The 56,545-nt window shown below is 70.7% G+C and carries 51 protein-coding genes and 1 other RNA gene (1 of these 52 cut by a window edge); 22 read left to right on the top strand and 30 right to left on the bottom strand.

The window, feature by feature from the left end; translation table 11 throughout:
- Positions 1-103: 103 nt before the first annotated feature.
- The 3 genes from ssrA to CXP56_RS08560 form a co-directional block, all read right to left on the bottom strand.
- Positions 104-480, bottom strand: a transfer-messenger RNA (tmRNA) gene (gene ssrA / locus CXP56_RS08550).
- Between the two features lie 63 nt (positions 481-543).
- Positions 544-1,656 carry an ABC transporter permease gene (locus CXP56_RS08555; protein WP_038044557.1) on the bottom strand — a complete coding sequence of 371 codons (1,113 nt, stop codon included), beginning with the start codon at positions 1,654-1,656 and terminating at the stop codon, positions 544-546.
- Positions 1,653-2,567 (bottom strand): ABC transporter ATP-binding protein, encoded by a 915-nt coding sequence (locus tag CXP56_RS08560; RefSeq protein WP_286900667.1) that lies wholly within the window; start codon positions 2,565-2,567, stop codon positions 1,653-1,655. Before CXP56_RS08560 ends, CXP56_RS08555 begins: the two co-directional genes overlap by 4 nt.
- Positions 2,568-2,792: 225 nt before the next feature.
- On the opposite strand from CXP56_RS08560, the gene CXP56_RS08565 reads away from it, so the two are divergent.
- Genes CXP56_RS08565 through CXP56_RS08575 form a run of 3 tightly spaced genes read left to right on the top strand, consistent with a single transcriptional unit; the run spans position 2,793 to position 5,312 of the window.
- The gene (locus CXP56_RS08565; RefSeq protein ID WP_084609001.1) at positions 2,793-3,494 is read left to right on the top strand and encodes a sensor domain-containing protein; all 702 of its coding nucleotides are present in this window, start codon (positions 2,793-2,795) and stop codon (positions 3,492-3,494) included.
- Positions 3,491-4,645: a sensor histidine kinase gene (locus CXP56_RS08570; protein ID WP_286900668.1), complete on the top strand. Its 1,155-nt coding sequence runs from the start codon at positions 3,491-3,493 to the stop codon at positions 4,643-4,645. Before CXP56_RS08565 ends, CXP56_RS08570 begins: the two co-directional genes overlap by 4 nt.
- Before the next feature lie 22 nt (positions 4,646-4,667).
- Positions 4,668-5,312 (top strand): response regulator transcription factor, encoded by a 645-nt coding sequence (locus tag CXP56_RS08575; RefSeq protein ID WP_028846817.1) that lies wholly within the window; start codon positions 4,668-4,670, stop codon positions 5,310-5,312.
- On the opposite strand, the gene CXP56_RS08580 is transcribed toward CXP56_RS08575, so the two are convergent.
- Genes CXP56_RS08580 through ftsE form a run of 4 tightly spaced genes read right to left on the bottom strand, consistent with a single transcriptional unit; the run spans position 5,290 to position 8,346 of the window.
- Positions 5,290-6,201, bottom strand: a complete 912-nt coding sequence (locus CXP56_RS08580; protein WP_038044559.1) for an amidohydrolase family protein — start codon at positions 6,199-6,201, stop codon at positions 5,290-5,292. The two genes, CXP56_RS08575 and CXP56_RS08580, sit on opposite strands and share 23 nt — an antisense overlap.
- On the bottom strand, positions 6,198-6,683 hold the full coding sequence (gene smpB, locus CXP56_RS08585) for an SsrA-binding protein SmpB (RefSeq protein ID WP_028846818.1): 486 nt from the start codon (positions 6,681-6,683) through the stop codon (positions 6,198-6,200). Before smpB ends, CXP56_RS08580 begins: the two co-directional genes overlap by 4 nt.
- 29 nt (positions 6,684-6,712) lie before the next feature.
- On the bottom strand, positions 6,713-7,618 hold the full coding sequence (gene ftsX / locus CXP56_RS08590; protein WP_028846819.1) for a permease-like cell division protein FtsX: 906 nt from the start codon (positions 7,616-7,618) through the stop codon (positions 6,713-6,715).
- A gap of 38 nt (positions 7,619-7,656) precedes the next feature.
- Positions 7,657-8,346, bottom strand: coding sequence for a cell division ATP-binding protein FtsE (gene ftsE / locus CXP56_RS08595; protein ID WP_028846820.1), 690 nt, complete (start codon positions 8,344-8,346; stop codon positions 7,657-7,659).
- Between the two features lie 145 nt (positions 8,347-8,491).
- Between ftsE and CXP56_RS08600 the strand changes: the two genes are divergently transcribed.
- Positions 8,492-9,616 (top strand): alpha/beta hydrolase, encoded by a 1,125-nt coding sequence (locus tag CXP56_RS08600; protein WP_286900670.1) that lies wholly within the window; start codon positions 8,492-8,494, stop codon positions 9,614-9,616.
- 32 nt (positions 9,617-9,648) lie between these two features.
- Here the strand turns inward: CXP56_RS08600 and prfB are convergent, their stop codons facing one another.
- From prfB to CXP56_RS08615, 3 genes are all read right to left on the bottom strand, one after another.
- A complete protein-coding gene (gene prfB / locus CXP56_RS08605; RefSeq protein WP_038044635.1) occupies positions 9,649-10,755 on the bottom strand; it encodes a peptide chain release factor 2 in 1,107 nt (368 codons plus the stop codon).
- Between the two features lie 23 nt (positions 10,756-10,778).
- Positions 10,779-11,306, bottom strand: a complete 528-nt coding sequence (locus CXP56_RS08610) for a PadR family transcriptional regulator (protein WP_038044637.1) — start codon at positions 11,304-11,306, stop codon at positions 10,779-10,781.
- A gap of 141 nt (positions 11,307-11,447) precedes the next feature.
- Entirely contained in the window at positions 11,448-12,305 is an 858-nt protein-coding gene (locus CXP56_RS08615) for an SDR family oxidoreductase (protein ID WP_169725217.1), read from the bottom strand.
- Between the two features lie 81 nt (positions 12,306-12,386).
- Between CXP56_RS08615 and CXP56_RS08620 the strand changes: the two genes are divergently transcribed.
- A complete protein-coding gene (locus tag CXP56_RS08620; RefSeq protein ID WP_028846824.1) occupies positions 12,387-12,827 on the top strand; it encodes a YbaB/EbfC family nucleoid-associated protein in 441 nt (146 codons plus the stop codon).
- Between the two features lie 36 nt (positions 12,828-12,863).
- Here the strand turns inward: CXP56_RS08620 and CXP56_RS08625 are convergent, their stop codons facing one another.
- Complete coding sequence (locus tag CXP56_RS08625; protein WP_286900673.1) at positions 12,864-13,784, bottom strand: Sco1979 family transcriptional regulator; 921 nt, start codon at positions 13,782-13,784, stop codon at positions 12,864-12,866.
- 569 nt (positions 13,785-14,353) lie between these two features.
- Here CXP56_RS08625 and CXP56_RS08630 point away from each other — a divergent pair.
- The 3 genes from CXP56_RS08630 to CXP56_RS08640 all read left to right on the top strand — a co-directional run bounded on the left by CXP56_RS08630 (position 14,354) and on the right by CXP56_RS08640 (position 18,885).
- Positions 14,354-15,217: an SAM-dependent methyltransferase gene (locus CXP56_RS08630; RefSeq protein ID WP_286900674.1), complete on the top strand. Its 864-nt coding sequence runs from the start codon at positions 14,354-14,356 to the stop codon at positions 15,215-15,217.
- A 316-nt stretch (positions 15,218-15,533) separates the two neighbouring features.
- The gene (locus tag CXP56_RS08635; protein ID WP_028846827.1) at positions 15,534-17,828 is read left to right on the top strand and encodes a glycoside hydrolase family 3 N-terminal domain-containing protein; all 2,295 of its coding nucleotides are present in this window, start codon (positions 15,534-15,536) and stop codon (positions 17,826-17,828) included.
- Positions 17,829-18,231: 403 nt separating this feature from the next.
- Complete coding sequence (locus CXP56_RS08640; RefSeq protein ID WP_084609006.1) at positions 18,232-18,885, top strand: helix-turn-helix transcriptional regulator; 654 nt, start codon at positions 18,232-18,234, stop codon at positions 18,883-18,885.
- 98 nt (positions 18,886-18,983) lie between these two features.
- Here CXP56_RS08640 and ptsP read toward each other — a convergent pair whose 3' ends face one another.
- From ptsP to pfkB, 7 genes are all read right to left on the bottom strand, one after another.
- A complete protein-coding gene (gene ptsP / locus CXP56_RS08645; RefSeq protein ID WP_028846829.1) occupies positions 18,984-20,663 on the bottom strand; it encodes a phosphoenolpyruvate--protein phosphotransferase in 1,680 nt (559 codons plus the stop codon).
- On the bottom strand, positions 20,660-21,007 hold the full coding sequence (locus tag CXP56_RS08650; RefSeq protein ID WP_028846830.1) for an HPr family phosphocarrier protein: 348 nt from the start codon (positions 21,005-21,007) through the stop codon (positions 20,660-20,662). The genes ptsP and CXP56_RS08650 overlap by 4 nt, the downstream gene beginning before the upstream one ends.
- 100 nt (positions 21,008-21,107) lie before the next feature.
- Positions 21,108-22,154: a zinc-dependent dehydrogenase gene (locus CXP56_RS08655; protein ID WP_028846831.1), complete on the bottom strand. Its 1,047-nt coding sequence runs from the start codon at positions 22,152-22,154 to the stop codon at positions 21,108-21,110.
- Positions 22,151-22,600, bottom strand: a complete 450-nt coding sequence (locus CXP56_RS08660) for a PTS mannitol transporter subunit IIA (RefSeq protein WP_028846832.1) — start codon at positions 22,598-22,600, stop codon at positions 22,151-22,153. Before CXP56_RS08660 ends, CXP56_RS08655 begins: the two co-directional genes overlap by 4 nt.
- On the bottom strand, positions 22,590-22,898 hold the full coding sequence (locus CXP56_RS08665) for a PTS lactose transporter subunit IIB (RefSeq protein WP_028846833.1): 309 nt from the start codon (positions 22,896-22,898) through the stop codon (positions 22,590-22,592). The genes CXP56_RS08660 and CXP56_RS08665 overlap by 11 nt, the downstream gene beginning before the upstream one ends.
- Before the next feature lie 5 nt (positions 22,899-22,903).
- A complete protein-coding gene (gene mtlA, locus CXP56_RS08670) occupies positions 22,904-24,049 on the bottom strand; it encodes a mannitol-specific PTS transporter subunit IIC (protein WP_028846834.1) in 1,146 nt (381 codons plus the stop codon).
- A gap of 25 nt (positions 24,050-24,074) precedes the next feature.
- A complete protein-coding gene (pfkB, locus tag CXP56_RS08675; protein WP_245566565.1) occupies positions 24,075-25,070 on the bottom strand; it encodes a 1-phosphofructokinase in 996 nt (331 codons plus the stop codon).
- Between the two features lie 237 nt (positions 25,071-25,307).
- Between pfkB and CXP56_RS08680 the strand changes: the two genes are divergently transcribed.
- The gene (locus CXP56_RS08680; protein ID WP_028846836.1) at positions 25,308-26,069 is read left to right on the top strand and encodes a DeoR/GlpR family DNA-binding transcription regulator; all 762 of its coding nucleotides are present in this window, start codon (positions 25,308-25,310) and stop codon (positions 26,067-26,069) included.
- Between the two features lie 36 nt (positions 26,070-26,105).
- On the opposite strand, the gene CXP56_RS08685 is transcribed toward CXP56_RS08680, so the two are convergent.
- Positions 26,106-26,384 (bottom strand): hypothetical protein, encoded by a 279-nt coding sequence (locus CXP56_RS08685; protein ID WP_028846837.1) that lies wholly within the window; start codon positions 26,382-26,384, stop codon positions 26,106-26,108.
- 224 nt (positions 26,385-26,608) lie between these two features.
- Between CXP56_RS08685 and CXP56_RS08690 the strand changes: the two genes are divergently transcribed.
- The 4 genes from CXP56_RS08690 to CXP56_RS08705 are packed head-to-tail and all read left to right on the top strand — an operon-like array spanning position 26,609 to position 31,186.
- Complete coding sequence (locus CXP56_RS08690) at positions 26,609-27,874, top strand: extracellular solute-binding protein (RefSeq protein WP_038044641.1); 1,266 nt, start codon at positions 26,609-26,611, stop codon at positions 27,872-27,874.
- A 31-nt stretch (positions 27,875-27,905) separates the two neighbouring features.
- Positions 27,906-28,790: a carbohydrate ABC transporter permease gene (locus CXP56_RS08695; protein ID WP_028846839.1), complete on the top strand. Its 885-nt coding sequence runs from the start codon at positions 27,906-27,908 to the stop codon at positions 28,788-28,790.
- A gap of 2 nt (positions 28,791-28,792) precedes the next feature.
- Positions 28,793-29,689 carry a carbohydrate ABC transporter permease gene (locus tag CXP56_RS08700; RefSeq protein WP_084609007.1) on the top strand — a complete coding sequence of 299 codons (897 nt, stop codon included), beginning with the start codon at positions 28,793-28,795 and terminating at the stop codon, positions 29,687-29,689.
- Positions 29,690-29,695: 6 nt separating this feature from the next.
- On the top strand, positions 29,696-31,186 hold the full coding sequence (locus CXP56_RS08705) for a GH1 family beta-glucosidase (RefSeq protein WP_084609008.1): 1,491 nt from the start codon (positions 29,696-29,698) through the stop codon (positions 31,184-31,186).
- On the opposite strand, the gene CXP56_RS08710 is transcribed toward CXP56_RS08705, so the two are convergent.
- Complete coding sequence (locus CXP56_RS08710; RefSeq protein ID WP_286900678.1) at positions 31,129-34,797, bottom strand: ATP-binding protein; 3,669 nt, start codon at positions 34,795-34,797, stop codon at positions 31,129-31,131. The two genes, CXP56_RS08705 and CXP56_RS08710, sit on opposite strands and share 58 nt — an antisense overlap.
- Before the next feature lie 197 nt (positions 34,798-34,994).
- Here CXP56_RS08710 and CXP56_RS08715 point away from each other — a divergent pair, with 197 nt between their 5' ends.
- Entirely contained in the window at positions 34,995-35,618 is a 624-nt protein-coding gene (locus tag CXP56_RS08715; RefSeq protein ID WP_286900679.1) for a helix-turn-helix transcriptional regulator, read from the top strand.
- Positions 35,619-35,682: 64 nt separating this feature from the next.
- On the opposite strand, the gene CXP56_RS08720 is transcribed toward CXP56_RS08715, so the two are convergent.
- The 4 genes from CXP56_RS08720 to CXP56_RS08735 form a co-directional block, all read right to left on the bottom strand.
- The gene (locus CXP56_RS08720; protein ID WP_286900680.1) at positions 35,683-39,408 is read right to left on the bottom strand and encodes a BTAD domain-containing putative transcriptional regulator; all 3,726 of its coding nucleotides are present in this window, start codon (positions 39,406-39,408) and stop codon (positions 35,683-35,685) included.
- Positions 39,409-39,630: 222 nt separating this feature from the next.
- Positions 39,631-39,987 (bottom strand): hypothetical protein, encoded by a 357-nt coding sequence (locus tag CXP56_RS08725; protein ID WP_051309822.1) that lies wholly within the window; start codon positions 39,985-39,987, stop codon positions 39,631-39,633.
- 35 nt (positions 39,988-40,022) lie between these two features.
- The gene (locus CXP56_RS08730) at positions 40,023-40,868 is read right to left on the bottom strand and encodes a glycoside hydrolase family 16 protein (protein WP_028846842.1); all 846 of its coding nucleotides are present in this window, start codon (positions 40,866-40,868) and stop codon (positions 40,023-40,025) included.
- A gap of 249 nt (positions 40,869-41,117) precedes the next feature.
- The gene (locus CXP56_RS08735) at positions 41,118-41,834 is read right to left on the bottom strand and encodes a FadR/GntR family transcriptional regulator (protein ID WP_028846843.1); all 717 of its coding nucleotides are present in this window, start codon (positions 41,832-41,834) and stop codon (positions 41,118-41,120) included.
- A 176-nt stretch (positions 41,835-42,010) separates the two neighbouring features.
- On the opposite strand from CXP56_RS08735, the gene CXP56_RS08740 reads away from it, so the two are divergent.
- The 5 genes from CXP56_RS08740 (at position 42,011) to CXP56_RS08760 (ending at position 49,260) form a co-directional block, all read left to right on the top strand.
- The gene (locus CXP56_RS08740; protein WP_286900681.1) at positions 42,011-43,321 is read left to right on the top strand and encodes an SLC13 family permease; all 1,311 of its coding nucleotides are present in this window, start codon (positions 42,011-42,013) and stop codon (positions 43,319-43,321) included.
- Positions 43,322-43,332: 11 nt separating this feature from the next.
- Positions 43,333-44,781 carry an acyl-CoA synthetase gene (locus CXP56_RS08745; RefSeq protein ID WP_286900682.1) on the top strand — a complete coding sequence of 483 codons (1,449 nt, stop codon included), beginning with the start codon at positions 43,333-43,335 and terminating at the stop codon, positions 44,779-44,781.
- Positions 44,765-46,126 carry a carboxyl transferase domain-containing protein gene (locus tag CXP56_RS08750; protein WP_286900684.1) on the top strand — a complete coding sequence of 454 codons (1,362 nt, stop codon included), beginning with the start codon at positions 44,765-44,767 and terminating at the stop codon, positions 46,124-46,126. Before CXP56_RS08745 ends, CXP56_RS08750 begins: the two co-directional genes overlap by 17 nt.
- A 63-nt stretch (positions 46,127-46,189) precedes the next feature.
- Entirely contained in the window at positions 46,190-48,352 is a 2,163-nt protein-coding gene (locus CXP56_RS08755) for an LLM class flavin-dependent oxidoreductase (protein ID WP_286900685.1), read from the top strand.
- Positions 48,349-49,260, top strand: a complete 912-nt coding sequence (locus CXP56_RS08760) for an LLM class flavin-dependent oxidoreductase (protein WP_028846847.1) — start codon at positions 48,349-48,351, stop codon at positions 49,258-49,260. The genes CXP56_RS08755 and CXP56_RS08760 overlap by 4 nt, the downstream gene beginning before the upstream one ends.
- 156 nt (positions 49,261-49,416) lie before the next feature.
- Here the strand turns inward: CXP56_RS08760 and CXP56_RS08765 are convergent, their stop codons facing one another.
- Entirely contained in the window at positions 49,417-49,803 is a 387-nt protein-coding gene (locus tag CXP56_RS08765; RefSeq protein ID WP_028846848.1) for a hypothetical protein, read from the bottom strand.
- 59 nt (positions 49,804-49,862) lie between these two features.
- On the opposite strand from CXP56_RS08765, the gene CXP56_RS08770 reads away from it, so the two are divergent.
- A complete protein-coding gene (locus CXP56_RS08770) occupies positions 49,863-50,024 on the top strand; it encodes a hypothetical protein (protein WP_156899114.1) in 162 nt (53 codons plus the stop codon).
- 81 nt (positions 50,025-50,105) lie between these two features.
- Here the strand turns inward: CXP56_RS08770 and CXP56_RS08775 are convergent, their stop codons facing one another.
- Positions 50,106-50,726, bottom strand: coding sequence for a dihydrofolate reductase family protein (locus CXP56_RS08775; protein ID WP_028846849.1), 621 nt, complete (start codon positions 50,724-50,726; stop codon positions 50,106-50,108).
- A gap of 299 nt (positions 50,727-51,025) precedes the next feature.
- On the opposite strand from CXP56_RS08775, the gene CXP56_RS08780 reads away from it, so the two are divergent.
- Together CXP56_RS08780 and CXP56_RS08785 are read left to right on the top strand one after the other, a co-directional pair.
- A complete protein-coding gene (locus tag CXP56_RS08780; protein WP_028846850.1) occupies positions 51,026-51,598 on the top strand; it encodes a hypothetical protein in 573 nt (190 codons plus the stop codon).
- Between the two features lie 36 nt (positions 51,599-51,634).
- Complete coding sequence (locus CXP56_RS08785) at positions 51,635-52,906, top strand: hypothetical protein (RefSeq protein WP_028846851.1); 1,272 nt, start codon at positions 51,635-51,637, stop codon at positions 52,904-52,906.
- Between the two features lie 359 nt (positions 52,907-53,265).
- Here the strand turns inward: CXP56_RS08785 and CXP56_RS08790 are convergent, their stop codons facing one another.
- The 4 genes from CXP56_RS08790 to CXP56_RS08805 all read right to left on the bottom strand — a co-directional run.
- Complete coding sequence (locus CXP56_RS08790) at positions 53,266-54,516, bottom strand: GDSL-type esterase/lipase family protein (RefSeq protein ID WP_286900688.1); 1,251 nt, start codon at positions 54,514-54,516, stop codon at positions 53,266-53,268.
- A gap of 372 nt (positions 54,517-54,888) precedes the next feature.
- A complete protein-coding gene (locus CXP56_RS08795) occupies positions 54,889-55,599 on the bottom strand; it encodes an ABC transporter ATP-binding protein (RefSeq protein WP_028846853.1) in 711 nt (236 codons plus the stop codon).
- Positions 55,600-55,617: 18 nt separating this feature from the next.
- Positions 55,618-56,334 carry an ABC transporter ATP-binding protein gene (locus tag CXP56_RS08800; protein WP_028846854.1) on the bottom strand — a complete coding sequence of 239 codons (717 nt, stop codon included), beginning with the start codon at positions 56,332-56,334 and terminating at the stop codon, positions 55,618-55,620.
- On the bottom strand, positions 56,331-56,545 hold the 3' end of the coding sequence (locus tag CXP56_RS08805; RefSeq protein ID WP_028846855.1) for a branched-chain amino acid ABC transporter permease. It continues 724 nt past the right edge of the window; only the last 215 of its 939 coding nucleotides appear in the window; the start codon falls outside the window, past its right edge — the gene reads right to left on this strand; it ends in the stop codon at positions 56,331-56,333. The genes CXP56_RS08800 and CXP56_RS08805 overlap by 4 nt, the downstream gene beginning before the upstream one ends.

The raw sequence follows: 56,545 nt of genomic DNA on the forward strand, positions 1-56,545 counted from the left end.
GATCAACCGGCATGGGCAACTCGTCGTCATCGAACCCGGGCAACACAGAACCCGGGCAACACAAAGGCCCCGTCCCGTCTGCCGCGGAACGGGGCCTTCCTGCTGGTGGAGGTGCCGGGAATCGAACCCGGGTCCTCTGTCGCCTCACCAGGGCTTCTCCGTGCGCAGTTCACTGTGCCTCTACTCGGCCCCACCGGTCACGTGAACAAGCCGGTGTGACGGGCCCAGCCGCTGTGACTGTCCCGCTACGCAGCCGCGGCCGCCGCGAAGCGGTGAGCCTCCTCGCTGATGCCGGCTATCGGGCCGGAGGCGCTCCCGAGCCGACAACGCTTCGCGCTCGCTCAGGCGGCGAGGGCGAAGTCGCGCTGACTTGCTTTAGTCTTGGCGCTTGTTTGTTCACGACGACGCTTACGGTGGTCAGTCGCCTGCACCGGCACGCTTCCCCTGGCTCAACGTCCAGAGTCGAAACCGTTCACCCCCTTGTCCACCGGAGTGGGTTCCTGCATCGAGTCTAACGCCCGCCACCAACCGGTTTGTTCCCGCTCACGAGTCCTCCCAGGAGAACACCCGGGCGGCGATGAACCCGACGACCACCGCGAAGGCGACGAGCACCGCGCTCGGCAGCAGGATCGCCTCCAGGCCCTCGCCGCGCACCAGCACGGCGCTCAGCCCGTCGTTGAGGTGCCGCATCGGGAAGATCATCGACAGCCCCTGCATCCACTCCGGGGTCTGGTCGATCGGGAAGAACGACCCGGACAGGAACGCCATCGGCAGGATGATCAGATTGGCCGCGCCGGACGCGGACTCCTCGGTCTTGCTGAACGAGCCCACCAGCATGCCGATGGCGAAGAACGCCAGCGTGCCCAGCGCCAGCAGCGGAATGGCCAGCCACCACTGCCCGGACAGCTGCAGGCCGAACACCGGCAGCACCGCGATCGCCACGAACACGACGGCCTGCATGAACGCCACCCCGATGGCCACCGCCAGCCGCGAACCGAGGATCGCCAGCGGCGACACCGGGGCCAGCCGGAGCCTGCGCAGCACCTGGTTCTTCCGCCACATCACCAGCGTCAACGCCGAGCCGAACACCGCCCCCATGGCGACCGCCCAGGCGAGCAGCCCCGGGGTGAGGAACTGGATCGGTTCCAGCGAGGAGTCCTCCACCTGCTGTGCGTCGACCCGGAACTGCGGTTCGACGCCGGCCGCGGCCAGGTTGGCGTTGTTGACCACCCCGTCCACCAGGCCGTTGATCACGCCTGCGGTCGTCTGGTTGCTGGCGGCGTAGCGCACCGTGACCGTCGAACCGTCGACCGCCACGAACCCGGGCAGGTCACCGGACTTCACCGCCTCCAGCGCGGCGTCGGCGTCGTCGAACTTGGTGATCTCCACCGCGCCGGTCTGCTCGAGAGCGGAGATCACCGGGCCGGAGCCGACCACGCCGAGCTCGGTCTTGTTCTCCCCGCCGTCGTTGAACAGCAGGCCGAAGATGACCAGGAACATCAACGGGAACAGGATGGTCCAGAACAACGTCGCCTTGTCCCGGATGAACCCCTTGAACGCCGCCCGCGACAGCGCCCTGAACGAATGCGACGCGGGCGGCGCGGTGGCCGTGGCCTGCCCGTCCGTGGTCTGGGTGTCCTCTTTGGCGACGGTCATGCCCGGTACTCCCTCCCCGTCAGCTCGAGGAACACGTCCTCGAGGGTGGCCGTCCGCACCTGCAGGCCGTCCAACGCCCGCCGCTCGGCCAGTGCGGTGAGTACCGGGGCAGGGGTGCGAGTGCTGATGGTCAACGACAGCTCGTCGACGCTGACCGATTCGACGCCGGGCAGCCTGCGGGCTTCCTCCTCGGCGAGGATGCCCGTGTTGAGGCTGACCCGCGTGGCCGCGTCCAGGTCGCGCACCAGCGCGGTCGGCGAGTCCAGGGCAAGGATCTTGCCGTGGTCCATGATCGCCACCCGGTCGCACAGGATCTCGGCTTCGTCGAGGTAATGGGTGGTGTAGACGATGGTCTTGCCGCGCGCCTTGATCGCCCGCAGCACGTCCCACAAGTTCCGCCGGGACTGCGGGTCCAGGCCAGCGGTCGGCTCGTCCAGGAAGACGATGTCCGGGTCGTGCACCAGCGCGCAGGCGATGGACAGCCGCTGCCGCTGACCGCCGGACAGCTTGTTGTCCGGGGTGCCGGCCTTCTCCGCCAGCCCCACCAGTTCCAGCATCTCCAGCGCACGCTCCGGCGGGCAGCCGTACAGCGCCCCGAAGGTCTCCAGCTGCTCGCGCGCGGTGAGCTTCTCGAAGAACGCCGACGCCTGCAGCTGCACGCCGATCCGCGGCAGCAGCCGCACGTTGCGCGGCCAGGGCGACTCGCCGAGCAACCGCACGGTTCCGGAGTCCGGCTTGCGCAGGCCTTCGGCGATCTCCAGGGTGGTCGTCTTGCCCGCGCCGTTCGGCCCGAGGATGCCGAAGAACTCCCCCTGGCGGACGGAGAACGACACTCCGTTGACCGCCCGCACATCGCCGTAGGACATGTGGATGTCCTCGACGACGAGGGCATCACCCGGTTTGCTGTTCATGGTGGGTGATTCTGCCCGCTTGGCGGGCGGCGGCGCATCCGGGTATCTCCCCGGGGCTGCCTCCGGGAATTTCCCGCCCCCCGGCGTCGGGCCGTCCACGGTCACGTCCGCCAGGATCGCCACCGGAATTTCCCGGACCCCCCGGGAGGGGTGGGGCTTTCCCCACCAGGAATCGGCCCGCATGCCGCATGGTCCCGCGCCGCGGAGCCGACCAGGCTGGACGCCATGAACCCGACAGCTGTGACCAACCGGATCGACGACGCAGGCCGTACCGTCACCCGGATCGAGTACGACGGCTCCCGCAGCCGCCCGCCGGTGCTCGGTGCGCTGGTCTACCTGCTGCTGAACTTCCCGCTTGGCATCGCCTGGTTCGCCGGGCTGGTCACGCTGCTGTCCCTCGGTGTCAGCACCGCGATCGTCTGGGTGGGGATCGGCGTGCTGGCCATGACCATGCTGCTGTGGTCGGCGGGTGCCCAGCTGGAACGACGCCGCGCGGAAGCACTGCTGGGCACCGTCATCGCCGACGGGCGGCGGGTGCTCCCGGACCGACCGCTCAAGCAGCGGTGGCAGGAACGGCTGCGCGACCCGCAGAGCTGGCGTGACCTGCTCTACCTGTTCGCGCTGCTCCCGCTGGGCATCGTCGAGTTCATCCTGCTGCTCGTCCCGTGGGCGCTGGGCCTGGGGTTCGCCACGCTGCCGATCCAGGTCCGCTGGCTGCCGGGCGAGCCCTGGTACTTCCCGTCCAGCGACCTGCCGTGGATCGAGGTCGGCTCCGCGTTCGAGGCCATGCCGTGGGCCGCGCTCGGCCTGGTGCTGCTGGTGTTCGCCGCCCGGTACACCCAGTGGCTGGCGGGTGTCCATGCCCGGTACGCGCGATGGCTGCTCGGCCCCCGCCCCCACGGCGCGGTGGCAGGATCGTCTGCATGACCGTCGAGCAGCAGGCGAGCTACTGGGCGCGGCAGCCGGGCGTGCTGCGGTCGCTCGCGTTCATGATCACCGGCTTCCCGCTGCGTCTCGTGCAGTTCGTGACCCTGGCGGCGCTGGTGACGGTCGGGGTGCCCGCCACGCTCCTCTGGGTGGGCATCCCGCTGCTCATGCTCGCCACCGTTCTGGTGCGCTGGTTCGGCGACAACGAACGACGGTGGGTGACGACCATGCTCGGCCGGGAGATCCCGCCCGCCGACCGGGTGCCCACCGAAGGCCGCGTCCTGCGCCGGTGGATGATCCAGCTCTCCGACCCCACCACGTGGCGGGACTTCGCCTACCTGCTGCTGATGCTGCCGATCGGGCTGCTGGAATTCGCCCTGGCCGTGATCGGCATCTTCATCGTGCCGATCGGGTTCTTCGTCGTGCCCGCCGTGGGCTGGCTGCACGCCAACCTCGCCTGCGCCCTGCTCGGCCCGGACAAGGCCCGGCGGGCTGAGGCCCGCGCCCAGCGTCTGCAGGCTTCCCGGGCGCGCGGGGTCGACGCGGCCGAGGCCGAACGCAGGCGCATCGAGCGCGATCTGCACGACGGGGCCCAGCAGCGGCTGGTCTCCGTGGCGATGACCTTGGGCCGGGCCAAGACCAAGCTCGACACCGATCCCGACGCGGCCCGCGCGCTGCTCGAGGAGGCGCACGCGGACGCCAAGCGGGCCGTGTCCGAACTGCGCGACCTGGCGCGCGGCATCTACCCGGCGGTGCTCGGCGACCGGGGCCTGGATGCCGCGCTGTCCGCGGTGGCGGCCAAGTGCCCGGTGCCGGTCACCGTCGAGGTGCAGCCCGACCTGATGGACAACCGTCCGCCCGACGCGGTGGAGACCACCGCCTACTTCATCGTCTGCGAGGCGCTGACCAACGTCGCCAAGCACGCCGAGGCCACCAAGGCCGAGGTCGCGGTGTGGCGGGAGGACGACAAGGTCGTGGTGCAGGTGACCGACGACGGCCGCGGCGGGGCGCAGATCCGCGAAGGCGGTGGCCTGGCCGGGCTCGCCGACCGCGCGGCCACCATCGACGGGGTCGTCACCGTGCTCAGCCCTTCGGGTGGACACAGCGGAAGCGGGACGGTGCTTCGTGCGGACCTGCCGTGCTCCTGGTGAGCGGCCGCTAGAGTGCGATGGCATGCGGGTCGTGATCGCCGAGGACGCCGCCCTGCTGCGCGAGGGAGTACAGCGGCTGCTTGCCGATGCCGGAATCGAGACCGTGGCGGCGGTCGGCGACGGCGAGAAGTTCCTGGCGGCCGTGCAGGAGCACAGGCCGGATCTGGCCATCGTGGACGTGCGCATGCCGCCGACCCACACCGACGAAGGGCTGCGCGCCGCGCTCCGCGCCCGCGAGCTCGTCCCCGGCCTGCCCGTGCTGGTGCTGTCCCAGTACGTCGAGGAGCGCTACGCGGTGGACTTGATCTCCGGTGGCACCGGAGGCGTGGGCTACTTGCTCAAGGAGCGGGTCGCGGACGTGGACGAGTTCATCGACGCCGTGCGCCGGGTCGGCCGCGGCGGCACGGTGTTCGACCAGGAAGTGATCGCGCAGCTGATGACCCGGGGCAGGCGCAACCCGCTGGACGAACTGACGCCGCGGGAACGCGAGGTGCTGGAGCTGATGGCGCAGGGATTGTCCAACTCCGCCATCGCCAGCAAGCTCGTCGTCTCGCACGGCGCGGTGGAAAAGCACATCGGCAACATCTTCGCCAAGCTCGGCCTGGACGGTTCGGGCGACGAGCACCGCAGGGTGCGGGCCGTGCTCACCTACCTCGAGCGCCGTTGAGCAGCGCCTTGGGCGTCTCGTAGAGCACTGCTCGCAGGAACGGCTCGCCCAGCCGCTCGTCCGCGTCCGCCCACTGCGCGATGGCACGCAGCTGCGTCGCGTACGGGTACGGGATGTTCGGAAAGTCCGTGCCCAAGGCGACACGATGCGGGACGTCCGCCAGCCGCGCGGCCCAGTCCGCCGGCAGCTTCATCAGGCGCTCGCTGAACGGCGTGCCGACCATCGTGGTGTCCAAGTACACGCGGGGATAGCGCTCCAGCAGCGCCAGCGCCCGGTCGAACTCCGGCATGCCTGCGTGCGCAAGCACCGCGGTGAGCCGCGGATGCTTGGCCAGCACCTCGGCGAAGACGTCCACCCCGGTGTACTCGCCGCGCAGCGGGCCGTGACCACAGTGCACGACGACCGGCACCCCGGCGTCCGCCAGCATGCCCCAGGCCGGATCGAGCACCGGGTCACGCGGATCGAAGGCGCCGACTTGGACGTGCACCTTCACGCAGCGCGCACCGGCGCGCACAGCTTCCTCGACGTAGCCGGACACATCCGGTTCCGGATACAGCGTGGCGGTCGGCACCGCGTCCGGCACCTCCTCGGCGAACTGGCGCACCCACTCGTTCAGCCACCGCGCCATGCCCGGCTTGTGCGGGTACACCAGCGGCGCGAACCGCTCGACGCCGAACTGGCGCAGCATCGCCAGCCGCCGCTGCTCGGTGTGGCGGTACCAGACCGGCCAGGAGACGCCGTAGTGCCGCTCGGCTTCGTCGAAGTACGCCCAGACCTTGCGCATCACCCGCTGCGGCAGGAAATGCACGTGGATGTCGACCAGCCCGGGCAGCCCGAGTTCCCGCGCCCAGCCGGCGATCACGCCGTCGGAAGCAGGACCGAACCTCACCGCCTGCCGTACCGTCCCTTCGCCGCGCGCCCCATCACCTTGGCGACCTCCCGCTGGGCGTCCCGCTTGGCGATGTCGTGCCGCTTGTCGTAGGCCCGCTTGCCGCGCGCCAGCGCGAGCTCCACCTTGACCTTGCCGTCCAGGAAGTACAGCGACAGCGGCACCAGCGACAGCCCGCTCTCCCGGGTCTTGCCGATCAGCTTCTCGATCTCCCGCTTGTGCAGCAGCAGCTTGCGGTTGCGGCGCACGTCGTGGTTGGTCCACGTGCCGTAGGTGTACTCCGGGATGTGCACGTTGCGCAGCCAGACCTCGCCGTCGTCGACCGTGGCGAACGCGTCGGTCAGCGACACCTTGCCCGCCCGCAGGCTCTTCACCTCGGTGCCGACCAGCACGATCCCGGCCTCGTAGGTGTCCAGGATCTCGTAGTTGTGCCGCGCCTTGCGGTTGGTCACGATGACCTTGCGACCCCGTTCCTTCGGCATTGCTCCAGCCTAACGATCGCCGCGACGCGTCAATGCCGCACGTACAGCCGCAACGTCACGTAGCCGACCAGCGCCGAGATCACCATCGAGGTGATCATCAGGATCGGGCCGACCACCACCGCGGTGTACAGCGCGTCGGGGAAGCGCAGCAGCCCTTGGATCTGCTCCTCGAACGCATCCGGCACGAACAACGGCGGGATGATCAGCAGCCCGGCGATGGCGATCACCGCGCCGATCAGCCCGGCGAACATCGCCTCGAGCAGGAACGGCAGCTGGGTGTACCAGCGGGTGGCCCCGACCAGGCGCATGATGCTCACTTCGGTGCGCCGAGTGAACGCCGACACCTGGATCATGTTCGCGATCAGCAGCAGCGCGGCGATCAACAGCACCACGGAGATGACGAACGCGCCGTTGCGGAACAGGTTCAGCCCTTCCACCAGCCGGTCGACGTCCTCGCCGCCGTCGTGGATCTTGTCCACGCCCGGCTGGTTGGCGAACTCCTGCACGATGGCCGCGGAACGCTGCGGGTCGACCAGCCGCACGTCGAGTGACGCGGGCAGCGCGGTCGGCGAGAGCAGCTCGAGCATCTCCGGGTCCTCGGCGAACAGCTCCCGCGCCTTCTCCACCGCCTCCTTCTGGCTGGTGAAGACCACGTCGTCGACCGCGGGGTGGTTCTGCAGCGCCTGCTGCAGCGCCGCGCACTGCGGGTTGGTGGTGCACTGCTCGGCGTTGCGGCTGATGTCCTTGTTGAGGAAGATCCGCACCTCGAGGTCGTCGATGAAGTTCTGCTCGGTGCGGTTCACCGTCTCGGTGAACAGCAGGCCGGCGCCGAACATCATCAGCGAGATGGCCGTGGTGAGAATCATCGCGATGGTCATCGTGACGTTCCGGCGCAGGCCGGTGACGACCTCGCTGAAGACGAACTGGGCGCGCATCTGACGGACTGTCCTCGGTAGGGGTCGGTAGGTGGGAACTACAGGTCTATGCCGTACACACCGCGGGCGTCGTCGCGAACCACACGGCCCTGATCGAGCTCGACCACCCTGCGGCGCATCGAGTCCACGATCGTCTGGTCGTGGGTGGCCATGACGACCGTGGTGCCGGTGCGGTTGATCCGCTCCAGCAGCAACATGATGTCCTGGCTGGTGTCCGGGTCCAGGTTCCCGGTCGGCTCGTCGGCCAGCAGCACCAGCGGCCGGTTGACGAACGCGCGGGCGATGGCCACCCGCTGCTGCTCACCGCCGGACAGCTCGTGCGGCATCCGGTCCGCCTTGCCCTCCAACCCGACGAGCTCGAGCACTTCCGGCACCACCTTGCGGATGGTGTGCGCGGGCTTGCCGATGACCTCCAGCGCGAAGGCCACGTTCTCGAACACCGTCTTGTTGTTCAGCAGCCGGAAGTCCTGGAACACGCAGCCGATGGTCTGCCGCAACCGGGGGACCCTGCGGCGGGCCAGCTTGACCACGTCGTAGTTGGACACGAAGACCCTGCCCTTGGTCGGCACTTCCTCCCGCAGCAGCAGCCGCAGCAGGGTGGACTTGCCCGACCCGGACGGCCCGATGATGAACACGAACTCGCCCTTGTCGATGTCCACCGACACCGAGTCCAGGGCGGGCCTGGACGAGGTCTTGTAGAGCTTGGTCACGTTCTCCAGCCGGATCACAACGGGCAAGCCTACGCCATCGGTTCGTCAAGCCCCGGTTACCCGGGAACGCCGGTGTTGCGATTCACGGGTGACCGGGTGAACACCAGCGGAGCAGGGCACGTGCTCTTTACCGAAGACGCGGTGAACAGGGCAGGAATTGACGATGCGCGCCAAGCAGCCACGGGTACGGTTCGGGATGCGAACCCTCGGCATTGCGGCGGCCACGGTGGCCGCCGCCGTCTCCGCCGCGGTGCCCGCGACCGGTCCGGCCGATTCCACCTCCACCAACGGTGCCCCGACGGTCGGGGTCGTGGAGTACAACCTGGGCGACGACGCGTTCACCGATCGCCACTGGCTGCACGGGTTCGGCGAGATGCGCGCGGTCGTCCACTATCCGGAGAAGCTCACCAGGGACAAGGGCACGGCCAAACTTCCGGTGGTCGTGCTGCAGCACGGCAACCAAGTGCCCTGCTACAGCCTCGACGCCGCTGACCGCACCTGGCCGTGCCCCAGGGGCGTCGAGCCGTATCCCAGCAATCGCGGACTGGACTACCTGGGGGAGGCCCTGGCCACGTCCGGCTTCGTGGTGGTGTCGCCCAGCGCGAACGGGATCAACAACTTCATGGGCGCGGCGAGCCAGAACGCCCGCATGATCGCCGCGCACCTGCGCCTGTTGCAACAGCTGAGCACCACCGGCGGCGGTCCGCTCTCCGGCGCGTTCACCGATCCGGACACCGGATTGCCGAAGGCGGTGGACTTCACCGGCGTGCTGGACCTCAGCCGGGTCGGCGTGCTCGGACATTCCACCGCCGGAGAGGCCGCGATGTACCTGGCGTCGGAGGACAACCGGCACGAGCTGCCCGCAGGGGTCAGCATCAAGGGTGCGCTGTCGCTGGCGTCCCCCGCGCCGTCCGGGTTCTTCTCCACCTTGGTCACCGACGAACCGATCGCGGTGGTCTCCTCCGGCTGCTGGTCGCGCGGCAACGAGATGTACTTCCAGCAGGCCAGGGCCTACGGCGGGAAGCGAGGCTTCCTGCTCCGGGTACGCAAGGCCAACCACAACTTCTACAACACCGAGTGGACCGTCGGCCCTGGCCCGACCGACGGCGACGACAGCGGATGCCCTGCCGCCAAGGGCCGGCCCACCGCGGAGGACCAGCGACAGCTGGCGGCCACCTACGCACGCGCGTTCTTCCGCTACGCGCTCTACGACGACTACTCCGGCCTGCCGATCCTGACCGGAGACGAACCGGCCGGTGACGTCGAGACCGACGTCGAGACGTACTGACCGGGCTACTCGGCCTGACGTATCGACCGGGGCTACTTGGCCTGCGCCGCGGCGTTCTTCTTGCGCCAGCGGATCCCCGCCTCCAGGAAACCGTCCAGGTCGCCGTCCAGCACGCTCGCCGGGTTGCCGACCTCGTAGTCGGTCCGCAGGTCCTTGACCATCTGGTACGGGTGCAGCACGTAGGAGCGCATCTGGTTGCCCCAGCTGGAGCCGGAGTCCTTCAGCGCGTCCAGCTCGGCCCGCGCCTCCTCCCGCCGCCGCTGCAGCAGCTTGGCCTGCAGCACTTTCATCGCGGCCATCTTGTTCTGCAGCTGCGACTTCTCGTTCTGGCAGGACACCACGATGCCGGTCGGCAGGTGCGTCAACCGCACCGCCGAGTCGGTGGTGTTCACGCTCTGCCCGCCCGGCCCGGAGGACCGGAACACGTCCACCCGGATGTCCTTCTCCGGGATGTCGATGTGGTCGACCTCCTCGACCTCGGGCAGCACCTCGACGTGCGCGAACGACGTCTGGCGCCTGCTCTGGTTGTCGAACGGCGAGATGCGGACCAGCCGGTGGGTGCCCTGCTCCACCGAGAGCGTGCCGTAGACGTAGGGAGCGGTGACCTTGAACGTGGCGGACTTGATCCCGGCTTCCTCGGCGTAGGAGATGTCGTACACCTCGGTCGGGTAGTTGTGCCGCTCGCACCAGCGCAAGTACATGCGCAGCAGCATTTCCGCCCAGTCGGCGGCGTCCACTCCCCCGGCCTCGGCGCGGATCGTCACCACCGCGTTGCGGTCGTCGTACTGGCCGTCGAGCAGCGTGCGGACCTCCAGGCCGCCCGCGTCCTTGGCCAGCTGCTTCAGCTCCTGCTCGGCCTCGGCCAGGCTGCCGGCATCGCCTTCGTCCCGAGCCAGCTCGTAGAGGACCTCCAGGTCCTCGAACCGCCGACGCAAATCGGTGATCTGCCGCAGCTCGGCCTGCTTGCGGGACAGCGTGCTGGTGACCTGCTGGGCCCGCTCCTGGTCGTCCCACAGCGACGGGTCGGACGCCTCGCGCTCCAGGTCGGCCACCTCGGCGCGCAGCGCGTCGAGGTCCATCACGGCCTCGATCTGCGTCAGCTTGCCCGCGATGTCCTTGAGCTCGGCTTCGAAGTCGATACCACTACTCACAACGCACCAGGTTACCGGGACGTCGCAGACGCCACCGGCGGGCTGGAGCTGAGCGCGTCCACCAGCTTCAGTGCGGCGTTGGCGTGCGCTTGGGCGAACGCCGCCACCGCGCGCGCGGTCTCGTCCCCCGTGGCCCGTGCCGTCCTGGCCGCGGACTTGGCTTGAGCGATCGCTTCCTGGTAGTGCGCGCGCACTTCGTCGACCACCGCCGCCCGCTGCCGCCCGGTCAGCCGGTGCGCGTTGACCAGGCGCAACAGCATGGTGCTGCGCAGGTGGTCGGCCGCCGCGGCGGACTTGAGCCACTGCTTGAATGCCGTCCGCCCCGCGGGCGTGAGCACGTACTGCTGGCTGGCCCGCGCTCCGCGCTTGCCCGGCCGCACCAACCCGGCCCTGGCGAGCTCGGGCAGCTCGCGATACACCTGGCTGCGGGTGACGCTGAAGAACGCGCCGTACCGTTGCCTGGCGGCCGCGACCAGCTCGCCACCGGTGGCCGGGCCGTCGTGCAACAGCCCGAGCACCGCGGCGGAGGTGGCGTTCAGGTCGGTCACGAGATCACCGTGCCACCGGTCACCACCGATGTCCACCGGACGGACGTCGCCGACAGCCGTACCCGACGGAAATCCACTGTGGAGGGACGCTTCCGGCACGCCCGCGGTGCCGGAACGGTCACGACGGGTACGTCACCGGTAGTCGGCCACCCACTCCGCTGAGCGCCGCCACAGTTCTTCCGCCAGCTCGGTCGTCGCGTGTTCGCTGGGCTCCTTCGGCGCGCAGTCCGCGTAGTAGCGGCCGGACTCCCCGGCCAGCTCGGGCGCCGTGGCGCAGTGCACCGAGGTGGCCGCACCGGCCTCGGTCGACCGCATGAACAGCTTCATGATCGGGCGGATCGGCCACGGCACGCCGCGCCAGACGTCGGACGCCACCATGCCGGGGTGCACCGCGTAGGTGGTCACCCCGGTGCCGTCCAGTCGCCTGGCCAGCTCCTGACTGAACACCACGTTGGCCAGCTTCGACACGGTGTACTCCGGCAGGCCGGTGCGGCTGGCCGTCGGGCGGCGCACCGCGGCGAAGTCGATCCCGCGCGCGGCGAAATGCGCGTCGCTGGACACCGTGACGACGCGCGCGGGAGCGCTGTCCTTCAACCGGTCCAGCAGCAGCTCGGTCAGCAGGAAGTGGCCGACGTGGTTGATGCCGAACGCCAGCTCGAACCCGCTGGCCGTGAGGCCCCGTTGGCCACCGACCCCGGCATTGTTCAGCAGCACGTGCAACGGCTTGTCGTCGCCGAGGAACTCCAGGGCGCACGCCCGCACGGACGTCAGATCGGCCAGGTCCAGCCGCAGGAAGCGCGGCCGCCGTCCGGTGATCGCGGTGATCTGCTCGACGACCGGGCGTGCGCGTTCCTCGCTGCGGCACGCCAGGTAGAGGTCGGCGCCGCGCCTGGCCAGCTGGACCGCAGTGGCCCTGCCGATCCCGGTGTTGGCGCCGGTGATCAGCACGACCCGGCCGGACAGGTCACCGGAGACGTTCTCGTCGGACACACCCACCTCGCTTCCCGACGTCATAGGCTGGCCCGCACCAGCCTATGGTCATCGCACATCGCCTCGTGGAGGAGAACGGGGATGAGCACGCCCAGCGAACGCAGGCAGGCGATCGACGAGTGGGTGGCACGCACCGAGCGACGGGCACAGGCCTATCGCGACCTGGCCGCGGAGATCACCACGATCGCTGCCACCGCGGCGTCGCCACGCGGGGTCGCGCGGGTCACCACCGATCAGGCGGGCCTGGTGACCGGCATCCAGATCCTGGACGCACACCGGCAGCTGAGCGGCGACGAGCTGGCCAGGGAGATCATGACGGCGATGCGCAGCGCACAGTCCCGCGTTCAGCAGCAGGTGCTGGACCGGGTACGCGAGCACCTGGCCGACGATCCCGAGGCCGCGGCTTCCGTCGCCGACCAGTACCGCCGCCGGTTCGGTGCCGAGGGCGCGCCCAGGCAGCAGAACGGGCCCGCGCGCTCGGACGCCGACGACGAGGGATTCGGCAGCGTGTTCGACGACTGACGAGGCTGGGCAGGCTCCGGGCGGCGCGCGCCGCGGTCACAGCTCCTGCAGGATCGCGTTCAGCAGGTCGCGGGTGCGGCGCGGGTCCAGCGCCTGGACCGACACCCGGTCCATCACCGCCAGGTAGTTGTCGATGTCCTGGCGCTTGTCCAGGTAGAGCGCGCTGGTGAGCTGCTCCAGGTACACCACGTCCGGCAGCTCCGACTCCGGGAACCGGAGGATGGTGAACGACCCACCGGACGCCGCGTGGCCGCCCACCGAGTACGGCAGCACCTGAATGGTGACGTTCGGACGCCTGGACATCTCCACCAGGTGCTCGATCTGGCGGCGCATGATGGCCCTGCCGCCGATCGTGCGGCGCACGGCGCCCTCGTCGAGAACCGCCCACAGGTTCGCCGGCCCGGCCTGCCTGGTCAGGATCTCCTGGCGGCGCATGCGCACCGCGAGCCTGTCCTCACCCTTCTCCGGACCGTCCTCGCTGTGCGCGGACTGAATGACCGCGCGGGCGTACTCCTCCGTCTGCAGCAGGCCGGGAACGAACTGCGCCTCGAAGCAGCGGATGATCTTCGCGGCCTGCTCGAGCCCGACGTACGTCTCGAACCAGTCCGGAAGCGACTCGTCGTACTTGTGCCACCAACCGCGCTCCTTGGCCCGCCTGGCCAGCGTGACGAACGACTCGACCTGCATCGGGTCGGTGACCCCGTACAGATACAGCAGGTCGCGGATGTCGCGCTCCTTGAAGCTGACCCGGCCGCATTCCATCCGGCTGATCTTGGAGTGCGACGCACGGATGGCTTCCCCGGCCGTCTCGCGGGACACGCCCGCGGCCTCCCGCAGCCGACGCAGCTGCGCGCCGAGCGCCATCCGCAGCACGGTAGGCCCACCACCGACAGCGGCCATGGACACCGGCTCGATGCCCTTCACCGCGAAGTGATCGTCCGGTTGGGCGAGAACCATGAAGCGACCCTCCGTCGTTGAACGCACACAGTGTGCCATGACCCCCTGCCAGCACGGCAACCCCACCGAACGGTGCCGAACCAGGGTCACCCGAATAGCGGATTGATTATTGTCAGTCGACGGCCGCGCCGTCGGCCGCCACGGCAAAGATCGCCTGCCCGTTCGCGCTCGGGCCACTCCGTCCAGCACATCGTCGAACCCGACATCCTGGTCGTCTGCCGGTTCGCGCGCGAGCCGCTCACTGCTTCGGCGCACTCGCCACACGCGTGGTTTCTCCCCGCCGCCGCGGTGTGGTTTCGCCCCTCGCCACACGCGTGGTTTCGCCCCCCCGCGACGCCGTCGAGGGCACGCCTTCCTGCCCTGTTCGCCCGCCGAACGCCGCACGTCACGGGCCACGCGACGGATCGTTGACAGCGCCGTGACTCAATTGCGATTGCCGATGCACTTGCACCGAGAGTTGATCTCCGGCCACAGTAAGTGCTGGCAACGAAGCCGTGCGAGAATCACAGCCCGAATCGGACAGCACCACCGCACCGGACGTGCCGACAAGACGGGGGGCGCAGCGCACCATGACCACCGAGGACCGCGCCGACGTATCGATTCCGCTCGATCGGCCGACGGCCGCCCGTGCCTACGGCTGGCTCCTCGGCGGCAAGGACAACTTCGCCATCGACCGGGAGCTGACGTTCCAGATTCTCGAGGGATTCCCCGAGGCACTGGACGTGGCCAGGGAGAACCGGAAGTTCCTGTACCGCGCGGTGCGCTTCCTGGTCGAGGAAGTCGGCATCTCCCAGTTCCTGGACCTCGGCTGCGGCCTGCCGACGAACCAGAACGTGCACCAGGTCGCCCAGAAGTTCAATCCGGACGCGCGCGTGGTGTACGTGGACAACGACCCGATCGTGCTGGCGCACGGCCGCGCCCTGCTGGCCGACAACGACAACACCACGGTGATCACCGCCGACTTCCGGGAGCCGGAAGCGGTGCTGGAGCACGAGGAGACGAAGCGGCTGATCGACTTCTCGCAGCCGCTGGCGATCCTGTTCCTGTCCATCGGCCACCACTTGAAGGACGTCGACGACGTCGGCAAGGGCGCCAGGTACGCACTGCGCCACATCATCGACGACATCGCCGTCCCCGGCAGCTGCCTGGCCGTCACCCAGGTGGCCTGTGACGATCCGGCGCTCGGCGCGGTCATGAGCGAGCAGTTCAATGCGGCGGGCATCCCGTGGCAGACCCGCACACCGGCGGAGTTCGACGAGCTCATGGCAGGGCTGGAGCCGGTGGAGCCCGGCCTGGTCGACATCAAGCACTGGCGGCCGGACCCCAACCAGCCGGAGCTGGACCCGGTGCCACCGGAGCTGTATCAGTACGTCGGCGCCGCCGAGCGCAACAAGAACATCTACGAGTACGGCGGCGTGCTGCGCAAGCCGTAGCGAGGGACCCCCTGCACTGTCCGGACCGCCCGACCCACCGCCGCGCTGATCGCCCCGTCCGGGCACCGGCGGAGGGTTCCGTACGCCGGTGTCGCGGTCGCTGAGCCACCCGCCGCCGAGGGATGCCATGCCACGGACCGGGCCGACCCATCGGCTCACCGGTACGGGCACCTTGCCCGTTTCGTCCGGCCCTGCCTGACCTGCTGGGCAGTCTTGTCAGACAAGCGTGTGACCGCGATTGACCCTTCGCACGCGCAATTCCTAGCGTGCCTCCCACGCCGCGGAAGCGGGTGGATTCGAGGACGAAGGGACACCCATGCGCTTTCCCACACGGTCCGGCCGCAGGCGGTGGCGGTCGCCTCTCGCGCTCACCATCGGCGTCGCCGCCACGGTCACGGTGCTCACGGGGCCGACGAGTTCGGCCAGCGCGCCACCGATCTACACCGACAGCAGCAAGCCGGTCGCCGTCCGGGTCGACGACCTGGTCCGCCGGATGACCACCGAGGAAAAGGCAGGCCAACTGCAGCAGATCGCGGTGGCGCGGCTGCAGGGTGACTGCCAGTGGAGCGGCGGCGAGCTGAACCAGCAGTGCATGAAGGAGGTGCTCGCCGACCAGCACGTCGGATCGATCCTCTCCGGCGGCGGCATGACTCCGGCCGAGAACACGCCGGAGGAATGGGCGAAGATGGTCAACACCATCCAGCGCTACGCGATCAAGCACTCGCGCCTCGGCATCCCGATCGTCTACGGCGTCGACGCCGTGCACGGCCACAACAACGTGCTCGGCGCGACCATGTTCCAGCACCAGATCGGCCTCGGCGCGACGTGGAACCCGAAGCTGGTCGCCGACGTTGCGCGCGCCACGCAGCGCGCGACCGCCGCGACCGGCACGGTGTGGAACTTCTCCCCCGTCGCCGACCTGGCACGCGACCACCGCTGGGGCCGCTACTACGAGACCTACTCGGAAGACCCGCTGCTGGCCGGTGACCTGGCCGCCAGCGCGGTGAAAGGCACCGAGGACGGCAGCAGCGGCCGCAAGGTCGCCGCGACGGTGAAGCACTTCGCCGGCTACTCGCAGCCGCTCAACGGCCACGACCGGGTCCCGGGCGACATGTCGCTGCGCTACTTGCAGGACACCATCCTGCCCGCGTACAAGGCGGCGATCGACGCGGGCGCGGACACCATCATGGTGAACTCCGGTGCCATCAATGGCGTCCCGGCGCACGCGTCGAAGTACCTGCTCACCGACGTGCTGCGCAAGCAGTGGGGCTTCGACGGCGTGGTGATCAGCGACTGGGACGACGTGGAGTACCTGGTCACCAAGTACCGGGCGGCGGCAAGCTACCCGGAGGCGGTGGCCAAGGTGATCAACGCCGGGGTGGACATGGCGATGGTCCCGCCGGACGACCGGGAGTTCCACCAGGCGCTGCTGAAGGCGATCAAGGACGGCCTGATCCCGCGCAAGCGGATCGACGAAGCGGTGCGCCGCGTGCTGACGCTGAAGTTCAAGCTCGGGCTGTTCGACGACCCGTACGTGGACCCGGCCAAGGCCGACAAGATCGTGCTGGGTGCGGACAAGAAGCTGGCCAGGAAGGCGGCCGCGGAGTCGGCGGTGCTGCTGCGCAACGAGAACGACGTGCTGCCGCTGACCGCCAAGGCGCGCAAGATCGTGGTCACCGGGCCGAGCGCGGACAACCTGCCCAACCAGCTCGGTGGCTGGTCCATCGGCTGGCAGGGCGTGCCGGACGGCGTCGAGGTGCCCGGCACGACGGTGGTGGAAGGCCTGAAGAAGGGCGCCCCGGCGGGCACCAAGATCAGCTACGTGGCCGACGCCGACAAGGCGGTCGCGCAGGCGAAGAGCGCCGACGCGGTGGTCGTGGTGGTCGGCGAGAAGCCGGGCGCGGAAGGCGAGTCGGACGCGCCGCGGCCCGCGCTGAGCGCCGAGCAGCAGGACCTGGTGGCGCGGCTGCAGGACACCGGCACCCCGGTGATCGAGGTGGTGCTGGCGGGCCGTCCGCTGGTGCTCGGCAAGGCGAGCGAACCGGATGCGCTGCTGATGGGCTGGCTGCCGGGCACCGAAGGCGGGCACGCGATCGCCGACGTGCTGTTCGGCAAGGTCAACCCGAGCGGCAGGCTGCCGGTGTCGTGGCCGAAGGCGCTGGGCAACGACCCGCTGTTCTACCAGCAGCTGCCCGGCCCGAACTCGGGCCCCGAGTCCAGCTACCACGTGGCCTACCCGTTCGGCGCCGGCCTGTCCTACACCACGTTCGCCACGGGCACGCCGAAGCTGAACAGCAAGGTGGTCGGCCCGAAGCAGACGCTGACCGTCACGGTGCCGGTGAGCAACACCGGCAAGCGGGACGGCGTGCTGGTCGTGCCGGTGTACGCCGCTCGCCCGTCCAGTGACGTGCTCTTCCCGGACAAGAAGCTGGTCGGCTACACCCGGGTGGAGCTCAAGGCCGGGCAGAGCAAGCAGGTGTCGGTGCAGGTTCCCATCGCCCGCTTGGCGGTGACCTCGGGCGACATCACCGGCACCGGCCCGAAGAAGGTGCTGCCGGGCGCCTACCAGATCGTGGTCGGTGACGCCAAGGCCGACTTCACGGTGCGGTAGCCCACGCCGACCGGAGCACGGGCGCCAAGGGCCCGCCGGGGTGCACAGCGCACCTGGCGGGCCCTTCACCTGTCCGGCATGACGCGCCCGGCACATCCACAGTGGACTCGCAGCCCTCCAGGGTCACAGTGGACTCGCAGCCTTCAGAGGTGCCGGCGAAAGCGCTGGTCAGACGCCTGCCCGGACGACCAAGGCCGACCGCACGCCGAGATTGTCCGGCGGCAGCCGGAGACGAACGAACACAAACGAACGACGCGCCGGCTGAACGGCCCCATCACCCGCCGGCCGGATCACGCGACCGGTCCACCGAACCCTTCACGCCGCGGTGAAGATCCGAACAGTTTTCGTGAAGGTCGTTCGCGGATGCTGACCGTGACAACCGGACGGCATGCGCGGAGGAGCCATGAAACGTCTTGCCCTGACGGTGTGCGCGACCGACCCGTGGCGACAGCGCGGCGTCATCCACCTGGTGTCCGGGGAACGGACGGACACCTCCGGCGCGGGCAAGACCGTCCCCGAGATCGTCGTCCTGCCGCCGCTGCGGCTGGCCGAGGCCGACGTGGCGGTGGTGGTGGCGGAGCGGGTGGACGCCAAGACGAACGAGATGCTGGCCAAGATCGCCAAGTTCGGCAGGGCGCGCACCGTGCTGGTGCTCAACGAGCTGGAGGGCCTCGATGTGCCGTCGGCGGTGCGGTACCGGGTGATCACCGTGCTGCCCGCCGCCGGGCTGACCGGGGAGGAGCTGCGGCAGGCCGTGCGCTCCGCCGCGACCGGACCGTTGCCTCCCGAGGAGGAGACGGTGCGGCTGGTCGAACAACTCGACCGGATCCAGCGCGGCCTGCTGCAGCCGGGCGGGGAGAACGCGCCGCAGCTGACACCGCGGGAACGTGCCCTGCTGCGTTTGCTCGCCGAGGGGTGCGACACCGCCGAGATCGCCGCCAAGCTGTGCTATTCCGAGCGTACGGTGAAGAACATCGTGCACGGCCTGCTCGAGCGGCTGAACTTGCGCAACCGGACACACGCGGTCGCATACGCGATGCGGGCCGGGGTGCTGTAGGACCACCGGCCCGCATCGCGGCCACATCACGTGGCAGGAGCCGCTGGGTCGCGGCCCTGCCTGCGCCGGGGAGCGCGTCAGGAAAGACCCGGTTCCGGTCAGGATTTCGCCGCCGCCCTGGCGTCCACCGGTGTCGCCGCGGCAAGCACCCGGTCGGCTCGGCGGCGGCATTCGTCCAACGTGACCTCGGCGAGCGCGGCCCGCACGGCGGGGATGGCCGTCGGCGCCATCGACAGGCTGGTGAAACCGAACCCGGCGAGCACCGGGGCGAGCAGCGGATCGGCGGCCGCTTCCCCGCACAGGCTGACCGGCTTGCCGAGCCGGCGCAGCGCGCCTGCCACCCGGGCGATCAGCTGCAGCAACGCGGGCTGCCACGGGTCGAGCAGGTGCGCGACGTCGCCGAGGGTGCGGTCGGCGGCGAACGTGTACTGCGCCAGGTCGTTGGTGCCGATGCTGACGAAGTCCACCACCTCGGCGATCTCGTCGATCCGCAGCGCCGCCGCAGGCACCTCGATCATCACGCCCACGCTGGACAGTCCGTGCTTGCGCGCCTGCTCGACGAACGCCGCCGCCTCGTCCGGGGTGGAGATCATCGGTGCCATCACCCGCACGTTGGCCTCGGTTTCCCCGGCCGCCGACGCGATGGCCGCGAGCTGGTCGTCCAGCAGCCGCGGCTGCACCGCGGCGGTGCGGTAGCCCCGAACGCCGAGCGCGGGGTTCGGCTCGTCGCCGAGCTGCACGAACGCCAGCGGCTTGTCCGAGCCCGCGTCCAGCGTGCGGATCACCACGTCCCGCCCGGGCAGCGCGGCCAGCAGCGTGCGGTAGGCCTCGCGCTGCTCGTCGATGCCCGGCGCGGAGGCCCGGTCCAGGAACAGCACCTCGGTGCGGAACAGCCCGACACCTTCGGCGTCGGAGTCGCCGGTGAGCGCGCTCAGGTTGTCCACCGAGCCGACGTTCGCCAGCAGCTGGACCCGGTGCCCGTCCGCGGTGCTGCCCGGGCCTTTGCTGCCGGCCAGCCGGGCAGCCAGCTCGGTGCGTTCCCGCTCCACCGCCTGCACCTCGTCGTCGGTGGGGTACCGGATCACCTCGGCGGTCTCCCCGACTTCCACCCGCACGACGACCGTCTCCCCGTCGGCCACGTCGGCCGCGCCCGGGCAGCTCACCACGGCGGGGATGCCCGCCGCCCGCGCGATGATCGCGCTGTGCCCGGTCGGGCCGCCGCGTTCGGTCACGATGGCCAGCACCTTCTCCACCGGCAACGTCGCGGTGTCCGCCGGGGCCAGATCACCCGCGAACAGCACGTAGGCCTCGTCCGGGTCCTCCGGCTGCGGCAAGCCGGGCATGGCCACGCCGAGCAACTTCGCGATCGTCCGGTTGGCCAGGTCCTCCAGGTCGCTGACCCGCTCGGCGAGGTAGCCGCCGGCGGCGCGCATCATCTCCTGGGCCTCGCCGATCGCGGCCCGGACCGCCCACGGCGCGGCGCGGCCGGACTCGACGGCGCGCTGCACCGAGCCACGCAGGCTCACGTCGCGGGCCATCATCGCCTGCGCCGCCAGCACGCCCGCCGCTTCCCCGGAGGCCCGCCCTGCGGTCTCCTCCAGCTCGTCGGCCACCTCGTCCAGCGCCTCGATCGCCCGGCGCAGCTCGGCGTCCCGGTCGGTCACGCTCGGCTCGGTCGTCGGCAGTTCCGGCGGCGGCACCATGCGGCGGGCGGGGCCCACGGCGAGGCCGGGGCTGGCGGCCAGGCCGGTCAACACCCGTGGTTCGGTGGCGGTCACGACTGCGCAGGCTCCTTGCTGTCGGCAGCGGACGCCGCGCCGGCGTCCGGGGCGTCCAGGTCGCGCGCGATCAGCTCGGCGAGCTGCCGCACCTCGCGCTCGGCCTGCTCTGCGTCGGCGGCGTCGGTGGACAGCACGACCTGCTCGCCGTGCTTGGCGCCCAGGCTCATCAGGGCGAGGATGCTCGCCGCGTCGACCGGGTCGGCGCCCGGACGGCCGATGCGGATCCCGACGCCGCGCTTCGCCGCCTCGGCGGCCGCGCCCGCCACGGCGGCCGCCGGCCGGGCGTGCAAGCCGACCCGGGAGCCGACCGTGACCTCGAGTTGGAACGTGGTGCCGGCCATGGTGATTCCTTCTTCCCTAACTTCTCCGGTGCTTGTCTGGCTGCCTGTGCTTGTCACGGACCGGTGTGGCAGTTCCTGGTGTGCCACGAGCCACCGAAGGTCACCGCGACGACTCGACGGTCACCTTGATCGCGCGGCCGTCGGCCACGGTCTCGATCGCCTCCAGCACGCTCTCCAGCGGCAGCCGGTGCGTGATCAGGTCGGCGACCGGGACCTCGCCACTGGCGATCAGCTCCAGCGCGCGCTTGTTGTGCGCCGGGCTGGACCCGTTCGCACCGACGATGGTCAGCTCGCGGTAGTGCACCAGGTTCGAGTCGCACGCGATGATCGGGTTGTCCTTGGGCAGACCGCCGAAGAAGCTGATCCGGCCCCGCCTGGCCACCATCCGCAGCGCGTCCTCCTGCGCCTTGCCGGACGCTGCGGCGGTGATCACCACGCTGGCGCCGCGGCCGTCGGTCAGCTTCAGCACCTCGTCGACCGGGTCGGTCTCCGCCGAGCAGATCGCCGCGTCCGGCTCGACCAGGTCGGCGGCCACCTTGAGCCGCTCGGCGTTCAGCTCGACCAGCGTGACGTGCTTGGCCCCGCGCGAGCGGGCCAGCCGCACGTGCAGGCAGCCGATCGGCCCGGCACCGACCACGACGACCGTGTCGCCTTCGCCGACACCGGCCAGCTCCTGGCCGTTGAGCACGCAGGCCAGCGGCTCGGCGACGGAGGCCTCCTCGAACGACAGGCCGTCCGGGATCCGGTTGAGACCGTCGACCGCGAGCACTTTGCGCGGCACGATCATGTACTCGGCGAAACCACCGTCGTAGTGGTAGCCCATCGATTCCTGGTTCGGGCAGATGGTCGGCCACCCTGCCCGGCATTCGACGCACTCGCCGCACGGGATCGCCGCGATCACCTGCACCCGGTCGCCGACCGACCAGCCCGTGACGCCGTCACCGAGCTCGACGATCTCACCGGCGATCTCGTGGCCGATCACCCGTGGCGGGACGATGTGGTGGTGGCCGTGCCGGGAGATCTTGACGTCGGTGCCGCAGGTGGAGCAGTTGCGCACGCGCAGCTTCACCTCGCCCGGGCCCGGGCTGGGCTCGGGTGCGTCCTCGAGCTTGATCTCGCCTGGCGCGTAGAACCGGGCGACCTTCATGCGTGAGCCTCCTGCTGATCGTTGCCCAGCAGCGACAGGACCGTCGCCGCGTCGGTGGCGGACCGCAGCACGGCCGCCTTGTCCGAGTCCATCAACACTTTCGACAGCGCCGCGAGAACCTCGACGTGTTCGCTGCCCGAGGCCGCGATCGCCACGCACAGGTGCACCGTGCCGGCGCCCCAGTCGACGCCGTCCGGGAACTGGACGACCGCGAGCTGAGTGCGCCGCACGTACTTGCGTGCCTCGTTGGTGCCGTGCGGGATGGCCACCCCTTCGCCGACGAAGGTGGAGACGACCTGCTCCCGCTCGTGCATCGCGGCCACGTACGGTTCGTCGACCGCGCCGAGGTCGACCAGCAGACGTCCGCACTGCTCGATCGCCTCGGCGCGGTCGGCCGCCGTGGCGCCCAACCGGATGGCGTCTGCGGTGAGGGTGTCAGTACTCAAGCTGACCGCCGTCCCGAATCGCCTTCTGCAGCTTGTCGAACACCGGGTCGCCGAGGAACATCGTGAAGCCGAGCACCGGCTTGTCCGGCTTGACCGCCTTGGCCCTGGAGACCAGCCCCTGCTGGCACAGCACCAGGTCGGCGTCGTCGGGGATCTGATTCACCGGCGAGTGCTGCACCTTCACCGAGTAGGGGGCCAGCGACGACGACAGCTGGCCGGCCAGCATGACGCTGCTGCCCATGCCCGCGTCGCACGCGACGACGACTTTCTTGATGGTGGATGCGTCCAATGTGCTCATGACGTTCAGCCCTTCTGCTTCGCGTTGCCGTCGACCTGTCCGCCCGCCGCGACTTGTTCCTGCAGTTCACGAGCCTTCTCCGCGCGGCCGAAGCCCAGCAGCACGGCGGCCACCAGGAACGACACCACGGTCGCGATCGCCACGCCCGCCAGCACGCCCAGGTGCCCACCCTTCGGGGTGACCGCCATGAGGGCGATGATGCTGCCGGGAGCCGGGGTGGCGGTGGTGCCCGCCTCGAAGACGACGAAGGTCAGCACGCCTGCCGCACCACCGGCGATGGCGGCCAGGATCAGCCGCGGCCGGGCCAGCACGTACGGGAAGTAGATCTCGTGGATGCCGCCGAAGAAGTGGATGATCATCGCGCCGGGGGCGGACGCGCGCATCATCCGCGGCCCGAACAGCAGGCAGGCCAGCAGGATGCCCAGGCCGGGCCCGGGGTTGGTCTCCATCAGGAACTGGATGGCCTTGCCGGACTCGGCCGCCTCGGCCGCGCCGAGCGGGCCGAGCACGCCGTGGTTGATGGCGTTGTTCAGGAACAGCACCTTGGCCGGCTCGATGATCAGCGAGGCCAGCGGCAACAGGCCGCTGTCCACCAGGAACTGCACGCCGCTGCCCAGCCACTCGGTGAGCGTGCGGACCACCGGCCCGATGCCCAGCATGCCGAGCACCGCCAGCGCGCCACCGATGATGCCCGCGCTGAAGTTGTCCACCAGCATCTTGAACGACGAGCTGGTGCGGTGGCCGATCTTGGTGTCGAACAGCTTGATCAGCCAGCCGCCGAGCGGTCCGACGATCATCGCGCCGAGGAACATCGGCACGTCGCTGCCGACCGCGACACCCACGGTGGCCACCGCGCCGACCACGCCACCGCGCTGGTCGTGCACCAGCCTGCCGCCGGTGTAGCCGATCAGCACCGGCAACAGGAACGTGATCATCGGGCCGACCAGCTTGGCCAGGGTCTCGTTCGGCCACCAGCCGGACGGGATGAACAGCGCGGTGATCAGGCCCCACGCAATGAACGCACCGATGTTGGGCATGACCATCGCGGCCAAGTTGCCGCCGAAACGCTGCACCTTGGTCTTGAGCCGGGACAGCGTGCTCTCGGTCGGGCCGGACGAAGTAGGCGACGGTGCCTCGTCTGCTCGAGTCATGGTCTCTCCTGCCGTCGGTGAGCAGTTAGTTGTGGTCGACCAGGAGCCGGTCGGCCGCGATCGTGGGGTGGATGGTCACCACGTCGGTGGTGACGTCCTCGGGTGTCGGCATGCGGGTGCCGGGCAGCGACACCGCGGCGGCCGCCCAGGCGAGTGCGGCGGTCAGCGCCCGCGGGCCGCTGGCCCCGCCTGCCAGGAAGCCGGCCAGCATGGCGTCGCCCGCGCCGACCGAACTGCGTGGCTGGGCGACGGCTTCGCCGTGCCAGGCCGCACCGCCCGGCTCGACAAGCACGGCGCCGTCGGGGCCCAGGCTGGCCAGCACCGAGCGGGCACCGGCCTGCTGCAGCATGCGGGCGGCCGCCACGGCGTCGCCGACGGTGAGCACTTCCCGGCCGGTGGCTTCCTGCAGCTCGGCTCGGTTCGGTTTCACCAGGTCGGGCCCTTCGGCGATGGCGGCGGACAGCGCAGGCCCGCTGGTGTCGACCGCGACCTTGACGTCGTGCGCGCGCAGCTCGCGGACCAGTGAGCCGTAGTAGGAGTCCGGGACACCGTCCGGGACGCTCCCGGCCACCACGACCCAAGCGGCCGTCGGCAGCTGGCTGATGACGCCGTCGCGGATCTGGGCGAGCTCCTCCTCGGTGAGCGCGGCGCCGCGTTCGTTGATCTTGGTGAGGGTGCCGTCCGGCTCCACCACGCTGATGTTCGACCGGGTGGGCTCGGCGACCGAGATGAGCACCGAGTGGATGTCGTCGGCCTCCAGCATCGCGGCCAGGTGCCTGCCTTCCGCACCGCCGACGGCCACCACGGCGCACGACGGGATGCGATGCGCCGCCAGCGCCCTGGTGACATTGATGCCTTTGCCGCCCGCCTCGACGTGCCCGCCGATCGCACGGACCAGGCCGCCCCGCTTCAGGCTGGGCACCTCGACCGTGCGGTCCACGCTCGGGTTCAGGGTGACGGTGAGGATCGTCCGCCCCGACGTGTCCCGGTCGCCGTACGACTCAGGAACCGCTCCTCCCACGCTGCCTCCTCCGGTCCTCGCCCTCGTGGGTGGACCGACCGTAGCACCGCAGATCTGTGTTTACAAGGGTTTCGCATAGTTTTTTGTTGCATCGGATTGATTTAGTTTGTATTGCCTGGTAGACGCGGACATTGCGGGTTGCCCGTTCGGCCAAGCGGCGGGTCCGTTGCGGTGGTACGGTGCAGTAACACCACGTAAACTCACAGAACCTCACCGCGAATCACACACGGAGCTGCGATGTATGCCGAGGAGCGCCAACAGCTGATCCTGGAGCGAGCTCGCAGCCACGGCAGGGTCGACGTGACCGCGCTGGCGCAGGAGTTCAACGTCACCACCGAGACGGTGCGGCGCGACCTGACCGCGCTGGAGCGGCATGGCGTGGTCCGGCGGGTGCACGGCGGGGCGATCCCGGTCGAGCGGCTGGGTTTCGAACCGGCCGTGTCCGCCAAGGACACCGTGATGACCGAGGAGAAGGAGCGAATCGCCAAGGCGGCGGTGGCGGAGATCCCGCCGGGCGGCGCGATCCTGCTGGACGCGGGCACCACCACGGCCCGCCTGGCGAACATCCTGCCGACCGACCGTGAGCTCACGGTGGTGACCCACTCGCTGATCATCGCCTCGACGCTGAGCACCCGCCGGAACCTGACGCTGATGATGGTCGGCGGCAGGCTGCGTGGCCGGACGATGGCGATGGTGGACGGCTGGGCACTGCACGCGCTGCACGAGACGTACGTGGACGTGGCCTTCATCGCCACCAACGGCCTGTCCGTGGAACGCGGCCTGACCACGCCCGATCCCGCCGAGGCGATGGTGAAGCGGGCGGCCATCGCGGCCGCGCGGCGGGTGGTGCTGCTGGCCGACCACACCAAGGTGGGCAACGACCACTTCGCACGCTTCGGCGAGCTGTCGCAGGTGGACACGTTCATCACCGACAGCGGCATCGACGACGAGGTGGCGGCCGAGATCGAAGCGGCGGGGCCGAAGGTCGTCCAGGCCTGACCCCTCCGCCCAGCCCGGCGTGCGGCCACACGTGGCTCACCTGGCCATGAAGGGACCGGTCAGGCCGTCCAGCTGGGCCCGTTCCAGCAGCTCGAGCGACGCCCGCAGATGGTCGAGGCAGGCGGGCAGGTCGTTGCGATCCAGCGCCCGCAACGCTTCCTCTCCCCGGCTGAGCCCGGCCAGCACGTCCAGGTAGCGCTCACCGGCCTGCGCGTCCCGTTGCTGGTCCACCGACAGCTGCAGCAGCTCGATCTGCCTGGCCAGCCGGTCGGCCAGGAGGCGGTGCGGACTGAGCCCTCGTGGCGACGCGCTCATCGCCCCCTCCTTCCGCCGGCCGGGAGCGGCCCGAGACGACCTGAGACGACCACTATGCCCCGGGCACCACCGTGGGGGCCGCCCGGCGCGGCGAGTGAAAATCGACGGTACCGCGGATGTGCCCGAAAGGGCCGACCTTGCGCGCGCGCACGCGCGCGAACACCGCCGCAGACCGGGTGTCCGTGGCAGAATCGCTCGGCACGCCGCGGGAGAGAGGCTCGTCGATGAGTGCACCGCTGCGCATCAGCCGCCTGGCCGCCGCGCTGCTCCTCGTGCTGGTGCTGTCCTGCGGCTGCTCCGGCGAGTCCGGCACCATCCGCCTCACCCTGGCCACGTTCGGCGAGTTCGGCTACCGGGAGCTGGTCGAGACGTTCGAGCGGGAGAATCCCGGCATCACCGTCGTCACCCGGGTCACCGACTTCGACAGCCATCACAAGGCGCTGGCCACCGCGTTGGGTACCGGCCGGGGAGCGCCGGACGTGGTGGCCATCGAGGAGCAATACCTGCCCAGCATGCGGCAGGCCGCGGACAAGTTCGTCGACCTGAGCACGTTCGGGGCGGACAAGCTGCGCAGCCGCTGGGCGGAGTGGAAGTGGGCAGGCGGGCTGGCCGGCGACAGGGTCATCGGTCTCGGCACCGACATGGGCGGGCTGGCCATGTGCTACCGGCGGGACCTGTTCGCCGCCGCGGGCCTGCCGACCGATCGGGAGGCCGTCGCACGGCTGTGGCCGACCTGGCGCGCGTTCGCCGGGGTGGCCGAGCAGTTCGCGGCATCGGCACCGGACGGCGTGCACTTCACCGACTCCGCGGCCAACGTGTTCCAGTCGATGGTCAGCCAGCTGGACCACAACTACTTCGCCACCGACGGCTCCTACGTCGCCGGGAGGAACGAGCGGCTGAAGCAGGCGTTCACCCTCGCGGGCCTGCTGGGCGCCCGCGGCCACACCGCGAAGGTGCAGCCGTTCACCCAGGAGTGGAGCACGGCGATCCGCTCCGGGAAGGTGGCCACGGTGTCCTGCCCGTCGTGGATGCTCGCGTTGATCCGCAACGCGGCAGGCCCGCACGGGGAAGGCAGATGGGACATCGCGACGGTCCCGGGGGGCACGGGCAACCGCGGCGGCTCCTACCTGGCGATCCCGGCGCAGACCAAGCACGCCCGCCAGGCGTACCGACTCGCCGAATGGCTGACCGCGCCGGAACAACAGCGCCGCTCGTTCCTCACCACCGGGCTGTTGCCCAGCTGCCCCGAGGTGTACCGCGACCCGGCCATCCGGTCCCGCCGGGACGAGTACTTCTCCAACGCCCCGGTCGGCAAGATCTACGCCGCGGCGGCGGACAAGCTGCGGCCCACGTTCCGCGGTGTCGACGACGCCAAGGTGCGGCCGCGCTTCGACGCCGCGCTCGGCCGGATCGAGGAAGGAGCGCTCGGCGTGCCGGAGGCCTTCCGGGAAGCGGTCGAGCAGGGCCGCGAGGCGCTGGAAGGAGGCTGACCTGACCGGACCTGCGGCGAAGCACGCGCCCATGGGCGGGCGCGCCGCCGGCTACCTGCTGCTGGCGCCGTTCCTCGTCGTGTTCGCGGTGTTCGGCCTGTTGCCGATGCTGTTCACCGCGTGGGTCTCGCTGCACGACTGGCATCTGCTGGACGGCCCGCGATCGTTCACCGGGACGGGCAACTACCTCCGGCTGCTGTCCGACTGGCGCTTCTACAACGCGCTGGGCAACACGGTGAGCATCTTCCTGCTGTCCACCGTGGTGCAGCTGCTGGCCGCGCTGGGACTTGCCGCGCTGCTCAACCGTCCGCTGCGGGCTGCCACCTGGTGGCGGGCGGGCGTGCTGCTGCCCAACGTCGTCTCCGTGGTGGCGGTCGCGCTGGTGTTCGGGCAGCTGTTCGGGGACACCAGCGGCACCGTGAACGCGGTGCTGCAGTCGCTCGGGCTCGATCCGGTCGACTGGCACGGCGACCGGTTGGCGGCCCACCTGGCCGTCTCCGTGATGGTCATCTGGCGCTGGACCGGGTACAACGCCCTGCTGTACCTGGCCGCCATGCAGTCGATCCCGCAGGAGCGCTACGACGCCGCCGCGCTGGACGGGGCGTCCCGCTGGCGCGCGTTCTGGTCGATCACCGTCCCCGGCATCCGGCCCACCATCCTGTTCACGGTGGTCATCTCCACCATCGGTGGCCTGCAGCTGTTCACCGAGCCGCAGCTGTTCGACCCGCTGGGCACCGCGGGCACCGGGGGCACCGACCGGCAGTTCCAGACTCTGGTGATGTACCTGTACGAGCGCGGGTTCACCGACTACGACGCGGGGTACGCGGCCGCGGTGGCCTGGGCCGTGGTGGCCGTCTCGGGCATCGTGGTGCTGGTCAACTTCGGCCTGGTCCGGCGCATGGTGGCAAGGAGCTGACCATGACCGCGACGGTGACCAGGCAGGTCAGGGACCGGCAGAGCACGCGCCGGACCCGGGACGCGTCCGGCTCCACCCGCAGCCCGGTGCGCTGGTGGGCCTACGCCGTCCTGGTCGCCGTCGGCACCGCGTCGATCTTCCCGCTGTACTGGTCGTTCGTCGTCGCCAGCAGCGAGGGAGCTGCCGCGTCCGGACTCCCTTCCCTGGTGCCGGGGCCCCACTTCCCGGACAACCTGGCCAGGGTGGTCACCACGGTCGACTTCGCCTTCGCCATGCAGAACTCGTTGATCGTGGCGAGCACGGTGGCAGCGGCCAACGTGGCCATCTCGACACTGGCCGGGTTCGCGTTCGCGCACCTGCGCTTCCCCGGCCGCAACACGCTGTTCCTGCTGGTGCTGGGCACCGCGATGATCCCGGCCCAGCTCGGCGTCGTCCCGCTGTACCTGGTGGTGTCGGATCTCGGCTGGTACGGCAGGCTGGAAGCGGTGATCGTGCCCGCGCTGGCCGGCGCGTTCGGCGTGTTCTGGATGCGCCAGGCATGCGAGGAGGCGGTGGACCGGGACGTGGTGGACGCCGCCAGGCTGGACGGCTGCTCGCTGCTGCGGGTGATCTGGCACGTGGTGCTGCCCGCGGTCCGGCCGCAAGCGGTGGTGCTGGCCATGCTGACGTTCATGTCCGCGTGGAACGACTTCTTCTGGCCGCTGATCGTGCTGGACCCGGTGGACAGTCCGACCGTGCAGGTCGTGGTGTCCGAATTGGCCAGCGGCTACTTCACCGACTACGCGCTGATGCTCACCGGTGCCACACTGGGCGTGCTTCCGGTACTGGCGGTCTTCGTGCTGCTGGCACGGCGGATCGTCACCGGGATCATGCACGGCGCGGGACGAGGCGTGAGGTGAGGCGGGATGACTGCGGTGACCCGGCCGAGCGGCGCGAGCACGTCACCACACGGCCTGACGTTCCCCGCGGGTTTCCGGTGGGGCGCGGCCACCGCCGCGTACCAGATCGAGGGCAGCACCACGGTGGACGGCCGCGGCCCGTCGATCTGGGACACGTTCGCCGCCAAGCCGGGGGCGATCCTCAACGGCGACACCGGCGAGCAGGCCTGCGACCATTTCCGCCGCTACGCCGACGACGTGCGGCTGATGGCCGAGCTCGGGTTGCCCTGCTACCGCTTCTCGGTCGCCTGGCCACGGGTGCAGCCGGACGGCCGCACCACCAGCGCCGCGGGCCTCGGCTTCTACGACCGGCTGGTCGACCAGCTGCTCGAGCACGGCATCGAGCCGATCGCCACCCTGTACCACTGGGACCTGCCGCAGGCGCTGCAGGACGAGGGCGGGTGGCCTGCCAGGGACACCGCGCTGCGCTTCGCCGACTACGCCGAGGCGGTCTACCGGGTGCTCGGCGACCGGGTGACCGACTGGACGACGATCAACGAGCCGTTCTGCTCGGCCTACTTCGGCTACGGCACCGGGATCCACGCGCCGGGCATCCGGGACGAGGCCGCCGCGCTGCGGGCCGCGCATCACCTGTTGCTGGCGCACGGGCTGGGCACCCGGTCGCTGCGCGCGGCTGCCACCGGCCCGCTGCGGGTGAGCATCGTGTTCAACCTCGGCTCGATCCTCATCGCCAGGGACGACCCGGAACACCGGGAGGCCGCGCGCAAGGTCGACGGCATGCAGAACCGGCTGTTCCTCGACCCGGTGCTGGGCGCCGGATACCCACCGGACGTGCTGGCCGACATCGCGTTCCTCGACGCGCTGGAACCGGCGATCCAGGACGGCGACCTGGACGTCATCGCCACCCCGATCGACCACCTCGGCGTCAACTACTACGGCCCGACCCGGTATGCGCCGTCCGGTGACCCCACCGCCCGCGGCACGTGCGACTTGCCGGGTGTGCGCGGGGTCGACACGCTGCCACCGCGCGGCAGGCTCACCGGATTCGGCTGGGAGCAGGACCCGGATGCGCTGACCGATCTGCTGCTGTCGGTGTCCGAGCGCTGCGACGTCCCACTGATCGTCGCCGAGAACGGCGCTTCGTTCGCCGACGAGGTGATCGGCGACCGGGTGCACGACGCCGAGCGCACGCGCTATCTGGCCGAGCACATCCGCGCGGTGCACCGGGCGCTGCAGCTCGGCGCGGACGTGCGGGGTTACCTGGTGTGGTCGCTGCTGGACAACTTCGAGTGGGCGATGGGCTTCAGCCAGCGGTTCGGCATCGTGCACGTCGACTTCGCGACGCAGCGGCGGCGGGTGAAGGACAGCGGGTGGATGTTCTCCGAGGTGGCCAGGTCCAACATGCTGCCCGCCTCGGTGGCCGACCCGGACCCGGGCACCTACCGCCGCCGTCCGGTGGTGGACCGGGAACGCTGGGGGCTGGTCGCGCTCGGCTGAGCCGCCCGGTGCGCGGCGACGGCCGCGCGGGTGATGCCCAGCCGGGTGGTCACTCCGAGCACCCGCTGGATGCGCTCGACGTGCTTGCGCACCGCCTGCCGGGACAGCGACAACCGGTGCGCGACGTCGTCGTCCGGCCAGCCGTCGGCGACCAGTTCGGCCACGGTGACCTCCAGCGGGGACAACGAGTCGGCCGCATCGGGCCTGCGCAGCACTTCCGCCCTGCGCAGGCCGTAGGGGCGGAGGCGTTCCTCGGCCCGCGCCACGCACCACGCGGCGCCGAGATCCGTGGCGACCAGCAGGCTGTCGCGGAGTGCGCTGCGGGCTTCGGCTTCCCGGCCGGTCCTGGCGAACAGCTCGGCGGCGTCGGCCAGCACCATCGCGTATTCGTACCGCCGCCCGGCCTGCTGGAACCGGCTGGCCAATGCCGCCAGCTCGTCCGGTTCGGTGGCGAGCAGCCCATGGCACCACGTCGCTGCCGCCGTGGCCCGTCCCGGGGCGTCCTCCTGCCGCTTCCCCGCCTCAGCCACCTCGCACACGTCCTGCGCCAGATCGGTGCGCCCGGCTCGCAGCGCCAACCGGACCACGGCGGGCAGCCACTGATGGCGCGCCGCCCACGGCCGATCGAGCTCCAGCATCGGCTGCAGCGCCGCCAGCGCCTCCTCCAGCTCGCCGCGCCGTTCGGCGGCGAGCGCACGAGCGGCCATCAGGAACTCGGCGTGGTCCTTCTCGGCCCCGACGGAGAACGGGAGGTCGGCGGCGGCCCGCAGGTGATTCTCCAGCTGACGCTCGTCGTCACGCAGGCCGGCGATCAGGGCGGTCATGCCGTGCCGCAGCACGATCGCTCCCCTGCGGCGCAGCCCGTACAGGGTCACCTCGGACGCCGCCTGCGGCACGGCGTCCAGCTCGACGATCGCCTGGTCCCACCGGCCGAGCCAGAACGCGTGCACCGCGGCGGGCACCGGCAGCCCGGCCGAGCCGCGGCCGTCCCGGCGCACGATCAGCTGCCGGGCTTCCGCCATGCACCGGTCCGCTTCGTCGAAGCGATCGAGCGCATGCAGGGTGGCGACGCGATCGTCGAGCAGACTCACGTGCACATCGACCAGGTCCGGATGATCACGCACGGCGGCGAGGGCGGCGTCGACGTGGTGCAGTGCTTGCCGATGCCTGCCGCGGGCCGACTCCACCTGCCACAGCCGCCGCAGCGCGTGCACGGTGTCCAGCGGATCCGCCCCGGCATGCTGCAACATCGCGCGCGCATCGTTCTCGGCGTCCGCCAGGTCTTCGCACCCTGGGCGCTCGATCGAGGCGAGCAGCATCCGTTGTTGCGCTCGCCATCGCGGCGGCACGTCCGCGTCGTCGGCGGCCGAACGCAGCGTCAGGCAGGCTTGCCCCGGCACCCCGCGCACCGCGTCCAGATAGGCCAAGAGCAGGCGCATCTCCGCAGCGGTACCGGCATCCGTGGTCATCGCCAGCACCGCCCGCGCCTCCGCGTCGGCCCGTCTTCCCAGCCAGAACCGGAGCCGGGCGAGCCGTGCGGTCAGCACTTCCCGGGTACGCTCGTCGGCCACGACCACCCGCACCGCACGTTCCAGCAGGTCGGCCGCCAGTTCCGGGGACCGGCGGGCGACGGTGTCGCTGTGCTGGAGCAGCCAGTCGATCGTCCATGCGTCGGGCTCCACCGGGGCGGCAAGCAACTGCTGCGCCACCCGGTCCGGATCGCTGCCGGCGGCAGCCAAGGTGCGGGCGGCTTGCCGATGCAGCGCCACGCGCACCGCTTTCGGCATGGCCTCGTGCAGGGCCTGCCGCACCAGCGGGTGACGGAACGCGAACCGGTCGCCCGCGTCCCGCAGCACCCCGGCCGCGACCGCCTCCTCGACCGGGCCGATCAGGTCGGACACCGGACGGGCCGTCGCGGCGGCGACCTCACCGAGGTCGAACTCCTGCCCGAACAGCGACGCCCAGCGCAGCACGTCGCGTGCGGGTTCGCCCAGAAAGCCGAGCAGGCCGGTCAACTCGGCCGACACCCAGCCCAGCGCCCGGGGGACCGCATCACGGTCCACCTCGGCCAGGCCGTCGTCGACGCGCAGCCCGCCTGCGCGCCGCAGCCCGTCGATCATCAGGTGGATCAGCCGCGGATTGCCCACCGCCCCGGCCACCACGTCGAGCAGCGTCACCGACGGCTCGGCACCGGCCAGCGCGCACACCAGGTCGGCGACTTCGTCCTGATCCAACGGCGGTATCCGCACCGGACCGCCGAACGCCGCGCGCACCCGGTCGACCGCGTCGCGGCGAGGCACCGGCCGGGCCGCCGCCAGCACCAGCAACGGGGCCCGCCGCGTCATGCGCACCAGACGGTGGCAGGCCAACAACGACGCTTCGTCCGCCCATTGCACGTCGTCCAGCACCACGACCAGCGGCCGGTGCGCACACAGCTGGTCCACGATGGCAAGCAGCCGCTCGATGGCGATGCGCTCGGCGTCCCCGGTCCGTCGCGCCCCGTCCCGCTGACGCAGCTCGCGAGCCAGCTCCCGGCGCTGCGGATCCGGCGACCTGGCGTCCACGCCGAAGGCTTCCAGCAGCATGCCGAGCGGGAACCGGCCGCTCAGCTCGTCCCCCGCGGCCCACACGACCGGGCAGGCGTGGCCGGCGTGGTCCAGCACGGCGGCCAGCAGCGCGGTCTTCCCGCACCCCGGCTCGCCCTCGACCCACACCGCTCCGCCCCGTCCCTCGGCGAGCCGGACGAGGTGGTCCCGCAATGCCGCCATCGCCTGCGCACGGCCGACGAACGGCGCCGGAGCCGACGGCCGCAAGCCGGCGTCCTGCCACGGCGAGAGCGACCGCATGTCTTGCTGGATCGCCTCACGCACCGAGCGCAGTGCCGGACCCGGTTCGATGCCCAGTTCGCCGGCCAGCACCCGCTCCGCGTCCGCGTAGACCGCAAGCGCCTCCTCGCTGCGGCCGCCGGCGTGCAGCGCCGACATCAGCAGGCCGCGGGTCCGTTCCCGGGTCGGATGCTCGGCGACCAGCCTGCGCAGCTCGTCGACCACCTCCTCGGCCCGCCCGGCGGCCAGCGCGGCCTCCGCCCGGCTTTCCACCGTCGCCAGCCGGATCTCCGCCAGCCGAGCTCGGTGCCGGGCGGCGAACGGCCCGCCGACGTCCGCCAGCGCTTCGCCCCGCCACAACGCCAATGCGTCGGACAGCAGCCGGTAGGCCTCCTGCCAGCGATCCTCGGCCGCACACTGGGCGGCGCGCTCGCGCATGTGCTCCAGCCGCACCACGTCGATGCGCGCCGGATCGACCCGGAGCTCGTAACCGCCGCCCGCCGAGACCAGCACTTCCCCGCTGGACCACCGTGACCGGCGCGGCTCCAGCACGCGGCGCAAGTCCGAGACGTAGGTGTAGAGGCTGCCTTCCACGGTGGCGGGCGGATCGTCACCCCACACCGCCTCGATCAGCTCCGCCCGGCTGACCGTCTGCCCGGCGCGCATCGCGAGCACGGCGAAGACCGCACGACGGCGGCCCGAGCCGAGGTCGAGCACCTGCTCGCCACGGCGGACGCGCAACGGACCGAGCAGCTCGATGTCCAGTCCGCGCTGTTCCTCCGGCATCTCGTCCCCCTCCGCGGCCGGTTCAGTATGGCCCAGCCCACAGCGGCCGGGAAGGCGCCGGGCAGAACCTCCGCCAAATTGTGAAGAAATTTCATGAAGGTGTCGTGAAGACTTCGCGGAGGACACTGCGGGCAGACTGCGGGCACCGCAGGACACCGGACGCGAGATGTCGTATGGCGACCCGTGGAGGGACGGCAATGGCGCACGTACGGGTGGCGATTTTCGCCTCGGACCCGCTCACCGAGGCCGGTCTGCGCGGCTGTCTGCGCGAACGCGGCGAGCTGAGCGTGCTGGACGACCCGCCGCCCGGGGACGCCGACGTGATCGTGGCAGCCATCGACGAGCTGAACGCGCCGACGCTGACCATGCTGCGCAGGTGGGCCGACACCGCGGGCCGCCCGGTCGTGCTGCTGGTCAGGGAGCTGTCCGAAACCGACCTGCTGCACGTCATCGAGCGGAAGGTCGTCGCGGTCGTCCCGCGGACCGCGGCACCGGACGAGCGCGTGGTCCAGGCGGTGCTGACCGCCGCCAACGGCGGCGGCCTCCTCCCACCGCGCCTGCTGGGCAGCCTGCTGCGGCACTTCGAGAAGCTGCACCGGGAAGTGCTGGCGCCACGCGGGCTCAGCTCGTCCGGCATCACCCCCCGCGAAGCCGACGTGCTGCGCCTGATGGCCGAGGGCCTGGACACCGCCGAGATCGCGGAGAAGCTGTGCTACTCCCAGCGCACGGTGAAGAACGTGCTGCACGGCCTGACCAACCGGTTGAACCTGCGCAACCGGGCGCATGCGGTGGCACACGCACTGCGAGCCGACGTGATCTGACCACGGCGTCCCGAGTCCCGGCGCGGCGGAAGAAGAACGCGGCAGGCACGTCCCGCGCAGCCGGTCAGCGGATCGACTCGGCGGGGCTGCGCGGCTTCGGCTCCCGCTCGGCGAGCACCAGCTGCGGGAGCTGCTCGGCCAGCGCGGCACGCGACTCCAGCCGGAGCGCACGCAGGATCCGCACCACGTGGGCCTGCACGGTACGTCGCGGCAGCAACAGCTCGGTGGCGATCTCCGGATTGGACTTGCCACGCGAGACCAGTTCGGCGATCCGCCGCTCCACCGGCGACAGCGACTCCCAGCCCGCGCGCGGCCGCGGCACGCTGTCCACCTGGCCGACGTGCACGTCGTAGGCGGCCAGGCGATCCGCCGCCCGGCGCTGGTCCCACCTGGCGGCCAGCCCGCGGTAGATCTCGACCGCCTCCCGCAGGCACTCCCTTGCCCGCTCCGGCCTGCCCGCTTCCGCGTGCAACTCGGCCAGGTCCTCCAAGGCCCAGGCCAGCTCGACGACCCGGCCCGCGGCGCGATGGTGCGTCACCACCGCGCTGCCCGCCTCGGCGTCCCGGTCGATGAGCGCTCGGCACCACTGCAGGGCGGCCGCGGCCCTGGCGGGCACCTTCTCCCGATCCGCTTCGTACTCGCACGCCGCCAGCGCAGCGCGCGCCGCTTCCTCGTCACCGAGCTGCCGGGCGAGCCGCGCGATGCCCGGCAACCACTGATGCCGCAGCATCATCTGCGCGTAGTCGACGTTGAGGATCGGCGAGAGGATGGCCAGCGCCCGCCGCGGCTCGCCTGCCTGTTCGGCCGCCAACGCCTGCGCCACCAGCAAAAAGTCGACGCTCTCCCGCTCGGAGCGGGTCGTGGGGTCGTGCACCGCGGCGGCGTCCAGGTGGTTGGCCGCGCGCCCCCGGTCGTCCCGGTGCCCGGCGATCAGCGCCGCCACGCCGTGCAGCAGCAGCGCAGCGGGTCCCGGCTCCCGCAGACCGTAGAACGAGATCTCCGGCCCGTCCTCGATGACCGTGTCCAGCTCGGCCATCGCCTCGTCCCAGCGGCCTTCCCAGTAGTAGTGCACCGCCGCCGACACCTGCAGTCCGCTGGGCAGCGAGTGCTGCACGGAGATCTCGCGCGCCGACCGCAGCGCCTCGCGTGCCTCGGGCAGCCGGTCGAGGTTCTGCAGCGTGAACATCCGGTTGTCCAGCAGATCGAAGTGGATGTCGGCCAGGTCGGGCCGGTCGCGCACCACCTCAAGCGCCCGGTCGACGTGGCGCAGCGCCGCTTCGTGGTCGCGTCGCAGCGAGCAGATCTGCCACAGCGTCTGGTGCGCGTGTGCCAACAGGTAGGCGTCCCCGGTGCGCTCCGCCGTCGCGCACGCCGCTCGCGCGTCGGCCTCTGCGGCGTCCATGTCGGACAGATCGCCGCGCCGGAAGTTCACCAGCAGCGCCAGGTGCCGCGAACGCCAGATGTCCGGCAGCTCCGGGTCGGCCATGGACTCGGCGATGACCTCCTGCGCCAGCGCGGTCCGCCCGCTGCGATGCAGCATCGCCGCGTACAGCTGGTGCAGCTCGGCGGTCCGCTCCGGTTCGGTGGACAGCTCGATGGCCTGCCGTACCCGTTGCAGCGTCGTCTCGGGATCGCGCGCCAGGCGGAAGAGCACCTTGGCCAGCGCCTCGCTGAGCAGTTCCCGGTGCCGGGCGTGCAGCGTCGGAATGTCGACCACCCGCTGCAGCAGGTCGACTGCGATGTGCGGGGCGCTGTGCGCCAGCTCGGCGCTGTTCGCGACCAGCCACTCCCCGACCCAGGCGTCGATCGCGTTCGGGGCGGCGATCAGCTGCTCGGCCACCCGGCGCACCGGTGCCCCGCCCGCGGCCAGCGCTTCGGCCGCCTGCCGGTGCAACGCCGACCGCATCGCCGCCGGGATGTCGGCGTAGAGCGCCTGACGCAGCAGCGGGTGCCGGAACCGCAGCTGCAGGCCCGCGTCGACGACGATGTCGGCGGCAACCGCCTCCTCGAAGACCGCGACCAGGTCGGCAGGAGTGCGACGGGTCACCGCCGCGACGTCGTCCACGGTGAACTCCGGCCCCAGCAGGGCGGCCATGCGCAACGTGTCGCGGGTGGCTTCGCTGACGCCGTCCAACGTCCTGCCCATCGCGGCGATCAGCGAGGTCGGCGGCTCGTAGGCCCGCTCGTCCACCTCCGCCACGCCGTCGACCACCTCGATGGCGCCGCTGCGCAGCAGGCCGTCGACCATCTCCCGCAAGTACAGCGGGTTGCCTTCCGCCCGGGCCGCCAGATCGAGCAGCCCGCGCCCCGGCCGGGCGCGCACCCGTGCCGCGACCAGCTCCCGGCTCGCCGCCGGGTCGAGCGGCGCCAGCGTCAGCGTGGTTTGGCCGCGGGCGCTGACCCGCTGCCGGAGCTGAACCAGATCCGGCCGGTTCGGTGCGGGCCGGGCCGCCCCGACGAGCAGCAGCGGCAGCTGGCGGCTGGCCGCCGACAACCGGTGCCACACCAGCACCGAGGCCTCGTCGGCCCACTGCATGTCGTCCAGCACCAGCACCTGCGGGGCTTCCGCGCACAACGTGTCGACCAGGGAGAGCAGGCTGTCCACCGCCGCCAGCATGGGATCGGCAGCGCCGGTCAGGTCGGTGTGCTGGGTGCCCTGCAACTGCTTGGCCAGCGCCGCACGGCGCGGATCGGGCGAATGCACGTCGATGTCCAGGCACTCCAGGACGACCTGCAACGGGAAGCGCTGGGCCAGTTCGTCGGCGACCGCCCAGGACAGCGCGCAGCCGCGTGCTTCGACGTCGGCCAGCGCGGTGCCGAGCAGTTCCGACTTGCCGATGCCCGCCGCGCCCTCCACCCAGACGGAATGGCCGCGCCCTGCCACCAGCGCGTCGACCTTGGCCCGCAGCAACCTCAGCTCCTCGTCCCGTCCGAACAACGGAGCGGGCTCACCGGCCGGCTCCGGCGCATCTGCGGCCTCCGTTCGCGGGGAAACCTTCGCGGGCTCGCGGCGGGGCCCGGCCAGCTCCGGGTCGCCTGCCAGCATCCTGTCGTTGAGCTCCTGCAAGGCGGGTCCCGGCCGGACACCCAGCTCCTGCTGGAGCACCCGGCGTGCGTCGTGGAACACCTCCAGCGCCTCGGCCTGCCTGCCGTCGCGATACAGCGCCAGCATCAACAGCGCCCGCAGTGACTCGCGCAGCGGATGGTCGGCCACCAGTGCGGCCAGCTCGGCGGCCACGTCGGCGTGCTCGCCGACCTCGAGCAGGGCGGCGGCCCTTCGTTCGTGCACGTCGATGCGCCGCTCGAGCAGCCGCTGCCGCTCCTGCTCGGCGAACGGGCCAGGAACGCCTCCGAACGGCTCCCCGCGCCACAGGCCCAGCGCGGCGGTGTAGGTGTCGGCGGCTTCGCGGTGCGACCCGGATGCCGCGGCCTGGTCGGCGGCCTGGCGCAGCCGGTCGAACTCGGCCAGGTCCAGCGCACCGGGCGGCAGCCGCAACCGATAGCCGCCCTGGCCCTTCTCCAACGGTTCACCGGCCGGCGCCAGGCACCGGCGCAGGCCGGACACGTAGGTGTAGACGCTGCCGTCCGCGCTGGCCGGCGCCGCATCGCCCCACACCGCGTCGATCAGCTCCCGGCGGCTGACCTCCGCACCGGCTCGCGCGGCCAGCGTGGCGAACACCGCCCGCTGCCGGGCGGGCCCCAGCGACAGCTCCACGTCCCCGGCACGGGCACGAACCGGACCGAGCAAGTCCACCCTCAGCTGGCCGCCCCGTCCGTCACCGCGTGCCATGCCAGCCCTCCGACAGCCCGCACTTGTCAACCCGTCACCGGCACACCATCCGGTGAACATTGGTCCCGGCGTGCCGGAGTGTAGCGGGTGATCACCTCGACGTGACCCGACGAAAGGGTGCAAGAAAGTGCAAGCTCGATTCGATTCAGTACGGCGCGCCGGGCACCCCGGCCGTCCGGTCCGGCGGCCCGGCGGGAAGCCTGCCTGCTGGCTCGCGGCGGCTCAGCCGACGGCTCGCCAGCGCATTCGGCAGGAGCCGTCCAGCAGCACCACGTTGCCGTCGTCGGTGACCAGCAGCCACTCCACCGGCTGGCCTGCGGTGCCGCTGGACCACACCGGCCAGTCGCCTGCGTCGTAGAGCACCAGGTCCCCGTCCAGCATCAGGGTCAGGCCGCCCGCCGGAATGCCCGCGCTGCCGACCGACCACACCGGCTTGCCGGTGCTGTCGGCCAGGAGCAGCTCGCCGTCGTCCCGATGGGTCAGGGTGAACCGGCCCGCCGGGCTGGACAGCGACGACCGGCACAGCCAGTCGCCCCGCTGCAGGCAGCCCGCGCCGGAGAGCACCTGCTCGCGCCACATCGTCGCGCGGCTTGGCCGCGTCTTCGTCGACGCCGTCACGCCGTGACCCGCACGTAGTCGACCAGCATCCGCTGCGGGAACTGGGTGCTGCCGTCGGGATCGCCCGGCCAGTGCCCGCCGACCGCCACGTTGAGGATGAGGAAGAAGTCGTGGTCGAACACCCAGCGCCGACCGCCGAGGTCGGCGGGCGTGCGCACCTGGTACACGTGCCCGTCGACGGACCATGCGATGCGGTTCGGTGACCACTCGACGGCGAAGACGTGGAAGTCGTCGGCGAACTGCTGACCGTTCGGCAGCGTGTAGGCCGCGCCGATCCCGCCGCCACCGGAGTAGCCGGGTCCGTGGATGGTGCCGTGCACCGTGGACGGCTCCCTGCCGATGTTCTCCATGATGTCGATCTCGCCGCAGTCCGGCCAGCCGACCTGGCCGAAGTTGTCGCCCAGCAGCCAGAACGCGGGCCAGATGCCCTGGCCGCGGGGGATCTTGATGCGGGCTTCGAACCGCCCGTAGGTGGTGCGGAACTTGCCCGCGGTGGTCAGCCGGGCCGAGGTGTATTCGCACCGGCCGTACCAGCACCGGTAGTCCGCCGGGTTTTCCTTGCGCGCGGTGATGACCAAGTTGCCGTTGCCGTCGTGCACGGCGTTGCGGGTGCTGTCGGTGTAGTACTGCCGTTCCGCGTTGCTGGGGTTGTCGCCGGTGTCGAAGTACCACTTCGACGTGTCCACCGGGGTGCCGGCAGGGGCGTCGAACTCGTCGGAGAACACCACGTCGGCGGCCAAGGCGCGCGGCGTCCCGGACGTCACGGTGACCGGCGCGGACACCGTGGCGGTCATGACCAACGAGCTCATCACCGCGAGCGCGGAGCGGCCGATCGATTGCATGGCGGCGGGTCACCTTCCCGAGGTCGACAGCGCGCAGCGTGATTGTCCAGCCGACGGGTGATCGTCGGCGCTGGCAGCCTAGCGGTTTGCCTCGAAGGCCCGGCAGGTTTGCCCTCGGTTGCCCCGCGGCATGACCGTGGGCGAGCGCCAGGCCGGAAGCGACTTCGCCAACGGCCGCCCGCTCCAGCCCGGCCGGAAATGCGGCCACGCGGTCGCATACCCCGCGTTCCACACCCCCCGATCCGGTGGTCAGCCGCGGTCGTCACCTTCCTGCGGATCCCACGCCAGCAGCCGCACCTTGGCCACCGTCCGGACGTGTGTGCGCATGGCCTCGGCCGCCCTGTCCGGGTCGCCCGCCCGGATCGCCTCCAGGATCGCCCGGTGCTGCGCCATGGACTGGTGCGGCCGCTCCGGCTGGCGCAGCGACTCGTTCCTGCTCTCGGCGATCTGCACCGAGATCGAGCGCATGAACTCGGCCAGCAGCCCGCTGCGCGCGGCCGCGGTGATCGCCTCGTGGAACCGCCGGTCGCCCTCGATGCCGTAGCCGCCGTCCTCGATCTCGGCCGCCATGTGCTCCAGCGCGGCGTCCATCGCGGCCAGGTCCTCGTCGGTGCGCCGCATGGCGGCCAGCTCGGCCAGCTTCGTCTCCAGCGCCTCGCGCGCCTCCAGCACCTCGGGCAGCCTGCGGCGGCGTGCCATCATCTCGTCCACCGTCTCGACGGCCAGCCGGTCGGCGCGCAGGTAGGTGCCGCCGCCGTGCCGGGACTCGACCAGTCCCTGCACCTCCAGCACCACGATGGCCTGCTTGACCGATGCACGGCTGACCCCGAGCCGCTCGGCCAGCTCCCGCTCACCGGGCAGCTTGTCGCCCGCGCGCAGGCCCGCCTCCTCGACATGCGCCTTGATGCGCTCGATGACCTGCTCGTACAGCCGCAGCCGGTTCACCCGGCTCAGGGCCCCAGACACCGGAACTACCCTTCGCTCGTCGATCGGCGCAGCGCGTACCGACGCTCGACCACGGACAAACTGGATAAGCCACTCTACCAATGAGACCTTGACAGTGACGCCGCTCACGAGACAAAGTGGCTCATCCACTAATCCACTCAGCCACCAGTCCGTTGGCGACGTCAAGGAGGACGGTCGTGTCCGCGGAAATGATCTCGATCCTCGTCCTCGCCGTGATCTTCGTGCTGGCCACGACGCTGTCGATCAACATGGGCGCGCTCGCCTTCGCGGGCGCCTTCCTGGTCGGCACGCTGGCCGGTGGCCTGGATTCCGACGGCATCTTCGCCGGCTTCCCCGGCGACATCTTCGTCGTGTTGGTCGGCGTCACGTACCTGTTCGCCATCGCCCGCGCCAATGGCACGACCGACTGGCTGGTCGGCGCCGCGGTGCGCCTGGTCGGCGGCCGTATCGCGCTCATCCCGTGGGTGATGTACGTGATCACCGCGGTCCTGACCGCCATCGGCGCGCTCAGCCCGGCCGCGTGCGCGATCGTCGCCCCGATCGCCCTCGGGTTCGCCGCCCGGTACGACATCAGCCCGCTGCTGATGGGTGCCATGGTGGTGCACGGCGCGCAGGGCGGCGGCTTCTCCCCGATCAGCGTCTACGGCTCGATCGTCAACGGCATCGTCGAGCGCAACGACCTGCCCGGCAGCCCGACGGTGCTGTTCCTGGCGTCGCTGACCATGAACACCGCCATCGCGGCCGTGCTGTACGTGGTGCTCGGTGGCACCAGGCTGCCGCGGCGGGAGCTGGTCAAGGTCGGCGCCGGTTCGGACGTGCCGTCCGGCGGGTCGGCCGGTTCCGGCGGTGACGGGCAGGACGACCCGCTGCCGCACGAGCGCCGCATCCCGCTGGACGCGCCGAAGATCGCCACGCTGCTCGGCCTGGTGGCACTGGTGGTCAGCACCCTGGTGTTCGAGCTGGACGCCGGCCTGACCGCGATCACGATCGCCGTGGTGCTGAGCGTGCTGTGGCCGAACAGCACCAGGAAGGCGGTCAGCGAGATCACCTGGCCGACCGTGCTGCTGATCTGCGGTGTGCTCACCTACGTCGGCGTGCTGCAGGAGATCGGCACGATCGAGTACGTCGGCAACGCGGTCAGCAACGTCGGCATCCCGCTGCTGGCGGCCGTGCTGTTGTGCTACATCGGCGGCATCGTCTCGGCGTTCGCCTCGTCGGTCGGGCTGATGGGCGCGCTGATCCCGCTCGCCCTGCCGTTCCTGGCGCAAGGCACCATCGGCCCCATCGGCATGGTGGCCGCGATCGCCGTCGCGTCGACCATGGTGGACGTCAGCCCGTTCTCCACCAACGGCGCGCTGGTGCTCGCCAACGCCAAGAACGTCGACCGTGACCGCTTCTTCAAACAGTTGATGGGCTACGGCGCGATCGTCGTCGCGGTGGCGCCGCTGGCCGCTTGGCTGGTTCTCGTCGTCCCCGGCTGGGGCTAGGAGGAATGTGCATGACCACGCACCTGCTACCCGATTTGGCCGACGTCTCCCGTCGCGGTGACCGCGTTGCCCTGCGGTTCGGCGACACGGCGTTGACCTACCGGGAGCTCGCCGCCGTCGCCGCCGGCACGGCGAGCCGGCTGGCCGGACTGCGCCGTGTGGCGGTCTGGGCCACTCCCACGGCCGAGACGTGCGCCGCGGTGGTCGCCGCGCTCGCCGCGGGCGTGGCGGTGGTGCCGATCAACCCCAAGATCGGCAAGCGGGAGCTGTCGCACATCGTCGGCGACGCCGAGCCGGACCGGGTGCTGGCCGCTCCCGGTGCCGAGCTCCCGGGCGAGCTGGCCGGCCTGCCGCGCATCGACGTGACGCTGACCCCGCCCGCGCAGCCGGGTCCGTGGCCTGCCGAGCCGCCTGCCTCCACTCCCGCGTTCATCGTCTACACCTCAGGGACGACCGGCCCGCCGAAGGGTGTGGTGCTGCCCCGGCGCGCCCTCACCTCGAACCTGGACGCGCTGGCCGAGGTGTGGGAATGGACGGCGGACGACGTGCTGGTGCACGGGTTGCCGCTGTTCCACGTGCACGGGCTGATCCTCGGCGTGGTCGGCCCGCTGCGGCGTGGCTGCACCCTGCACCACGTCGGGAAATTCTCCACCGAGGCGGTCGCGGCCGAGCTGGCCGGTGACGCCACCATGCTGTTCGGCGTCCCGACCATGTACCACCGGCTGGCCGAGGACTGCGCCGCCGACCGGGAGATGGCCGAGGCGATCGGGCGGGCCCGGCTGCTGGTGTCCGGCTCGGCCGCCCTGCCCGCCACCGAGCACCAGCGCATCGAGCAACTCACCGGACAGCGGGTCGTCGAGCGCTACGGGATGACCGAGACGCTGATGAACTGCAGCGTCCGGTTCTCCGGCGACCGCCGTCCCGGCACGGTCGGGCTGCCGTTGCCGGGTGTCGACCTCCGCCTGGTCGACGACGACGGCAACCCCATCCCGGAGCAGGACACCGACGCCGTCGGCGAGATCGAGGTGCGGGGCCCGAACCTGTTCCTCGGCTACCTCAACCGGCCGGACGCCACGGCGGAGGCCATGCACGACGGGTGGTTCCGCACCGGGGACATGGCCAGGCGCGACCCGGACGGCTACGTCCGCATCGTCGGCAGGCGTGCCACCGACCTGATCAAGAGCGGCGGGTACAAGATCGGCGCGGGCGAGATCGAGAACGTGCTGCTCGACCACCCGCAGGTCGCCGAGGTCGCGGTGACCGGGGAGCCGGATCCCGACCTGGGCGAGCGCATCGTCGCCTGGGTGGTGGCCAGGGACGAGCGGCCGAGCGCCGACGAGCTCATCGCCCACGTGGCCGAGCAGCTCGCCGCCCACAAGCGCCCGCGCGAGGTGCGCTTCCTGTCCGCGCTCCCCCGCAACGACATGGGCAAGGTGATGAAGCGTGCGCTCCGTGCTTGACCACGTCGTCAGTGACTTCACCCCCCTCCCCGCCCCCGGTGACGACCACGGCCGCGACGGCCCGCTCGGCTGGCCCGGATACGGCGACCAGCGCGACCGCGCCGAGCAGCAGACGGGCGCGAGCGAAGCGGTCGTCTGCGGCCGTGGTCGTCTTGCCGGCCGGGAGGCGATCGTGATCCACTTCGAGTTCGGCTACCTGGGCGGCTCGCTCGGCGCCGGAGCCGGTGCCCGGATCGCCGACGCTTTCGACCGGGCAGTGGCGGAACGGCTCCCCGTGGTCACGTTCATCGCCTCGGGTGGCACCCGGATGCAGGAGGGCATGGTCGCCCTGCGGCAGCTGCAGACGCTGGCCCACCACTGCGTGCGCCTGCGCGACCACGGGCTGCCGCACGTGGCGGTGCTGAACGATCCGACGACCGGCGGCGTGTGGGCCACCCTCGGATCGTCGGCGGACGTCGTCGTGGCCCTGCCAGGAGCTCAGGTCGCCTTCGCCGGGCGGCGGGTCCGCTCGGGCCCGGACGCCGACGACCCGGTCTACACCGCCGAGTCGCACTGGCACGCCGGGCAGGTCGACGAGGTGGTCGGCGCGGACGAGCTCGGTGCCTGCGTGGCCGAGTGGCTGGAGCTGCTGACCGGCGGCTCGCCGGAACCGGCGGAGGTACCGCGGGCGCTGGGCGGCGCCGACGAGGCCGCGGACGGCTGGCAGGCGGTGCAACGAACCCGGGACGCGCGGCGGCCACGCGCCCAGGCTTACCTCGACGACTACTTCGACCGCCGCCGCTACATCTCCGGCGACCGGGCGGGTGGCGTCGACAGCGGGATGCTCTGCGGCGTCGGCCGTCGCGGCGGGCGGTCCATCGCCTTCGCCGCGCAAACCGGCACCCGGACCACTCCCGCGGGTTTCCGCACCGCGACGCGGCTCGTGCGGCTGGCCGACCGGCTCGGCCTGCCCGTGCTGACCCTCGTGGACACCCCGGGCGCGGCCGCCGACCCGGAGGCGGAGCGGGCGGGCGTCGGACCGGCGATCGCGGAACTGTTCACCACCATCGCGGCCGCGCGCGTCCCGGTCACCACGCTGGTGATCGGGGAAGGCGGGTCCGGTGGTGCGCTGGCCGCGTGCTCCCCCGACCGGCTGTGGATCACCCCGGACGCCTACTTCTCGGTGATCGCTCCCGAGCTGGCGGCCGCCATCCTCAAGCGGCCGGAGGCCGAGGTCCCCGACCTGGCCAGGACGCTGCGGCTCCGGCCGAGCGACCTGCTGGAACTGGGCGTGGTCGACGGCATCGCCGAAGCGCGGCCCCGGCCGGCCACCCCGGTGCACGCGGTCCGCGCCACATCTAGTTGATACATCAACCAAATCGCCATAGCATGGTCGACGCAGCATCGGCCGCAACAGAGCGGAGCGGACATGAGGCCACGGACCGCGTTGATCAGGCTTGGCGTCGACATCGGCGAGTTCACCGATCCCGCCGGCGCGGTGGAGCGCGCCGTCGAGGCGGAGCGGCTCGGTTACGACTACGTACTGGCCGCGAGCACCGAAGGCGGCCTGGACGCCTGGGCGTTGCTCAGCTGGACGGCCGCTCGCACGGAACGGATCGGCCTGGTCGCCGCGGGCCTGGACGTGGCGGAGATCCGTCCGGCGGTGCTCGCCAGGGCGGCAGGCAGCCTCGACGTGCTCGGCAAGGGCCGGGTGACACTGGAGCTTCGGCCGGGCCCGGCGGCCGCCGAGGCAGTGACGGTGCTCCGCCGGATGTGGGACACCTCGCAGCGTCGTGTCCACCACGACGGAGCGTTCCGGCTGGCCGGGGCCGAGCCCGGCCCGCTCCCAGCGCACGACGTGCGCATTTGGATCGGCGGGGACGACCCGAACGCTGTCAAGGTAGCCGCGGACGCAGCGGACGGGTGGCGTGCAGGCGTTCCCGGACAAGACAGTCGGCAGCTGGCCCGGACCATGCAGCTGCTGGCGAAAGCCCTCGCCGAAGCCGGCCGCGACGAGCGCGAACTGGATCGCGTGGTCACACTGCCGGACACGGTCGGCGCGCAGGACGTCGAGACCTTGGCTTCACTGGTCACCGAACACGGAGTCACGACGTTCGTGCTGCGGATCGACGAGCGGTCCCCGGCGGATGCGCTCGAGCGGTTCGCGCGCGAGGTTGCGCCGCGGCTGAACGAGGCCGCTCAGCACGCGATGACGGAAGGACGCTTCTCACCCGTCCCGATGCGGCGTGCCGAGGTGCGCGCCCAGCGGGTGCCGGGCATCGACTACGACGGGCTGCCCGCCAACCTCGCGGCGACCGCCGTCGAGCCGGGTGACCTGCTCTACCCCACCACTCGCTCGACCTATCTGCGCGGCGGCGCGCCCGGGTTGGTGCTCCGCCCGCAAACGGTGGACGACGTGGTCGATGCGGTGGCGTTCGCCCACCGGCACCGGCACGTCCCGCTCGGGATTCGCAGCGGCGGGCACGGCATCAGCGGCCGATCCACCAATGACGGCGGCTTGGTGATCGATCTCGGCGCACTGAACGCCATCGAAGTGCTCGACGAGGATCGGCGGCTGGTCCGCATCGGGCCGGGCGCCCGATGGCGTGACGTCGCCAGGGCGCTGCAGCCGTACGGGTGGGCGCTCGGCTCGGGCGACTACGGCGGCGTCGGCGTCGGCGGCCTGGCGACCTCGGGCGGGATCGGGTACCTGAGCCGCAAGCACGGACTCACCATCGACCACCTGCAGGCGGTGGACATGGTCCTCGCCGACGGCTCCACGGTGCGGGCCAGCCACGCGGAGAACCCCGAGTTGTTCTGGGCGGTGCGCGGGGCGGGCGCCGGCTTCGGCATCGTGACCGGGTTCGAATTCACCGTGGACGAGGTGAGCGACGTTGGCTGGGCACAGCTGGCGTTCTGGGTGGCCGATCCGGCCGACTTCCTGCTGAAGTTCGGCGCAGCGGTCACCGCGGCGCCGCGTGAGACGACACCGTTCCTCATCATGAACAGCAGCTCCGCGCAGGTGATGGCGATGGTGGCGACGGACGACCCGGACGAGATCCTGGCGCAGCTTCGCCCGATCGCCCAGATCGCGCCCCTGGTGCAGCAGCAAGTGGTGGTCGCCCCCTACGCGGCGGTGATGAACATGTTCCCCGACGCTCCGCACCAGGGCCGCGGCGAACCGGTCTCGCGGTCCGGCCTGGTCACGTCCATCACTCCGGAGTTCGCCGAGGACAGCGCTCGGCTGCTCGCCAGCGGCGCGGTGCACTGGTTCCAGCTGCGCAGCATGGGTGGCGCGATCGCCGACGTGGCACCGGAGGAGACCGCGTTCGCCCACCGCGACGCGGCTTTCCAGATCACCGCCATGGGCAGCCATCCCCAGCGGGTGGACCGCTGGTGGAACGAGCTGCGCAAGCATTTCAGCGGCATCTACCTCAACTTCGAAAGCGACACCAGCCCGCAGCGGGTGGCCGAGGCGTTCCCGCCCCCAGTGCTGTCGCGGCTGCGCAAGCTCAAGGCCGAGCTCGACCCGACCGGCTTGTTCCGGGACAACTTCACCCTTGCCGAGAACCCCGTGGGGAGAACAGCATGACCGACTACGGACACGAGTTGTTGTTTGGCACCTTCGTCACCCCCACGGCGCAGCCGGTGCGGCATGCGGTCGAGCAAGCCGTCGTGGCCGATCGTGCGGGCCTCGACCTGGTCACGTTCCAGGACCACCCCTACGTCGCCCGGTTCCACGACACGTGGACGCTCATCGCTTACGCCGCGGCACGCACCGAACGCGTGCGCCTGACCGCGAACGTGACGAACCTGCCGTTGCGCCCGCCGGCCCAGCTCGCACGCAGTGTGGCGACGCTCGACCGGCTGTCCGGTGGCCGCATCGAGCTCGGTCTCGGCGCCGGAGGCCACTGGGACGCCATCGCGTCGATGGGCGGCAGGCGGCTCCGGCCGGGCGAGTCGATCGAGGCGCTCGAGGAAGCCGTGCAGATCATTCGCGGGGTGTGGGACACCGACACGCGAGGCGGCTTGACCCTGGAAGGCAAGTACTACTCCGTGCGCGGCATGAAGCGGGGCCCTGCTCCGGCGCATCGGCCGGGCATCTGGATCGGCGCCTACAAGCCGCGCATCCTGCGCACCATCGGCCGGATCGGTGACGGCTGGTTGCCGTCCTACCAGTACCTGCCGAACGGACCCGACCACCTGGCCTCCGGCAGCGCGATCATCGACGAAGCCGCGGAATCCGTCGGCCGGGATCCACGGGACATCCGGCGGCTGCTGAACATCACCGGCGAGTTCGCCGAGACCAGCCGGGGGTTCCTGCAAGGACCACCGGACCAGTGGGTGGAAGAACTGACCGACCTCGCGCTGACCTACGGCACCAGCGTGTTCGTGCTGGTCTCCGACGACACCACGACGACCGAGGTGTTCGCCAAGGAAGTCGCCCCCGCAGTACGCGAGGAGGTACAACGGGAGCGCGCCGCCCAGCCGACCGGGTGACCCCTGACCGGCCGGGGTGCGTCAGCCGCACAGCGCCGTCGACGGGCACCGCCCTCTGCGACCACTCGCCGTGATCTCCGGCTGCTCGATGGTTGGCACGGATTTCTTGGCCGCGTCGTCGGGTGCGGTCGCGCATTCCAAGCTGCGACTCGCGCATCACATCACCTGGCCCAGGGGGACCGTTGCAACCATCCGTAGCAGCCCTGTCCGCAACAGCACCCGCAGCAGCCATACCGCGGCGGCGCACAGCTTCCTCTGCGGAAGAACTGCACCGGCCTCATCGTCTCCGTCATCGCCGGAGTCGTGGTCGTCGCTGTCGCCTTGCCCCCGGTTCGTCCTCAGCGACGACAAGAGCGATGACAAGAGCGACGACAAGGACGACAAGGACACCGCTGCGGCGAGCTCGTCAGCCGCCGCAAGCGCTCCCAGCCCGGTCCCGGCCAAGCGTGGCGTCGCGCTCGATCCGGCGACGACATGCCGCAGGAATACGTCCAGCAAGCCACAGCAGTCGCCCACCAGGTGGTGGACGCTCTCAACAAGCACGACGCCGAGCTCGGCGGACAGCTCACCTGCGAGGGCTCGGTCGTGCCCGCGCTGAATTCATGCCGGAGGACCAGCAGGCTCGTTTCGTCGGCGCAGGCCCGACCGCATCGATCAAGTTGAGCGCCGGCATCCGGCTCAACTACGACGGCAAGCCAGGCGCCACCCGCACGACGCTCATCGTGCGGCGTGATGGCGTGTGGTGCGTGGACATGATGATCTGACGGCGGTCACCGAACAACGGAATGATCTGACGGCGGTCACCGAACGACGGATCACAGCCGGCCCGGTGGACGCCGAAGCGGTCACCGTGAAGCCATGTCGCCGGTGCCCGGCACCCCTTCGGCCAGCCCGTAGCGCAGGTGCACGATGCCCGCCGGGCCGGCCGTGGGCGGCTCCAGCAACTTCAGGTTCGACGGCACCGCGCCACCGTCGAAGACCTGCTTGCCGGTGCCGAGCACGATCGGGTGCACCCACAGGCCGAGCTCGTCGAAGAGCTTCTCGGCCAGCAGGGTCTGCACCAGGTTCAGGCTGCCGACCACTTTCACGTGCTCGTGGCGGGCCCGGATGTCGCGCACCTCGCTGACCAGGTCCGCGCCGATCTGTTGCGACCCGGCCCAGGACAAGTCGGGCTTACCGCGCGAAGCCACGTACTTGGGGATGCGGTTGAACAATTCCGCGAACGCGGCGTCCTCGCCGTCCTGCTGATACGGCCAGTAGGCGGCGAAGATCTCGTACGTGCGGCGGCCGAGCAGCAGGGCGTCGGTGTGTTCGTACGCGGCGGCGATCTTCTCGCCCGTGGCCTCGTCCAGCAGTGGTGCCTGCCAGCCGCCGTAGGCGAAGTTCAGCGGATCCTCGTCCGGGCTGCCCGGCGCTTGGCCGACCAGGTCCAGTGTCGTGAACAGCTCGATCTCGATGAAACCCATGGAGTCTCCCGGTGATGAGAAAACGTCGTCGTGACGGGTAGACCCCAGCGCCCGGCAGAACTCATCGGTCGCGATACGTCCGCCCACGCGATACCCGCGCTGGCAGGCGGACACGAGCCGCCGTCCACCTCTTGTCGGCATCGGGCCCCTGTCCGCTACCCGGCTGCGCGCCTTCGTCGGGCCGGTCGCGGCTTTCCGCCGCGCCAAAGCCAACGCTTCGATGAACTTTGTCCAAAATGACCACAGCCCGGGCCCCGTTGTGCAAAGCTCACGGCACCAACGAACGGGGGTCAGCAAGCATGGCCGAAGTGTCCGACCCGCGCGGGGTCTTCCAGGTCCGGGCTAGCGACGACGTGATCGAAGGCGTGACCGTCTCGCCGCTGTGGGAGCGCTACTACCCGGACCCACAGGAGTTCTGCAAGGTGCTCAGCGAAACCATCCGCGCCGCGTTGCCGGCTCCGGACGAAGCCGATCAGCGAGAGGACTTGCCCGATCGGCGGCATCAGGCCGACGAGCTCAGGCCGATGGAGCTGGAGCGGTCCAGGAGCTTCTGGAACAACTTCCACCTGCTGCAACGCAAGCTGGAGCAGCGGCGCGAGCGAGCACTCGCCGGAGAGCTGCCGGAATGGGAGCCACCCGAGCCGGTCGAGGACGAGCACAAACGCTGGGGCGTCGATTTCGACGCCGACGGGCGCTTCGCGATGATCGGGATCGCGCCGGAGGTGTTCGAGAACGCCAGCGCGGCCATGCTGTCGAACCTGATCAGCGAGGCCCTGCGCGACCTGCACCTGAACCAGGGCCGTCCCGCCGATCCGGAGTGGGAAGAAATCACCGAGCTGCAGGCCAACTGCGAGAAGTTCCTGGCCGGATGACGCCTGCCGGACACGTCTGAGGAACGGAAGGATTCGATGTCGGTCGAAGACACCATCAAGAAGATCAGGCAGGCGTGCACCGACATGGAGAAGGCGTACGCCGACCTCGCCAAGATGGCCAAGCCGGCCATGGACCAGCTGCAAACCGCCATCGGCAACCTGTACCAGTGGAAGTACACGCTCTACCCGCGCGGCAGCACCAAGCCGGTGGTGGAGTACCGGGACACCCGCTACAACTGGTTCGAGCGGTACGTCCTGCTCAGCATGGGCGGGGGATGGACCGAGGAACACGTCCCCCACCCGCGGGCGGAGGAAGCCAGGCAGCGGGTCAGGGAGCTGCTCGGCAAGGCCAACGCCAACGACGAGGTGTTCGAGGCCAGGGTCTCCAGCATCGCGGAGACGCCGCGGAAGGTCGCCGACACGCTGGAGGTGTGGCTCCGCGTCCGGGATTCGCTGAGCAAGAAGGTCGGCGCGGCGATCCCCAGCGACCCCGCCTACATCCCGACGACGGCGGAGGAAGGCTGGGAGAGCCCGCTGGCCAGCAGCGCCTACGGGGCGATCGTGTCGTCGCAGAACCGGGCGGCGGACGGCGCGCGGCAGGTGATCAGCGGGCTGATCGACAACAGCGCGAAGTTCCTGGCCAGCATCGAGCAGACGCTGGCGGCCTACGCCAATCAGACGGTCGAGCTCAACAAGTACTACACCAACATCATCAGCGGCGCCGGCGGCTTGTTGAAGAAGCCCGACTTCTCCACCATCACGGGCCTGATCGACGAGGGCTTCAAGGTGGTGAACGGGCTCGCCGAGAAGGAACTGCGCGAGGCCAAGGACTTCGCCAGCATGCTCAACAGGTCGATCGAAGCCATGCTGGCCATCGAGAAGCTCAACGGTGACATCGACGCGTTGAGCGAACGGGAGACCGACCAGGGGTGGCCGGCCCCGATCGCGATCAAGGCGGCGCCGCCGGACGGCACCCCGGACCGCGGCGAGCTGGTGATGGACGCCAGGTACTTCACCGACCATGCGAAGTTCTGGGACGACATTTCGGGGGATCTGAAGGATCTGAGCAGTCAGGCCAAGACCGTGCCGGACATCCCGACGATGTTCACCAAGGTGCCGACGTTCTCGGCGGACCAGTCGACGGCGTTGAACAAGCTGGCCGACCGGATCACCGACGACGTGCTGAGCCAGGGCAGCAGGGCGACCGCCGAGCTGGCCGACAAGTTGCGCGCGGCCAGGCACGACTACCTGATGCGGGAACTGCAGAACGAGCAAGAGGTCCGCGCGATCGAGCAGGAGCTGGACTGACGGCCGAGCCGCACCTGGGGCGCGGCTTCGCAGTATCCGGACCGACAGGCGGCCGGGGACGCGGCAAGCGACCCCGGCCGCCTGTCGTGTGCCCGTTGTTGTGTGGTCGTCTTCTCCGTCCCCCCACGCCCTCCCACGGGCTCCTGGGCCTGGACGCCTGGCTGCCCCGCCACCGGCAACCAAGCACACATCACACCGGCCCGGACCGGGCAAGTCCCCCGTGCGGTAGCTCAGCGGGCCGCCACAATCGACCACGTCCGGGTCGATGTCCGTCCCGGACTCTGCGCCACCGTCCCTGAGCGCCCCGCACCTCGACTCGCCCTGCCGCGCGGGCACACCTGCGGGTCCGGGCTGCGCGATCACCGACCACCGCCGGTGATCAGCGGGATGGAGATGAAGTCGGCGATCGCTTTCTGGCCGGCGATGTTGGCGTGAATGCCGTCGGAATCGTAGGCAGGATTGAGCTGGTTGGGTTGCACCGGGTCCTTGAGCACCTGGTCGAAGTCGAGCACACCGTCGCAAGTGTCCGTGCAGTTGTTCCAGCGCTTGACGAAGGTGCCCACCTCATGGCGGTACCTGTTCTGCTGCTCGGTGTACGAGGCGCGCGGCGTGATCGGGGTGACGTAGACCTTGACGCCCGCGGCACGCAGGCGCCGGAACACCTCGCGGTAGCTGTCCAGGATCTGCTCGTCCGTGCAGCCGAACGCGAGGTCGTTGGTTCCGTAGTAGTAGATCACCGCCGACACGCCGTGCAGCTCGAGGACGTCGCGTTCGAGCCGGGCGAGCGCATCGAGCCCGCGGGCACCGCCCGGGATGGACGGGCAGGCGGCCGAGCTGGTCGTGCCGGCAACGCCCGCGTTGGCCACCGCGTACTGTCGGGTCGCGGGCGCCTCACGGACGATGCGCCGCGCCAGCTCGTCGGTCCACCGCCGGTTCGTCCCCAGCTCGGTGCAGCCGGGACCGCAGTCGGTGCTGCCCGTGCCGTCGACCACGGAGCTACCGAAGGGCACGATCGTGCCGCGCAGCTTCGGATTCTGCACGTCCACCGCGCTGACGAAATACGTCGACGTCGTCTTCTCGGTGTACGAGGAACCGGAACGCTCGGACGTGACATCGCCGGACCCGGCGGGTGACAAGTAATTCTCGCGGAATGCGGAATTGTGCTGTCCCGGGACGGCCGTGCCGGACACGTGGAGGCTGATGGCGATGTCGGAATCGGGCCGGGTGGTCAGCCGGACCGGGTCACTCCAGACGTCGCCACCCGGTGGGATGGTGACGGCGCTGTTCCCGGCAAAGGTCGCCGGACGCGGATCGACGACCTCGGCCCCGCCAGCGCTGACGCCTACCGTCGCGCGGTCGATCCGCAACGGCTCGGTGCCGAAGGTGTTCTGCACCCGGAATCGCACGGCGTGGCCGCCTTGGCTCAGGTGCGCGATCATGCGGACCGACTGGTTGGCGAGCTGCCTGCCGGCCAGGCGTTCCTGCGACTGCGCCCACACCGTCACCCACGCCGTGCCGCGCTCGCCCGCATGCGAAGGTGCCGCCAGGAACGCGGCGCTCGCCAGGACCACTGCGGATGCCGCCACGGCCGCCCAACGTCGACGCCTCATGAACTCCCCCGGGAAAGGTGCAACGGCACGATGAAGATCGTCGAGTTTGTGAAGAAAGCTACTCTTGGCCGTCAGCGAACGCGATCGTTCTGAAACCTACGGGCAGCAGCGCCCGTCGGCCGGGGCAGAAATTCATCACAAGTGATGACAATGCGCTGCGCCGGAATCACGTGAATCCGGCGCAGCGCTTGCCGCAGATGGAACGCGTACGCGCCCGAACCTTGCGCATGGTCCGGTGGCACCGACCGGCCGGGGTGAAGGCCGTACGGGCAGAGTCGCCGAACCCGGTCACCATGGCCGCCGTGCGCACGGACCGGGAAGCGCAGAGCTGCCCCACGCGTGCTGCTGGCTCACAAACGGTCGGCCGCCACGTCAGAAGATGTCTGCCAGATCCCGATCGGCGACATCCTCGGGCGCAAGGTCATGCTCGGCCATGCCGCCTGCGCGCATGACACTGACCGAGTCGGCCACCGCCAGCGCCTGGTGCACGTTCTGCTCGACGAGGATGATGGTCCGATCGCCCCGGCGGAGCGTCGCCACGGTGGCCAACACCGCGTCGGCCAGCTTCGGGGAAAGGCCGACCGAAGGCTCGTCCAGCAGCAACACCCGTGGATTGGCCAGGAAAGCGCGGGCGATGGCCACCTGCTGCTGTTGCCCCCCGGAAAGCGACCCGGCCAACGAGTGCCACGCCTCGTCCAGCACCGGGAACAGCTCCCGGGCGCTGGCCAGCCTCTCCTCGACCTCACCGCCGGTCGCCCGGCCGAGGCGGCAGGTGTTCCACATAGCGAGCCGGATGTTCTCCGCCACCGTCAGATCCGCGAACACCCCTCGCCCCTGAGGTACCAGGACGACACCGGCGCGGGCGACGTCGCCCGCAGCCCGCCGGGTCAGGTCCGTGTCGCCGAAGGTGATCCGCCCGCTCGCCGGGCGCACGAGTCCGGCCAGCGTGCGCAACAGCGTCGACTTCCCCGCGCCGTTGTGGCCGAGCACCAAGCTGATCTCCCCCGGCCGGAACGATGCGCTCAACGCGTCCACCACGGTGCGATGGCCCAGCCGGACGGTCAGTGACTCGATGGTGAGCACGAATGTCTCCTCGTCGTCCTAGTCTCGCCGCCCGAAGTAGAGCGCGCGCACCACGTCGTTGCCGAACACCTCTTGCACCGTGCCGGTGGCCAGCGCCCGGCCCCGGTCCAGGAACACCACCTTGTCGGCCAGCTCCCTGACCAGCTGCAGGTTATGTTCGATCAGCACGATGACCAGGCCGCGCCGGCGCGCTTCGTCGACCACCTCGCAGAACAAGTCGTACTCGCGTGGCGCCAGGCCGGCGGCTTGCTCGTCGAGCAGCCACACGCGCCCCTCCATGGCGAGCATGCGCGCGATGGACACCGCCTTCTGCTGGCCGTAGCTGAGATTCACGGCAAGGTCTCGCCGGACATCGGACAGCCCGAGTCGGGCCAGAATCCGGTCGACCTTTCCGCGTACCTTGCGCGATCGGGTCGCGACGCGTCGCTCCGCCGCGAACAGCGTCTGGTCGTACACCGAGACGCCGCCGAACAGCCGGAGCTCCTGGAACGATCGGATCACGCCGAGCTTGGCGATGTGCCGTGCCGGTTTGCCGACCAGTTCCACGTCGCCGAGCCGGATGCTGCCCCGGTCCGGGGTGATCAGCCCGGAGATGGCGTTGAACAGCGTCGTCTTGCCTGCGCCGTTCGGTCCGATCAGTGCGGTCACCGCACCGGGTTCCGCGGTCAGCGACACGTCGTCCAGCGCCACCAGGCCGCCGAAGGCGGCTCGCACCGTGTCGATCTGCAAGCTCATGTCGGCACCCGTTCCGTGTCGATGCGACTCGCCGAGGACGGCAGCGTCGACCGGTGGCGGCGACGCAGGGCGCGAAGCCCGCCACCGGTGAGGTAGCCACGAAGCACGACGACCGCGATGATCAACAGTCCGTACACCAGTTGCTGCAGCGGCCCGACCGCGGTCGACGGCAGGTCGAGCAGGCTGATCAGCGGGATGACCGCGATGATCA

It is taken from the genome of Thermocrispum sp. (assembly GCF_002919275.1).
Classification (GTDB): Bacteria; Actinomycetota; Actinomycetes; order Mycobacteriales; family Pseudonocardiaceae; genus Thermocrispum; species Thermocrispum agreste.

Coding starts and splice junctions, on each gene's coding strand:
- CXP56_RS08715 (WP_286900679.1), top strand. CDS start 34,995: ATGGCGCACGTACGGGTGGCGATTTTCGCCTCGGACCCGCTCACCGAG.
- CXP56_RS08650 (WP_028846830.1), bottom strand. CDS start 21,007: ATGGCCGGCACCACGTTCCAACTCGAGGTCACGGTCGGCTCCCGGGTC.
- CXP56_RS08700 (WP_084609007.1), top strand. CDS start 28,793: ATGACCGCGACGGTGACCAGGCAGGTCAGGGACCGGCAGAGCACGCGC.
- CXP56_RS08655 (WP_028846831.1), bottom strand. CDS start 22,154: ATGAAGGTCGCCCGGTTCTACGCGCCAGGCGAGATCAAGCTCGAGGAC.
- CXP56_RS08725 (WP_051309822.1), bottom strand. CDS start 39,987: ATGTGGCGCGAGCAGGTGCTCTCCGGCGCGGGCTGCCTGCAGCGGGGC.
- CXP56_RS08575 (WP_028846817.1), top strand. CDS start 4,668: ATGCGGGTCGTGATCGCCGAGGACGCCGCCCTGCTGCGCGAGGGAGTA.
- CXP56_RS08620 (WP_028846824.1), top strand. CDS start 12,387: ATGAGCACGCCCAGCGAACGCAGGCAGGCGATCGACGAGTGGGTGGCA.
- CXP56_RS08720 (WP_286900680.1), bottom strand. CDS start 39,408: ATGGCACGCGGTGACGGACGGGGCGGCCAGCTGAGGGTGGACTTGCTC.
- CXP56_RS08755 (WP_286900685.1), top strand. CDS start 46,190: ATGAGGCCACGGACCGCGTTGATCAGGCTTGGCGTCGACATCGGCGAG.
- CXP56_RS08800 (WP_028846854.1), bottom strand. CDS start 56,334: ATGAGCTTGCAGATCGACACGGTGCGAGCCGCCTTCGGCGGCCTGGTG.
- smpB (WP_028846818.1), bottom strand. CDS start 6,683: ATGCCGAAGGAACGGGGTCGCAAGGTCATCGTGACCAACCGCAAGGCG.
- CXP56_RS08760 (WP_028846847.1), top strand. CDS start 48,349: ATGACCGACTACGGACACGAGTTGTTGTTTGGCACCTTCGTCACCCCC.
- CXP56_RS08630 (WP_286900674.1), top strand. CDS start 14,354: ATGACCACCGAGGACCGCGCCGACGTATCGATTCCGCTCGATCGGCCG.
- CXP56_RS08785 (WP_028846851.1), top strand. CDS start 51,635: ATGTCGGTCGAAGACACCATCAAGAAGATCAGGCAGGCGTGCACCGAC.
- CXP56_RS08685 (WP_028846837.1), bottom strand. CDS start 26,384: ATGAGCGCGTCGCCACGAGGGCTCAGTCCGCACCGCCTCCTGGCCGAC.
- CXP56_RS08665 (WP_028846833.1), bottom strand. CDS start 22,898: ATGAGCACATTGGACGCATCCACCATCAAGAAAGTCGTCGTCGCGTGC.
- CXP56_RS08695 (WP_028846839.1), top strand. CDS start 27,906: ATGGGCGGGCGCGCCGCCGGCTACCTGCTGCTGGCGCCGTTCCTCGTC.
- CXP56_RS08705 (WP_084609008.1), top strand. CDS start 29,696: ATGACTGCGGTGACCCGGCCGAGCGGCGCGAGCACGTCACCACACGGC.
- CXP56_RS08710 (WP_286900678.1), bottom strand. CDS start 34,797: ATGCCGGAGGAACAGCGCGGACTGGACATCGAGCTGCTCGGTCCGTTG.
- mtlA (WP_028846834.1), bottom strand. CDS start 24,049: ATGACTCGAGCAGACGAGGCACCGTCGCCTACTTCGTCCGGCCCGACC.
- CXP56_RS08690 (WP_038044641.1), top strand. CDS start 26,609: ATGAGTGCACCGCTGCGCATCAGCCGCCTGGCCGCCGCGCTGCTCCTC.
- CXP56_RS08625 (WP_286900673.1), bottom strand. CDS start 13,784: ATGGTTCTCGCCCAACCGGACGATCACTTCGCGGTGAAGGGCATCGAG.
- CXP56_RS08565 (WP_084609001.1), top strand. CDS start 2,793: ATGAACCCGACAGCTGTGACCAACCGGATCGACGACGCAGGCCGTACC.
- CXP56_RS08730 (WP_028846842.1), bottom strand. CDS start 40,868: ATGCAATCGATCGGCCGCTCCGCGCTCGCGGTGATGAGCTCGTTGGTC.
- CXP56_RS08635 (WP_028846827.1), top strand. CDS start 15,534: ATGCGCTTTCCCACACGGTCCGGCCGCAGGCGGTGGCGGTCGCCTCTC.
- CXP56_RS08570 (WP_286900668.1), top strand. CDS start 3,491: ATGACCGTCGAGCAGCAGGCGAGCTACTGGGCGCGGCAGCCGGGCGTG.
- CXP56_RS08680 (WP_028846836.1), top strand. CDS start 25,308: ATGTATGCCGAGGAGCGCCAACAGCTGATCCTGGAGCGAGCTCGCAGC.
- CXP56_RS08790 (WP_286900688.1), bottom strand. CDS start 54,516: ATGAGGCGTCGACGTTGGGCGGCCGTGGCGGCATCCGCAGTGGTCCTG.
- ftsX (WP_028846819.1), bottom strand. CDS start 7,618: ATGCGCGCCCAGTTCGTCTTCAGCGAGGTCGTCACCGGCCTGCGCCGG.
- CXP56_RS08780 (WP_028846850.1), top strand. CDS start 51,026: ATGGCCGAAGTGTCCGACCCGCGCGGGGTCTTCCAGGTCCGGGCTAGC.
- CXP56_RS08600 (WP_286900670.1), top strand. CDS start 8,492: ATGCGCGCCAAGCAGCCACGGGTACGGTTCGGGATGCGAACCCTCGGC.
- CXP56_RS08555 (WP_038044557.1), bottom strand. CDS start 1,656: ATGACCGTCGCCAAAGAGGACACCCAGACCACGGACGGGCAGGCCACG.
- CXP56_RS08560 (WP_286900667.1), bottom strand. CDS start 2,567: ATGAACAGCAAACCGGGTGATGCCCTCGTCGTCGAGGACATCCACATG.
- CXP56_RS08640 (WP_084609006.1), top strand. CDS start 18,232: ATGAAACGTCTTGCCCTGACGGTGTGCGCGACCGACCCGTGGCGACAG.
- CXP56_RS08745 (WP_286900682.1), top strand. CDS start 43,333: ATGACCACGCACCTGCTACCCGATTTGGCCGACGTCTCCCGTCGCGGT.
- CXP56_RS08775 (WP_028846849.1), bottom strand. CDS start 50,726: ATGGGTTTCATCGAGATCGAGCTGTTCACGACACTGGACCTGGTCGGC.
- CXP56_RS08770 (WP_156899114.1), top strand. CDS start 49,863: ATGCCGGAGGACCAGCAGGCTCGTTTCGTCGGCGCAGGCCCGACCGCA.